Genomic DNA, 56204 nt, shown 5'->3' with positions numbered 1-56204 from the left:
CTCGGGCTTACAGTGACAGTGACCAGCGTCGATGGTGACAATGTCAAGTACGACGTCGAGGTCGACGAGACATAGCGGCGCGCCCGCACGTTAGCCGGCGGTGTGCCCGGTCCTACCTCCCGGACCGAAACGGGGCAGAATTCATTCCATGCGGGAAGATCGGATCGAAACTGCCACCGCGCCGCTGCGCGACGATATCCGGTTCCTCGGTGGAATCCTCGGCGAAACCATTCGCGATCACGAGGGGCCGGAGGTATTCGACCTCATCGAACGGGTCCGGGTGGAGGCGTTCAAGGTGCGGCGTTCGGAGGTGGAGCGCTCGGCCGTGGCCGATATGCTGCGCGATGTCGAGATACGGACCGCACTGCCGCTCATTCGCGCTTTCAGCCACTTTCTGCTGCTCGCCAATCTCGCCGAGGACCTGCAACGCGACCGCCGCCGCGCGGTACACCTGGCGGCGGGGGAGCCGCCCCAGGACTCCAGCCTCGCCGCCACCTACCGCAAACTCGACGCCGCCCGGCCCGGTGGCGCGGTATCGGCGGAGCTGCTTGCCGACGCCCTGGTATCGCCGGTCATTACCGCGCACCCCACCGAAACCCGCCGCCGCACCGTCTTCGATGTGCAGGCCCGCATTACCGAGCTCATGCGGCGGCGGCAGCGATACGCCGAAACCGAACCCGAATACGCCGCCCTGGAGATCGATATCCGCCGCCAGCTGCTGCTGCTCTGGCGGACCGCGCTGATTCGCTTGGCGCGCTTGCGGATTCAGGATGAGATCGAGGTGGGGCTGAGGTACTACGACCTCACCCTGTTCGAGGTGATTCCGCGGATCAATCGCGAGGTGCGCGACGCGCTGCGTACCCGTTGGCCGGAACAGGAGCTGCTGACCCGGCCGATCCTGCGCCCGGGCTCCTGGATCGGCGGCGACCGCGACGGCAATCCGAATGTCACCGCCGAGGTGGTGCACCGCGCTACCCATCGCGCGGGTGCGGTCGCTTTCGGTTACTACCTCACGGCGCTGGTGGACCTGGAGAAGTCGCTCTCGCAGTCCGCCCGCCTGGTACCGGTCACACCCGAACTCGCCGCGCTCACCGACGATCGTTTCGACGACTCCCCGCAGCGCGCCGATGAACCCTACCGGCGTGCCCTGCGGGGCATTCGCGCCCGGCTCAGCGCCACCGCCCGTCGCGCGCTCGGTGAAATCCCCACCGACGGAATCGATGTCGACGCCCGCCCCTACACCGGACCCCGGGAGTTCCTCGCCGATCTGTGTGTCGTGGACGCGGCCATGCGCGCCTCCGGTGACGGCCTACTCGCCGACGATCGCCTGGCCGCGCTCCGAGATTCGGTGGAGACCTTCGGTTTTCACCTCCAGGGTCTGGATATGCGGCAGAATTCGGAGGTCCACGAACGGGTGGTCGCCGAGCTGTTCGCCTGGGCGGGAGTGCATTCCGACTACGCCTCCCTCGACGAGGCGCAGCGCGTTGAGTTGCTCGCCGCCGAACTGGCCACCCGCCGGCCCCTTATCGGAGCCAATGCCCGGCTCAGCGAGCTCGCGACCAAGGAACTCGCGGTGGTGCGTGCCGCCAAGACCGCCCTCGATGATCTGGGATCCGATACCGTCCCGAACTACATCATCTCCATGTGCACCTCTGTCAGCGACTTGCTGGAGGCGGCACTGCTTTTGAAGGAAGCGGGCATTCTCGACCCGGGTGACGCGGACACCCCGCCGTCCAGCCCCGTGGGGGTGGTTCCGCTGTTCGAGACCATCGACGATCTACGCCACGGCGCGGACATTCTGGTGGCGGCCCTGGAGGTGCCCGCCTATCAGGCGCTGGTGGCCACCCAGGGCATGCGGCAGGAGGTCATGCTCGGCTACTCCGACTCCAATAAGGACGGCGGATATCTGGCCGCCAACTGGGCGCTGTATCGCGCCGAACTGGACCTCGTCGAAGCGGCGCGCAAGACCGGAATTCGCTTGCGGCTCTTCCACGGTCGCGGCGGCACCGTCGGTCGTGGTGGCGGTCGCAGCTATGACGCCATTCTCGCCCAGCCCGCCGGCGCGGTGCGCGGATCGCTGCGCCTCACCGAACAGGGTGAGGTCATCTCCACCAAGTACGCCGATCCCAATACCGCCTACCGCAATCTGGAATCCCTCGTCGCGGGCACCCTCGAATCGACCCTCCTCGACGTCGAAAAACTCGGTGCGGACGCCGAACCGGCCTACGAGATCCTCGACGAGCTGGCCGAGCTGGCACGACAGGCATATGCGCGGCTCGTCCACGAAACCCCTGGATTCGTCGAGTATTTCCGCGCCTCGACTCCCATCGCGGAAGTCGCCGACCTCAATCTCGGCAGCCGTCCCGCCTCCCGCAAACCGACCAACTCGGTCTCCGATCTCCGCGCCATCCCGTGGGTCATGGCCTGGAGCCAGGCCCGCGTCATGATCCCCGGTTGGTACGGCGTCGGCTCCGCCGTCGAACAGTGGATAGGCGACGACCCCACCCGCCTGGCCACCCTCACCGACCTCTACCACCGCTGGCCGTTCTTCCAAACGGTCCTGTCCAATCTGGCCCAGGTCCTCGCCAAGGCCGATATGGATATCGCCGCCACCTACGCCGAACTCGTTCCCGATGAGGCCTTGCGCGCCACCGTCTTCGGCATGATCCGCGACGAATACGCCCGCACGGTCCGCATGCATGCCGCCATTACCGGCAGCGATGAACTGCTCGCCGACAACCCGGCCCTGGCCGAATCCATCCGCAACCGCTTCCCCTACCTCGAACCCCTCAACCAGATGCAGGTGGAACTCCTCCGCCGCCGCCGCGCGGGCGACGAGTCCGAACTCGTGGAACGTGGAATCCTGCTCACCATGAACGGTTTGGCCACCGCACTGCGGAATTCTGGTTAACCCGCGCACGAAAAACGCCGGTCGGTTCACGCTGCCCCGAGGGGTCGGGTAGCGGGAACCAACCGGCGGTTGGTGTCGGGACCGCGGGCGGTCCGACGTTCAGGGGTCAGCTCGCGTAGGCGCGCAGGCGATCGGCGCGCTCGCCCTTGCGGAGCTTCGACATGACCTCACGCTCTATCTGGCGGACACGCTCGCGGGACAGCCCGAAGAGCTTGCCGATCTGGTCCAGGGTGCGCGGCTGGCCGTCGTCGAGGCCGTAGCGCAGGCGAATGACCTGCTGTTCGCGCTCGTCGAGGGTGGCCAGGACGACTCGTACATCGCGGTGCAGCAGACCGGCGATCACCGCGCTCTCGGCGGAGGTGGCCTCGGAATCCTCGATGAAATCGCCGAGCGGGGCCTCTTCGTCATTGCCGACCGGCATATCCAGGCTCACCGGATCGCGGCTGTGGTCCAGCAGATCCGCGATCTTCTCGACCGGGATGCCCGACTCATTGGCCAGCTCGGTATCGGTGGCCTCACGCCCGAGCTGCTGATGCAGTTCGCGCTTGATGCGCGCCAGCTTGTTGACCTGCTCGACCAGGTGCACTGGGAGCCGAATGGTGCGGCTCTGATCGGCCATACCGCGGGTAATGGCCTGACGAATCCACCAGGTGGCATAGGTCGAGAACTTGAAGCCCTTGGCGTAGTCGAACTTCTCCATGGCCCGGATCAGACCCAGGTTGCCTTCCTGGATGAGGTCCAGCAGGGGCATGCCACGGCCGGTGTAGCGCTTGGCGAGCGACACCACCAGACGCAGGTTGGCTTCGAGCAGGTGCTGGCGAGCGGCGCGGCCTTCACGGACGAGGATCGCCAGATCCTTCTTCTTGACGGCCGACAGCCGTTTGCTGGTTTCCAGCAAATGCTGAGCATAGAGGCCCGCCTCGATGCGCTTCGCCAGCTCGACCTCGTCGGCAGCCGTCAGCAGCGCCGTCTTGCCGATCCCGTTCAGGTACACGCGTACCAGGTCGGCAGCAGGGCTCTGGGTGTCGAGGTCTTCGCTGGTGGTGCGCACGTCAGTGGTGGCGGGGCTTGTCATGACTTGCCTCCTGTCGGTGGTGTCTCACTCCGATCAACGGACCCGACATCATGAAAGTTCCCCGCCGTAGGTCTGATAAACCGCATCTGAGCTGCGGTTTCATCACGCTTCGGCTGAGAAGTTCCTGAGAAGGGTCCGCCCGGGGAACGGTGGCCGCTTCGTGGCCGGTCCGTTATCCGGTTGGTTGCCGAAACCGGAGCCCAACTTCCGCATACCCCGAATGAATACGTGTACCCAGCGGGGAACGGTTCGTTGATGGTCAACCGCTAGATGGAACGGCGGGCCACCGCGCCGCATTCCCGTGGAATATGTGCGATGGCCCGCCGTGACATGCGCTTCAGCGCTCCCGGAGGCGGCCGGGCGCTGCCGGAGGCGGCCGACTTATCGCGGTTGGATGAGGCCGTGGCGGACCAGACCCATCACCACGTCCAGTGCCGCGGCCTCGAATTCCGGGGTCGCGGTGTCGCCGGTCTGTCCGAACGCGAGCAGTTCCACCAGTTCGCGCAGTGGCAGCCCATCGGGGCGCATACCGGCCAGCAGGGCGGCAATGGTCTCATCCACTTCGTGCTGCCAGCGCGGGCCGTCGCCGCGGTGCAGGCGTGTCACGCGTTGTTCCCAACCTTCCGCGCCGGGCAGGTACACCCGTTCCAGTGCGGTCGCCGAATCCACCTCGAACCGTGACGACCACGCCACCTCGGTGTCGGCGGCCACCGCGCGCAGCCAGGCCGACCGTTCGAAGTACCGGTGGGTCTCCGCACCGAGGGGATCGTCGAAGCCGTGCGTGAGGTCTTCGGCGAGCAGTTCGGTCGGCCCATCGATGGCCCGCAGATAGACGAATCCGAAACCGATGCCCTCGACATTCGCGGCGTCGAAGGCCGCGAGCCACCGCTGCGCGCGGTCCTGAGCGGCCGGGTCGCGCGGATCGAGTCCGGCATCGCGCAGCCAGGTACCGACATAGAGGGCGGGGTCGGCGACATCGCGCTGCACGATCCAGGCGTCGACGCCGTAGTCGGGCAGCCAGCGTGACACGCGACCGCGCCAATCCTCGCCGTCCACATGGATCCAGGAGGCGAGCATGGCGGCGGTACCGCCGGGATTGAGGAGGTCCGGGGTGCCGGAGATGACGAGTTCACTGGCGCCGTCGAGGGCCAGCCCGGAATCGCGGTAGGTGTGTTCGACCTGGGCCGGTCCGACCACGAACGGGGGATTGGCGACCACCTGATCGAAGCGGCGACCGGCGACCGGTTCGAACCAGGAGCCCTCGAGGAATTCGATATCCAGGTTATTGAGGATGGCGTTGGCTTCGGCCAGCCACAGCGCCCGCTTATTGACATCGGTGCCGGTGACGCTGGTGCCGTAGGAGGCGGCGTGGACGGCCTGCACACCGCAGCCGGTGCCGAGATCGAGCACGGTGCCGACTGGTCGGGTCGGGGTGGCGCGCAAGAGCGACAGCGACGCCTGCCCGACGCCGATCGCGTGATCGATCTCCGCATCACGCTGCCGCATGGAATCGTCGAGATCGGCCATGATCCAGCGAGTGCCGTTCCCGAGATCGATGGGACGCAGATCCAATGCGGTGCGAATCTCACCGCCATCGCGGTCGAGCAGACCGGCGGCGATCGCATGCTCGAGCTCGACCGGCCGCAGCGCTGCGGCGACTTCTCGTTCCGGCACGGTATCGCCGAGCAGGAACAGTCGAATCAGGACACCCAGATCCCCGGCGTCGCGGACCGCCCGACGCACCGGCACCGGCTCGGAACGGCCGAGCGCCGCGTGCGCCTCGTCGCCGAGCACCTCCAGGATGGTGTCGCCGTCGAAGCCGACGCGAGTAAGCGCGGTCCGTAGGTCGGGTGCGAGTGCGGCGAGCAGGGACGTGGTGGTCGTCTGATCCGTCGGCATGAGGAGGAACTCTGCCACCGCAACCTTCCGACCAGGTTCAGCGCCCCCGGGCTGTCGCCGTGTCACCATGGAACGGTCCTGAACGCGTACGCGGTCGATCCGAGCGGGAGGAACCCTGCGGTGGCTTCGGATGATCAACTCCAGCAAGAGCCCGGCGCACAGTCGTTTCGGAAGCCCGGTTTCTTCACCCTGCGTGCCCCCTCACGATTCGAGATGGTCTTCCTCGTAATCCTGACGTTGGTCGCCGCGCCGTCGGTATTCAACCTGGCGCGCGGCGAGTGCAACCAGCTGACCTGGGCCGGTGTGCTGTGCTGGCTGGTGTCGATCAGCGTTGCCGTGCTGTGGGTCCTGAACCTGTCCGCCCTGCTGCGTGATCGCGTGGGGCGCCATCGGGCCTGATGTGCCCTAATCCGGTTGGCGAGCGGTAATGCAGTAGGGCTGACCGGATGGGTCTTCCAGCACCGTCCAATCGGGGCGGCGGTCGATGAGGCGCGCGCCGAGGGATTCGTGCCAGGCGGCCGTGGCGTCGACATCGGAGCAGGCCAGATCCAAATGTGCCGACGTCGGGCGGTCTTCGTCCAGGCGTTGCAGCAGGATCTTGATGGCGAGGGGCTCATCCGGCCGCAGCCGCGAGTACTCCGACCTGGCCGAGGCGCTGGTGGACCAGCCGGTGAATTCGGCCCAGAACCGGCTCTCCGCTTCGTAATCCGACGCGCCGATATCGATGCACACCTGATCGAGGCGGCTGCGGGCACCGTCGGGGGAGCGGACGACCGGTGTGGGTTCGCCGCCGCTGCCACCGGCCGGGGTGAGACAGAAGGTCATGCCGTGCGGCGACTTCAGCACCGTGTAATCCGGATGCTCCAGGACGAGCGTCGCGCCCAGTTCCTGCGCGCGCTTGGTTTCGGTGCCCACATCGTCGACATCGAGGTCGAGGTGGATGCGCGTATCGTCCGGGACGGCTTGCATTTTCACGCTTGGCGCACCGGATTCCGGTAGCAGCGTGACGAATTCGGAGTTTTCGCCACGGGTTTCCGACACGCGAGTCTCGGTGATGGCGGTCCAGAATTGCGCGGACTCGTCGAATCGCGCCGCGGGGCGGTCCAGGAAGACCCAGATCCATCGAATCATCGTGCTGTCTCCTGTCATTCGCTGCCGACGCCAACGCGCCGGAAGGTTTTACGATAGGCGATCGGTGCCACACCCAGTTCGGTACGCATATGGTGCCGCAGTGATGCCGCGGTACCCATACCTGCGCGGCGAGCCACCTCATCGACGGAGAGCCGCGTCGTTTCGAGGAGGTGGCGCGCATGGCGCAGGCGTTGCTGGAGCACCCAGGTTCCCGGGGCTACTCCGGTTTCGGATTTGAAGCGACGGGTGAAGGTGCGCACGCTCATCCGGGCGTGTGCGGCGAGGGTGGCCAGACCCAGATCGTTATCGAGTCGGCTGAGGGCCCATTCGCGGGTCGGCGCGGTGCTCTCGGTACCGGGATCGGGAACCTGGCGGTCGATGAACTGTGATTGGCCACCCTCCCGCCAGGGTGGCACGACGCAGTAGCGGGCCGCCTGATTGGCCGCCGCGCTGCCGTGATCGGTGCGCAGCAGGTGCAGGCACAGGTCGAGTCCCGCAGCGAGACCGGCTGCGGTGCAGATATTTTCGTCCTCTACGAACAGCAGATTCTCGTCCAGCCGGACCTGCGGGTACAGCGCGCGGAAGTCCTCGGCGAAGGCCCAGTGGGTGGTGGCGCGGCGGCCGTCGAGAATGCCCGCCGACGCCAAAACGAAAGCGCCGGTACAGATCGACACGATCCGGGCGTCCGGTCGAATCGAGGCGAGGGCCGCGGCCAGCTCCGGTGGCAGCGTGCCGTATCGGCGCGGACCGGGCATCTGGGTGCCGGGCACGATCACGGTGTCGGCGCGGGCGAGCAGTTCGGGTCCGTGCGCGGGGACCACGGTATAGCCGTTGGTGGAGGCGACCCCGGCCCGATCCAGCCCGCATATTCGCACGTCGTAGAGCTTATTGCCCGCCGCGTCCGTGGCCTGGCCGAGGACCACCGGCGGGATGGTCATATCGAAGCCGACGACCGGTTCGAGGGCGAGCACCGCCACCAGATGCGGTTCGGTCATCGCGGAGAATCCCTCCAAACGACTGGCATGATGTTTACGCATTGTGGCATTCAGGCCACTAGTTGTCTGTACATATTTCCTGCACGCTCATGCGGTGACCGACATTCGCCTACCCACCGACGCGCAATCACCGCATCCCCCAACCGAATTGCCGCCGCGCGGCCCGCGGCTGCACCCGGCCTGGATCGTCGCGGCGGTGGCATTCGTGACGCTGATCGGTGCGGCCGGATTCCGTTCGGTGCCCAGCGTGCTGATGAATCCGCTGCACGAGGAATTCGGTTGGTCGCACGGCACCATCGGCTTGGCGGTATCGGTGAATGTGCTGCTCTACGGGCTGATTTCACCGTTCGCGGCGGCGCTCATGGACCGGTTCGGTATTCGGCGGGTGGTCGCCGGTGCGCTGGTGCTGATCGCCGCCGGTAGCGGGCTCACCGTCTTCATGACGCAGGCGTGGCAGCTCGTGACGACGTGGGGTGTGCTGGTCGGGATCGGTGTCGGCTCCATGTCCATGCCGTTCGTGGCGACCATTACCGGACGCTGGTTCGTGCGGCAACGCGGTCTGATCACCGGGGTGCTCACCGCTGCGGGCGCGACCGGGCAGCTGGTCTTTCTGCCGCTGATATCCATGCTGGCTCGCGACCACGGATGGCGAATGCCCGCCCTCCTGGTAGCGGTGATCGCCTTGGCGGTGGTGCCGCTGGTGATGCTCTTTATCCGCGACTTTCCCGGTGATGTGGGCGTCACTGCCTACGGTGCGACACCCAGCAGCGACGAGGCCGTGCGGGAAACCACGCCCGGGGGCGCGGCACGGGCGCTCACCGTCCTCGCGACGGTGGCACGCAAGCCGGTGTTCTGGTTGCTGGCAGGCGGATTCGCCATCTGCGGCGCATCGACGAACGGCCTGATCGGCACCCACTTCGTCAGTGCCGCCCACGATCACGGCATGCCCATCACCACGGCGGCCGGACTGCTCGCGCTGGTCGGCATTTTCGATGTGGCGGGCACCATCGCCTCGGGCTGGCTCACCGATCGAGTCGATTCGCGCTACTTGTTGGTCGGCTACTACTCGTTGCGCGGGCTGTCGCTGCTGTTCCTGCCGCTGCTCTTCGCGCCGAATGTCGAGCCGAGCATGTGGGCGTTCATCATCTTCTACGGCCTGGATTGGATCGCTACGGTGCCGCCCACGGTCGCCCTGTGTCGCCAGCACTTCGGGGCGGACGGACCGGTCGCCTTCGGCTGGGTCTTCGCCTCGCATCAGATCGGCGCGGCGGTGGCGGCCTTCGGCGCGGGGTTCATCCGCGACGTACAGGGCAGCTATGACCTGGCCTGGTATATCGCGGGTGGGCTGTGCGCCCTCGCGGCCATCATGTCGGCGTGCATTCGCCGTCGGCCGTCAGCTGTCGATGGAGCGGTGCTGGCCTGATTCGAGGGCGATCTGATTGCGGCGACCATCCCAGCGGCTCGGCTCATCCTTGCGGCGCGGCGGACGGTCATTGGCGACGAGGACCGCGACCCACGGCAGCGGGATGGAGATGCCGAGGATCAGCAGCGAGATCACCCAGTTGCCCCACAGGCTGTAGGCGACGGCCGCGAGGATCAGGCACGGAATGCGGAAGGCCATCAGGATCGTGTACCGCCGTACCCGGTTGCGATGCTGCTGTTCCAGCGAGGTCGCGGCCTCGGTAATGAGGACCGGGTCGCTCTCCTTGGGGGCCTTGAAGAAGCCTCCGGACGGGCGAGACGGCATAGGTATCGACCCGGCCGGGCGGAACTCGAACTCGGGGCGAACCCCATCGCCAGGCTGCTCGGCTTCGGGATTTTCGCCGTCACGCTGCATGCCTCGAGTGTTCCACTCCCGTCAAACGAATGCACACGGCGGTACTCCGCACACCCGGCCTGGCATTATTGAGTGCGTGAGCGCAGACACCCTGGTACGTCCGGATACCACCACCGACGAAACGACCGAGAACGACACCCCCAAGTTCTTCCACTATGTGAAGAAGAACAAGATCGCCGAAAGCGCCGTCATGGGCACCCATGTGGTCGCGCTGTGCGGTGAGGTGTTCCCGGTCACCAAATCGGCCAAGCCCGGTTCGCCGGTATGCCCGGACTGCAAGAAAATTTACGAAATGATGAAGAAGGACTGATCTGTCGGTGCAGGTCAAGCCGGTTTGTAATAGGGCCGCAGAGTTGTCTGCCACCACCCGCCGGCGGATGCGCTGATGGATGTGGCGCCGCTGAGCCATCGACTGTTTGCCGTCGATATGCCCCAGCTGAGCACTCGCGCAACTGTCGTTTTCCGTGACCGTGGCCAGAAACGTGGCCACGGTGTCACGCAGATCCGATGGCGCAAACCGCCGTGCGAGCGTTGGTCACGCCGACCCATGATCCCGCGCTGCTGCGCGGTGTGTGGCTGATTTGGGAGCTGGCTCGCGCCGTGGCTGGACGGGGTATCACGTCACGGCCGGGGGCCGTCGCGCCTCGACCGAAGATCGGGGCACGTTGCGGGAGTTGGCGTGAGGTCGGCGACGAGTTGTGAACTCGTCAGTGCGATGGTGTTCCGGTCGCGGTGGGCGTGGTCCGGCGGGCATCGAGTGAGTACGCCCCGGCGCCGACCACTATCAGGAACAGGCTGCCGCAGAGTTGGGCGAAATCGGTGCGGGACTCATGGACGAAATCCCACCAGCCCGACTTGCCCGCGAACAGCGCGGCATCGCCCCACAGGATGGGCGATTTCGTGATCAGCAGCGCGCCCACCATGTTCACGACCATCGGGATTGCGGCGAGCCGGGTGAGAAGCCCGAGCAGAATCAATGCGCCGCAAGCAATTTCGAGGATGCCGTCCAGGGGTGCGAAAATGTCCGAGGCGGGGATTCCGGCTTTGTCGAAGCGACCGCTGCCCAAGGTGTCGGGTCGCAGGAATTTCAGGATGCCCTCGAACAGGAAGATCGCGCCGATGTAGAGGCGGATGAGGATCACCGCGCCGAGTGCCTGCGTCGCAGTCAGTCGGTCTATCAGTCGAATTCGGTCCTCCGGCATCAGCTTTACCCTATCTGTGGACGACGGCTAGGAGTCTCAGGTCGATCCAGCTTCGGTGGGGTGAACATCCGCCGCATCGACGACAGCGGCAGATCGGCGTGACGGTCGGCTTTGGTGCGGCGGACTTGGTGCTCCCCGAGAACGGCATACAGATCCGATTGTGGCGCAATGCCTCGGCGGGCCGCCGAGCTAGTGTTGAAGATGCGATGCCAGGGGCCGAGCGTCGGGTGTCGACTGCAGGCTCACGCATCTCAGTCTCCCGCATTGTCGCCCTTCTCGCCGGTTGCGTCGTCTCTCTGTGTCAGCCCAGACCCCAGATCGATCGCTGAGGTGGCGCGCTAGACCATGAATTGCGCCTACGCCGATCCAGGGTCATCTGAACCTATTTCGACGGGGCCCTCGGTCCCGCGGCCGGAACTATCCGGCCGGGACCAGCATTTCGATCAATCGATTGGTGAATTCCTCGACGTCGTCGATGCCCTGTGCGGTGATGAGTGAATCATCGACATGGACGCGGCACGGTGTCCAGGTCGCGCCGGCATTGGTGAGGTCGGTGGCCAGGCTCGGCCCGGCGGCGAGGGTGCGGTTCGCGACGAGACCGGCGTCGATCAGTGTCCATGGTCCGTGGCAGATCGCCGCGATCGGAATATTCGCGCGGTGGGCCTCGCGGAGAAGGCGGTGGGTTGCCGAATCCCTGCGCAGGATATCGGGATTCGCGACACCTCCGGGTAGCACCACGGCGTCGTAGTCCGAGGCGACGGCGTCGGTGGTGCGAAGATCGACCGGGAAACGGTCGGCGCGATCGAGGTGGTGGAAAGCCTGTACGAATCCCGGTTCCGGTGCGATCAGCGTGATGCGGGCACCCAAGGTGCGCAGAGTGTTCCACGGATGCCGGAGTTCGATCTGCTCGACGCCTTCGTTGGCGACCAGGAAGGCAATGGATCGCCCGGTGAGAGTTGTTGTCACGAGACATCTTTCGTTCGGGTGAGGCGGTGCCGCTCGCGCTTCGCGAGCGGCGCCGGATGCAGAGCGGAAGTCGGGGGTCAGTCGGCTGATATGGGTTCGCCGGCGGCGGTGATGGCCTCGATCAGAGCCTCGTTGGAGTAGGCGACTCCGCCGATGCCCCACCCGGAGTCGGCGGCGTAGCTGATATTGATCCAGATGTCCTCGGGGGAGTGGCCGGGCGCGGTGTGCTTCGCCGCGATCGCGGTGGCGACGGTGATGAAACCTGCACGATCCTGCGGCGTGGGTAGGCCGATACCGGGCAACCTGAGCTCGATCAGTAGGACGGGACGATTCACTCCGCCGGTGTAGACGTGCTGGGGTTCGAGGATGTGCAGGTGGCCGCCGACGACCGGCGTGAAGAAGGTATTGCCGGTCAATCCGCTCACCTCGATGAGTGCGTCGACGAGCTGCGGGATGAGCTGCTGTTCGCCGGTTTCGGTGAGAACTCCGCGAGGTGCGATGACGGTGAAAGGCACGGTGGCATGTCCCTGTCTGTGTGAGGAATCAATTCGCTAGTACGTACGTACTAGCGACGACACCGTGCACTAGTATGGCCGTACTAGTCAAGTGGAGGAGCCGCATTCGATGACCAAACCCACCCGGGACCGCATGATCGCCGCCGCCGTGGACAGCCTGCGCCGGAACGGTTTGGCGGGTACGTCGTTCACCGAGGTCCTCGCCCACAGCGGTGCCGCGCGCGGGGCGATCTATCACCATTTTCCGAGCGGGAAGACCGAGTTGGTGGCCGAAGCGACCAGAATGCACGGGCAGGAGGTCGCACAGCGGCTGACGGAATTGTCGGGAGCCGATCCGCTCGCGGTAGTGCGGGCCTTCCTGGACTTCGCGCGGCCCGTGATCGAGGACTCGGCGCACGGCAGCGGCTGCGCGATCGCGGCCGTCACCGTTCCCGCGGGCATGGACGGTAATGAGCTGTGCGGTATCGCCGCAACGACTTTCGCCGCATGGACGGATCGACTCGCGGCCGCGCTCACCGGCGCTGGAATGAGGCACGAAGGCGCAGTCGATCTCGCTTACCTGTTGGTCAGCCTGCTCGAGGGCGCGCAGGTTCTGTGCCGGGCGGAGGGCGGTACCGCCCCGTTCGACCGTGCCGCTCGCGCGGCTCTGATGGCGGTGGCGACCGCCTGACGGGCCCTAGTTCAGATCGTGAGCCGCCGGCTCAGGTCAGCTCAGGGTGCTTGCTCGCCGAGGGTGGCGCGAGCCGCGTCGAGGACCACCGGGTCGGCACAGCCTGCGGCGAAGCCCGCGATGCGGCGGCGGATGTCATAGCCCAGGACCCGGATACCGATGCGGTCGGCGATCGGCCGCAGCCAGGCCGGGCGGCAGCGAAAGTTGTATCGCCAGGTGGCCAGCGTGTGGCCGGGTTCCCCGGCGGGGACGAAGCGCCAGCCGCCGGCCAGCATCTCGAAGAACCAGGGTCCCTCGATCATCTTCATGCCCGCGTTGGTGGGCGGCTGATAGGACACGTACTCGCTGATCATGGTGAAGCCGTGTCGGGACCTGGTGAACGTGCGTACGCCCTTGCCGGGCCTGGTGACGCCATCGGTGAAGTGCTGTTCGCGGATGAACGGATCCCAGCGGTAGCGGACCTCGCCGGTCGTCTGCGACACCGCGAACGCCAGTTCCGGCGGGACCGCGACAGTGACGACTGCTTCCACGACGGGCATGCGCCCATCCTCTCATCGAGCCACCGGGCGAGGTTGTGGCGGCCGATCAGGGCTACGCCGATCCAGAACGCCCGATTGAGACTGAGCCACGCAGCGCCAGATCCGGGGGGCGTGCGTATAGCCCTGGGCGGGTATGCCGTTGCCGCAGTCGATCACGTCGAAATGGCGGGAAACAGCGGAATCACGGTGCCATTTTGCGTCCGGTCTCGGCTCGATGAGGTAGGTGGTCTACTTCAGTTCGAATGCCGCGTGAACGGCGTCGGACAGGTGCTGCTCCTGTCCGGGGTGTAGAAAGCCGACGCGGCGGCCGAGCGCGGCGGCGGGGATGGTGGTGATCTTGTCGAGCAGCGCCACGCAGTCGTGATCCAGCCCGTTGCTGGAGTCGAGCCGAACCTCGGTCGGTATGTCGCGGATGGTGCTGGTGATCGGGGCGACGGTGACCGTCTTCAGGACCGGGCGGGCGATCTCACGAGTCAGTACCAATACGGGCCGGGGCTTGGTGCCCAGCTCGGCAATGTGAATCGGTCTCAATCCTCACTCCACACGGATTCGCTTGCGGCGGACAGGAATTCGTCCAGGTTGTCGCCCTCGCCGTCGGGGATGGCGGTGTATCCGGCGACGATGGCTTCCCCGATAGCGCGTTCGCGGTAGTGCTCGAGGGCGGCGGCGACCAGAGCGGCACGGCTGGGGCAATGTTGGGCCGCTACCTCCGCATCCACGAAATCGACTAGTTCATCAGGCAGTCGGATGGTGATCTGTTTGCTCATACCAGATAGCATACCAATTCTGGTATGTAGTCGGGATTCATAACCATGGCTTACCTGGTGCTGGTGCTGGTGCCGGCGTGTGTGGCACAGCGAAGACGGCCATGGTTCGGCCGATCGGCGCGTCCGATGTCGCCTGCTGCTGTCGCCGTTCGTATCCCAGCGAGTGGCCAGTGTGGAGGTGGCCAGGGAAACTCCTGCGGAAGTTCTCTCCGGGGCCACCTCCGAACAGGATCTCACAGTCGTTGGATGCCTTTCAGGACCGCACGCAGGACGTTCAGGTCGTCGGGGGCGTTCGCCTCGTCGCTGCTGACGGGGGCGCGGAAGTCGAGGACGCCGTCACCGATGAGATCGCCGACCAGGATTTTGGCCGCGGTGATCGGCAGGTGCAGACGGGCGGCGATTTCGGCCACCGAGAGCGGCGAGCGAGCCAATTCCACGATGGCCGCGTACTCGGGCTCGTGGCGGCGCAGCCGGCCGAAGCTCGAGGTCACCACGCGGGTGACCATATCCACATCGGTGCGGCGCGTTCCGGCGCGGCCACGCGTCACCGCGTAGAGCCGCACCACGGGCCCGGCGTCCTCGTCGTACCACGACTCTTCGGAATCGTTCATGAGTACTCCGGTTGCGCCGGAATCCGGCTCTGCTGTACGGGATCGGCCATACCCAGCTCCGCGGCGGCGGTGGTGAGTGCGGTCGGGATCAGGACGATGGCTTTCACGCCGCCGTAGTCGGATTCCGTGAGCCGTACCGTAATACCGTGGCGCGCCGCCAGTTTCGCGACCACGAACAGGCCGAGGCGGATATCACCGGACAGGGTGGCGACGCTGAAATCCGGTGGATGCGACAGCAACTCGTTGCGCGCGGCCCTGTCCTCGTCCGTCATGCCGAGGCCCTGGTCGGAGATCTCGATGGCGATCCCCTTGCCGACCGTACCGCCGGTGATCTCGACCGGCGACTCCGGCGGGGAGAACGCGCTGGCATTGTCGGCCAGTTCGGCCAGCAGGTGGATGATATCGGTGACGGCGGGTCCGACGATCTGCGTCTCCGGCAGCTTCCGGACGTGAATTCTGGTGTAGTCCAGCGATTCCGCGGCCGCGCCGCGAACCACATCGACCAGCGGCACCGGATTGCGCCACTTTCGTCCCGGCTGTTCACCGCCGAGCACGATGAGGTTCTCGGCATTGCGCCGGGCTCGGGTCGCCAAATGGTCGAGCTGGAACAGCAGTTTCAGCCGATCCGGTTCCGGTTCTTCCCGCTCGGCCTTGTCGAGCAGGGCCAGCTGGCGGTGCACCACGCCCTGGGACCGGTGCGCGATTTTCACGAACACCGTGTTCACGCCCGCGCGGGTTTTGGCCTCCGCCACCGCCGCCGCCACCGCGGCCTGGTGCGCGCGGTTGAAAGCGTCGGCGACATGGCCGATTTCGTCGGCTCCGAAATCCAGTCGGTCGTCGTCCTGATCGAAATCCTCGCCGGCCGAGAGTCGGCGGATCGTGTCCGGCAACCGTTCATCGGCCAGTTTCAGCGTGTCACGGCGTAGTCGGCGCAGGCGGCCGATGAACCTGTTGGCCAGCGTCAGGGCGCCGAGGAAGGCCAGGAGCGCGAGCGAGAGGACACCCGCCCCGGCGAGGAGCGAGTTCCGGTTGAGTCGATTGCCCTGCTCGGTCGCCGCGAAATGCGCGTCGACGCTTTGGTTCTCCCACAGGTTCAACAGATCGTGGCGGACTTTCCCCGCAACCTGCTGCCATTGGGTCAATGTCATCGGCAGCGTTTCGACGGATTTGCTGGAGGTTCGACCGCCGCTTTCGGTGTCGGGGACCGGGCCGCGCTGGATTATCGCGTCCTCCATGCCGCGCAGCTGCTGCCATTCCGAGCTGGCGGTGATCGCCTTCCATTGGTCGAGTCGCGCCCCCTGTAGCACCGACCCGACGTAGGCGACCTCACCTCGGCCGTCGCCGATGTACCCGGCCAGTTCCACCAGCAGCTCCGGTGACAGCTGTCCGGTGAGCATCACCAGTGACCCTAAACCGCTTGTCTGCGAAATGGATTCGGCAGCCCGGAGTGCGTGCACCGACTTGTACAGCTCCACCGCGATATGGGGATCGGGTGCGACGTCCGCCGAGATCAGCCAGCCGTTGATGATGGCCGCGACCGCCATGCTGTACGCGGTGAATGCCTCTGCGGCCGGGATCGCGCGGGCATCGATCGCTGCCCGCAACGCCGGCACCTTCTGGCCGACACCGACCCGGAAGAAGCCCTCCTTCAGATCCGGCCGCAACTGCGACAGCGCATTGGCCTGCGCCACCACCGCCGCGTACCCCGCATCGGATTGCTGGCGCGCCGCGGGCAATGCGAACCCGGCCGAGTCGTCGCCCGCCAGGAACAATAGCGAAAGCCTGCGCTCCTCCTGGAACGCCTCGATCATCATGATCGACGGCCCGGAGGTGCCGCGCGCCAGCTCAGCGAACCGATTCGCCTCTCGACCGCTCTGCACCAGATAGGCGGATCCGCCTATCCCGATCGCGAGCAACGCGATACTGGGAATGAGCACAATGACCAGCACCCTGGTCCGAACACTGAGGGTCTGACGCCATCGTCCTGAGGTCGTGCGAAGGAATTTGCTGCCGATCACCGAGTTCTCGCCTAATCACAGGTCTGACATTCTCTGCCAGTGGATTACGCAAAGCTAGTCACTGAAACGTCACCCTCGCAACACTTTCGCGATTTATCTGCCGGGGAGTTGCTCGGCAGCTCGCTGGGCTCATAACCCAGAGGTCGCAGGTTCAACCCTGTCCCCGCTACTACCAAGAGTGGCCCCGGAACCATTGGTTCCGGGGTGACTTTCATCGGGTTGGCAGCCGCTTTGCGGCGCCGCGACCGCCGCGATCCGGCCGGTAGTGATGACGAGTCAGCCGAAGCTGCCGGTCGGCGGGGTGTTGGGGTTGGTCGGAAGTTCGACGACGTACACATCGGTGATCGAGCTGTGGTCGGACCCTCCGGTCGACGGGGGCACGAACGCGCATGCGCCGCGCACCCGCATTGTGCCGGCGGGGAGCTGCCCGTTGCCCAGTGACGTCTGGATCATCAGGCCGTCGGGAGTGGCGAAGGATGTCGGATTGTCGCCACCGAAGATCTCACCGTTCTCTTCGTTGTATATCCAGCACACACCCGTGTCGTTCGGATTGTGGAACTTCACGGACACGGTTCCGGTTACCGCGAAGATGTCCTCGATCACCGGTGGGGCGAGCGGTGGTGTCGCGGTCGCGGTCGTGCCCGAGATGAAACTCAGTGCGGTGGCCGAGCCGATGGTGGCTGCAATGAGAGGAAGACGTCGGATAGTCATAATCAAGATCATTAACAGCCGATCGATCTCAATGCAAGACATCGATTCTTCGGTCAGGCAAGAGAATCGGAGGATCCAGCCACACGATCGCACCGAAACCCGCACCGCCCAGCCAACATTCGACGACGCGGCAATCTATCGCCTCTCCCTTCACCCGACCGGTTCGGTCCCGCCGGCATCTGGCCGCAGCCGCCATGGTCGCGGCGACAACCCGCACCCCGGCCTGGTGTAGGCGGCTTTCGAGGTCGTCGACGGTCCGGACATGAGGGTTCGCGCATGCCCCGTGACGTCCTCGGTTGGCCAGTTCGTCCAACGCTTCGGCTGTCATGACCGGGGCTTTCCGGGCGATCAGTCCAGATCCTCTGGCCGCGGACTGTCACTAGTGCGGCGTTTGCGCTATACGTTGACCCACCAGTTCGGCGTCGCGAAGCCGTGCTCGATCAGGCGTTGACCAACGGGCTCACCGTGCTGGTCGCGCCTACGTGGCCGGGCGAGGAAATGACGACCGGCCGCGGTGGCAAGCCGACGGCTTCACGGCCGCCCGGCTGTGCAGGCTCCTGCCGACTATCGCGCGATGTGCAGGGTTGCAGGGTTTGGTCAGGGGTGCGGATAGATGCCCGGTTGTGTCAGACCTTCGATCGTTTCAGGGATGCCGCCACCGACCCGGCCGAAGGAAAATCGAAGTAGGTGCGTGAATAGGTGCGTTGCAGATCAATGGAGTGCGCGGGGTCGACGCTTCCCACGATCGACTGCGTTGGCCGCGGGCAGTAACCCATTGGCGGTGAACTGCGGCAGAATCAGCCCGACGTCATTGAAGGACATGTGCTCGGTTCCCGACAGGCGCAGCGGAATCTTCACTCCGGAGCCGTTGGGCCACAATGGTTCCCAGTTCTCACGATTCAACCATCGCGGGTTGTCGTTACCGAGCATGAGCAGCGGCCGGTTCCCCGCTACCGACGAGGGCGGTCCTGACCTACTTCCCGAACCTCGAACTGATCGCACCCGACCCGGCGTCGGCGACTTCGAGGTCGTCGGCGGTCCGGACATGACGGTTCACGCATGCCCGTGATGTCCTCGGTTGGCCAGTTCGTCCAATGCTTCGGCTGCCATGACTGGGGCTTTCCGGGCGATCAGTCCGAATCGTCTGGCCGCGGACTGCGCGGGACAAGTATCGGGTCCGGCTGCCCGCCATCGTGTTGATCGCACTGTGCGTCGACCTGTCGCTGTCCAACCCCGTTATCGATCGGGTACAACCCAGCGATCCCTGGCTCGGCAGGGATGGAACCCGGGTAGCACCTGGAGACCGGTGTGATGGGCGATCGGGACAAGTGTCCACGGACAGGGGGACTTTGGACCCTATGGCGCCGTTCCGGCGGCGCGGGATGCTCTTGGTCCGAGGCGGGGTGATTCGTGTCGCGTCGAGTTCTGTGAAGTGAGGTCGAGCGGTGTTGCGCGTGTCCGAGGCGTGGTCGTCCACGGCGTTTCCCGGCATTGTCGTATTCGCCGGAGGCCGGGTGCCGAAGCTCGAGGGTGAGCGGATCTCCGGTGCGGTGGGCCGACTGCTGGCGCGGTTCGATGTCACCGGCGGTGTCCGAGTCCGAATCACCGGTCCCAACTGCGGTTTCGGGCCCATGCTCGTTCAGGTCAATCTGCGGGTGGCGCGGACACCGGTCCGCATCCAAACGCTCATCTACGGGCCCGGCGAAGCGCTCCCGGTGGTCCTGCGCTTGGAACGGCAGCTCCTGGCGCTGCGGGAAACGTGGCGGCAGCGGTCGTGGCCGGATCCGACGCGGCTGGCGTTGGATGCTCCCGGCGCGGGACGGATCACCCGTCGCAAAGCGATCGCCCTGCGCGCCGACGAACCGCTGACGGCCGCTGCGGCAATGGATGCCATGGACTACGACACGCACCTGTTCACCGACTCCGAAACCGGTGAAGACGCCATCGTCTACCGCGCCGGACCCTCCGGCCTGCGACTGGCCCGCCAACATCACGTCCGGCCACCGCGCGCTTCGGCCGCCGCATCGCAGCCCGGGGCCTTGGTCACGAATCCGCGTCCCGCGCCCGCGCTGACCGAAACCTGTGCGGTGGAGCGAATCTGCGACGGCGGGCTGCCATTCCTCTTCTACACCGACGCCGACACCGGCCGCGGGCACCTGCTGTACCGCCGCTACGACGCCGACCTCGGGCTGATCGCCCCTGATAACGACACCGTCGAGCCGCTGCCGTAATCGACCCCACGTTCGGTGCGAGTCCGACGGACTGTGGCACTGCGCCGAGTTCGCTCCTCGTCCACCGCATCCGCGGTCGTCAGCGTTGTTGGCTGTGAGGTTGTCCGTCAGGGCTTCATACCTTGGGCGAGAGGACCAAGGTCATCAGTCGTCCGGCCACAAGTCACCGGTCGGTTCGCGGGGGTGTTCACATGGGGGCGTTCGTAAATACCGTCTGTTTGCCCGTGCTCAATTCGTCGGGCGCCAAGGGGAATTCGGTAAGTCCGGGGGACGGATTGCGAGGAGGAAATCGGGTGACTGCGGTATCACCGAAGTCAGCGGCGGACGTGCGGGCCGTGCGGCCGTATCCGGCGCGGCGCGCGCCGAAGGGCTCGTTCGCCTACAAGATGGTCACCACCACCGACCCGAAGGTGCTCGGGCAGATGTATCTGGTGACGTCGATGTCGTTCTTCCTCATCGCGGGTTTGATGGCGCTGCTGATGCGTGGCGAACTGGCACATCCGGGCATGCAGTTCCTGTCGCCGGAACAGTTCAACCAGCTGTTCACCATGCACGGCACGATCATGTTGCTGTTCTACGCGACCGCGATCATCTTCGGCTTCGCGAATATCCTGCTGCCCTTGCAGATCGGCGCACCCGATGTTGCCTTTCCGCGTTTGAACGCACTCAGCTACTGGCTGTACCTGTTCGGCGCGACGCTGGCGACCGCGGGCTTCGTCACGCCGGGCGGTGCGGCGGATTTCGGGTGGACGGCGTATGTGCCGTTGAGCGACATGATCCACTCGCCCGGAGTGGGTGCGGATATGTGGATTCTGGGTGTGGGCGTCTCGGGTCTGGGGACCATCCTGGGCGCGGTCAATATGCTCACCACCGTGGTCTGCCTGCGCTGCCCGGGCATGACCATGTTCCGGCTGCCCATCTTCACCTGGAATGTGGTGGTCGCGAGTTTTCTTGTCCTGCTGGTGTTTCCGCTGTTGACCGCTGCCGCATTGGCGCTGTACTACGACCGGCATCTCGGTGGGCACATCTACGACCCGGCCTCCGGTGGCACCATGCTGTTCCAGCACCTGTTCTGGTTCTTCGGTCACCCCGAGGTGTATGTGATCGCGCTGCCGTTCTTCGGCATCGTCTCCGAGATCCTGCCGGTATTCAGCCGTAAACCGTTGTTCGGCTACACCGGCATGGTCTACGCGACCCTGGGCATCGCGGCGCTGTCCATCGCGGTGTGGGCGCACCACATGTACGCCACCGGAGCCGTTCTGCTGCCGTACTTCTCGTTCATGACCTTCCTCATCGCCGTGCCGACGGGAGTGAAGTTCTTCAACTGGATCGGCACCATGTGGCGAGGTCAGCTGACCTTCGAGACACCGATGCTGTTCTCCCTCGGCTTCCTGGTGAGCTTTCTCTTCGGCGGTCTGACCGGTGTCATTCTGGCCTCGCCGCCGCTGGACTTCCATTTGTCCGACACGTATTTCGTGGTGGCGCATTTCCACTACACCCTGTTCGGTACGGTGGTGTTCGCGACCTTCGCCGGAATCTACTTCTGGTTCCCGAAGATGACCGGTCGCATGATGGACGAGCGCCTCGGTAAGTGGCACTTCTGGACCACGTTCCTCGGTTTCCACCTGACGTTTCTGGCTCAGCATTGGCTCGGCAATCAGGGTATGCCGCGCCGGTACGCCGACTATCTACCCGACGACGGCTTCACCCTGCTGAACCAGATATCGACCATCGGGGCCTTCGTCCTGGGCGCATCGATGCTGCCGTTCCTGTGGAACGTCTTCAAGTCCTACCGTTACGGCGAGGTCGTGACCGTGGACGACCCGTGGGGTTACGGCAACTCCCTGGAGTGGGCGACCTCCTGCCCGCCGCCCCGACACAACTTCTATGAGCTGCCGCGGATTCGTTCGGAGCGTCCGGCATTCGAGCTGCACTACCCGCACATGATCGACCGCATGCGCGCCGAGGCCCACGTGGGGTTCGGCTCGAAGTCGCATGCGGTCGAGGAACGGCAACCGGCGGAGGTCAAATGAGCATGGGCACAAAGGAATCGACATTCCGGATACCTCAGGCCCCGATCGGCCTCGGCGTCCTACTGCTCGCCGTGCTGCTCATCGCCGGTGTCATCCTGCTCGACCGCGCCGCCGGTATCGGCGTGGCCGACTCGAACAGCGGACCCGGATCCACGACGTCGAGCCCGTCGGCAGTCGTCGACGCGTGGCGGTAACGCGTGCGCGAGCCGCGGATTCCATGGCCGCGAGCACCATCGAACGATCCGGCACAGTGCGGACGTCGTCACCGGACACACATACTTCGAGTCTCACGATGGCTGCACTCGCCGGATACGGTCATCCCTCCCGCCCCGCAGGGCATTTGGTCACCGGACGGCGCGTTGGCGCACCGAACGCTGCTGTGGCGCGGTGCTCTTCGCGCCGTCGAAGGTGAGGATGCCGTCCTCCAGTGGTGCTTCGCGCAGCAGGGTGCGGTCGCGGAAGTAGTTGTTGACGACCTGCCACGGACCGCGGGTGCCCTGTCTGGGCATTACCGCGTCACCTCGTCGAATGTAGCCGGAGGACAGCACATCACCCATGAGCGATTGCTCGCCGCGGTCACCGTCGTCGGCTACCGCCACCACCTTCGTGAAGCCGCACGCTCTCATATGGTTGAGGATCCGGCAGAAGTACTCGGCGGCCAGGTCGGCTTTCAGCGTCCAGGAAGCGTTCGTGTAACCGAGCACCACCATCGCATTCGGGACACCGTCGATCAAAGTGCCCTTGTAGAGCACCTTTTCGCGTGTCGTTACAGGTGCACCGTCCACTGTCAGGGTCACGCCGCCGAGCATCTGCACGGTCAGGCCGGTCGCGCTGATCACGATGTCGGCGGGCAGTTCCCGGCCGGACGTGAGCCGGATACCGGTCTCGGTGAAGGTCTCGATGCGGTTGGTGACAATGGTTGCCCTACCGCTGCGGAGCGCCTTGAACAGGTCGCCGTCGGGTACGACGCACAGCCGCTGATCCCATGGGTTGTAGTCGGGGGTGAAGTCGCGGATGTCGATATCCCCGCCGATCTGCCGTCGGACCGCGGCGAGTAACAGTCCGCGGACGAGGCCGGGATGCTTGCGCGACAGCTGGTAGACGGCGCGCTGCAAGGCGATATTGCGGGCGCGACTCGCTCGATACGCCAGTGCGGCAGGTAGTTTCGCCAGTTTCATGACGACCGCGACCGGATCGTCGGCGGGCAGCGACGCGATATAGGTGGGGGAGCGCTGCAACATGGTGATGTGCGCGGTGTCCTCGCTCATCGCCGGAATCAAGGTGATGGCTGTCGCGCCGCTGCCGATCACGACCACGTGTTTGCCTCGGTAATCGAGATCTTCGGGCCAGTGCTGCGGATGCACTATGCGACCGCGAAAGTTGCTCTCGCCGGGGAATTCCGGCCGGTAACCGTGGTCGTAGTCGTAGTAACCGGTGCAGCCGACCAGGAAGTCGCTGGTGTAGGTCTCGGTCATACCGCTCTGCTCGTCGACCACCTCGACGGTCCAGATGCCTTCCGCGCTGGACCAGTTCGCCGCCGTCACCTTGCGGCCGAAGCGGATATGTGGCGTCACACCGTATTCGGTGGCGGTGTCCTCGATGTACTGGCGGATGTGCGGGCCGTCGGCGAGTACCTTGGTGCCGGTCCACGGCCGGAACTCGTAGCCGAAGGTGCACACGTCCGAATCGGAGCGGATGCCGGGATAGCGGAACAGGTCCCAGGTGCCGCCGATCGCGGTGCGGCGTTCCAGGACGAGGTAGCTGCGCCCGGTCTGCGCGCGGGTGAGATGGCAGGCCATCCCGATCCCGGACAGCCCCGCGCCGATAATCAGTACGTCGACATGCCGCGTCATTGAGGTCTCATTTCGTCTGGTCTTGCCGGGTGCTCTCGTCCCGCTGGCTATTCGGACGGTATCTGTGAACGAGAGTTACGTATAGTGACCAAAGGCCCTATTCCGGTGCCGGTGTCCAGACGGACGCTGTGACGATGACGAACACAGCCACCACGTCCGATGACCCAGTTGTCGCCGAAGCGCGGGAGTACGCGCGCACACTGCTGCTGCTGTCCGAGGGATCGGTGAACAAGCACTTCGACCCGTTCGTCGATATCGATTGGGACAACCCGGATTTCGATGTCGATGCCGACCCGAAGCGGTGGATCCTGCCGGTATCGGCGGACCCGCTCGGTCGCCACCCGTGGTATCTGGCGCTGTCCGACGAAGACAAGATCGCCATCGGCAAGTACCGCCAGGCCAATATCGCCAAGGTGGGTCTGCAGTTCGAATCGATTCTGATCAGCGGCATGCAGCAGCACGTCTTCGGGCTGCCGAACGGTTCGCCCGAGTTCCGTTACTGCTCCCACGAAATGATCGAGGAGCACTACCACACCCTGATGTTCCAGGAGATGGTCAACCGGATCGGCGTCGACGTGCCGGGGATGGGTCAGCTGGTGCGTCAGCTGCGACACCTCGGCGTGCCGGTCGCCGTGCTGTTCCCGAGCCTGTTCTTCATGGCGGTGCTGGCCGGCGAGGAACCGATCGACCACATTCAGAAGGCGGTCCTGCGTTCCGGCGAAGACGTGCACCCGATTATGCGGGGCGTCATGGCCATCCACATCGCGGAGGAGGCGCGACACATCTCCTTCGCGCACGAATTCCTCCGGCACCATGTGCCGCAGCGGAACTCGGCGAGCCGAATGGTGCTGTCGATCGCCATGCCGATTGTCATGTGGATCCTCGGCCGATCCATCGCGACACCGCCCAAGGCATTCTTCGAGGAATTCGATATCCCGGCCGGGGTTCGCGAGGAGCTGTACTACGGCTCGAAGGAAGCCCGGCAGGTCTTCAGCGACTACTTCATCGATGTGCGGGCTCTGGCCAAGGACCTCGGCCTCCTCAACTCGATCTCCAAGCGCGTTTGGAAACTACTCGGTATCGACGGCCCGACCAGCCGGTACCGCTCGGAGCCGATTCGCGTGAACCCCGACCTGGATCGGTAAGTCGAGCCGGATGGTAGTCCGCGGATCGACGCACGCGACCGGCAGCTCGAGGGTAGGGTCTTTCGGCCATTGTGCCGATGTGACCACCTGCCCGAAACTGACGCATAACTAGAACGTGTTACAAAGGAGGGCAGTGGTGATTGCAACCCCGCAGGGGCGTGGCAGGAAGGTCCGCGAGATCGACGTGGGAACCGCGCCGACCCGTTACGCCCGAGGCTGGCACTGCCTGGGCCTGGCGCAGGGCTTCCGGGACGGCAAACCGCACTCGGTCAACGCCTTCGGCACCAAGCTGGTCGTCTGGGCCGACGGCCACGGCGATCTGCAGGTACTCGACGCCTACTGCCGCCACCTCGGCGGCGACCTGTCCATGGGCGAGGTCAAGGGCGACTCCGTCGCCTGCCCATTCCACGATTGGCGCTGGAGCGGCGACGGCACCTGCACCGACATCCCCTACGCGCGGCGCGTCTCGCCGCTGGCCCGTACCCGCACGTGGACGACACTGGAGCGCAACGGTCAGCTATTCGTCTGGCATGACCATGAGGGCAACCCGCCGCCGGCCGGTATCACCATCCCGTACATCGGGGGTCCGTACAGCGATGCCGATGGAAAGGACGCCGAGGCCCACCACGGCGGCTGGACTCCGTGGACCTGGCAGTCGATCCTCATCGAGGGCTCCAACTGCCGCGAGATCATCGACAATATCGTGGATATGGCGCACTTCTTCTATATCCACTACGCCTTCCCGACGTACTTCAAGAATGTCTTCGAGGGCCATGTCGCGACCCAGTACCTGGAGACCAAGGGCCGTCCCGATATCGGCATGGCCACCAAGTACGGCGGCGACACGCTGTTGAGATCGGAGGCGTCCTACTTCGGTCCGTCGTACATGATCAACCCGCTGACCAACATCTACAGCGGCTTCGAGGTCCGAAGCGTCCTGGTCAATTGCCACTACCCGGTCACGCAGGACTCCTTCGTGCTGCAGTGGGGCATCACCCTGGAGAAGCCCCGCGGCCTTGCGGACCGGGCCGCCAGTCAGCTGGCCGCCAAGATGACCGAGGGCATCAGCGTCGGCTTCCTGCAGGATGTCGAGATCTGGAAACACAAATCGAAGATCGAGAATCCGCTGCTCTGCGAGGAGGACGGGCCGGTGTACCAGCTGCGCCGCTGGTACGACCAGTTCTACGTCGACGTCGCCGATATCGACCCGAAGTCGGTGCGGCGCTTCGAATTCGAGGTCGACACCGCCAAAGCCAACGAGGCATGGGAAGCCGAGGTCGCCGAGAACCTGCGCACACGGCGCGCACAGCACCCCGACTCCGGGGTGGTCAACGCCGGATAGAACGCACCGACGGTCAATCGGTAATCGCCGCCCGGACGGAGCGAGACTGGGACGCCCGCCCGAAATCGTAGTCGCGCAGGTTGAATCGTCGACTGCGCCAGGCGGTTTCGAGGGTGCTCGCCGCGCGCAGTGGGACATCGCCGTGTTTGTCGAAGTAGTAGCTGTTGGCGTGGGCGCAGCTGGGTTGCCAGAAGATCTGGTTCTTGCGGCGGGTGAGCATTTCGGTGAAGTAGCGCGTGTTGGCGGCGTCGGTCACCTCGATCCGTTCGGCGCCCAGGTGACGGGCGTGGTCGAGGCAGCGCAGGATGTGCCGGGTCTGGGCTTCGATGAGGGCGAAGTAGGAGGATCCGTTGTAGCCGTAGGGGCCGAAGATGGCGAAGTGGTTGGGGAATCCGGGAACGCTGACCCCCTCGTAGGACTGCAGCCTGTGCTCGTCCCACCACTTCTCGAGATTGCGGCCGTCGCTGCCGGTGAGGTCGTAGGTGGGCATATTGCCCGAGTCCATGACCTTGAATCCGGTTGCCAGGATCAAGATGTCGAGCTCGTGCGCGGTTCCCGTGACGGTGTGGATCGCGTCGGCCGTGACGTGGTCGATCGGGTCGGTCTCGAGGTGGACGTTGGGTCGGTTGAAGGTCGCCAGGTAGCGGTTGTGAAAGCTGGGGCGTTTGCAGCCGAGACCGTATCGGGGAGTGAGCTTTTCGCGTATGTCCGGGTCGTGCACCTGGGCGCGCAGGTAGGCGGTGGCGATCCGTTCGCCGATCCGGCCCGCGGGCAGGACTCGGCCGTAGTGGGCGGCGATCGGGAAGGTCACTTCCACGAACGCCTGACTGGCCAACCGAGCCGCCGACCCCACCGGCGGGAGATGCTCGAGCGCCCAGGTGGCTGGTTTCGTGAGCCGCACATCAAGTTTCGGCAGACACCAGATCGGCGTGCGCTGGAACACCGTCAACCGCTTCGCCTCGGCGGCGATCTCCGGTATGACCTGCACCGCGGAAGCGCCGGTGCCGACGATCCCCACCTTCTTTCCGCGCAACTCGATCCGGTGATCCCAGCGCGCGGTGTGCATGGCGATGCCCGCGAAATCCTCGAGTCCCGCGATGTCCGGCAGTTTCGGGCGAGTCAGCACCCCGGCGGCGTTCACGACGAAACGCGCGGTGATCGACCCGCCCGATCCTGTGGTCAGTATCCATCGATTGCGGGTCTCGTCGTACTCGGCCGCGACGATCGAGGTACTCAGGCGTAGATGGGGACGGATGCCGTACTTGTCGACGCAGTGCTCGGCGTACTGCTTCAGCTCGCGGCCCGGGGCGTAGGTGCGCGACCAGGTGGGCCGCTGGGCAAAGGAGTACTGGTAGCTGAAGGAGGGAATATCCACGGCCACACCGGGATAGGTGTTCCAGTGCCAGGTGCCGCCGACACCGTCGGCGTCGTCGACGATCAGCAGATCGGTGTATCCGGCGGCCTTGGCTTTGATGGCGAATCCGATACCGGAGAATCCGGCACCGATCACGACGATCTCGTGATCGGTGGACAGGGTGTCGGTCATGGCTGTCATCCTTCGAGTGCGGTCGTGCGGCCGTGGGCCGTGTCGGCGATGAGAGTCGTTATGCGGACGGCGATATCGGCCGGGCGCTCGAGTTGGGTGCAGTGCCCCGCGTCGGGGTAGATCACGACATCGACATCGACATCCGCACGCCGGATGTCCAGTACTGTCTTTGCTCCGGTCGGGGGACAGATCCAGTCGTGGCGGCCCCAGATCAGGGTGACCGGGACGGCGAATCGGGCCGGGTCCACGACAGCGGGGTCGATCAGCTCGGTAATGGTGCGAAGGCCCAGTGCCAGCACCCGTTTCACGTCGCCGGTGTGAATATGTGAGGCGTAGTGGTCTTTTGTCGCGGGGGTCAGCCTGCCTCGTGCTACGGCCAGGGAGAACAGCGCGGCCCACACCGCCGGCAGCAGCGGTCCGAAGCTGGTGACCGAGGGCACGGGGGCCCGCGACAGCAGAGCCAGCAGGGGTGTCGCTCGGCTCAGGGTGCGCAGCCATTGGGGCGTGTGCAGCCCGGCAGGACCGATGGCCACCACTGCGCGAATGCCGGGCCGTGGATCCTGGCTGGCACGCAGGGCCACCAGTCCGCCAACGGAATTGCCGACCAGGACCACTCCGTCGCCACTGTCGAAATAGTCGATCGCCGCCGCAGCGAACGAGTCGTATCCGCCGAGCACGGTGTCGCTGATTGGCCGGTCGGCGGCACCGAAATGTGGCAGATCCACCGCGGCCGCGCGCAGGCCGCGGTCGGCCAGCTCGCGGAGCAGCGGGCGCCAGGTGTCCGCGGAATCGGTGAACCCGTGCAGCAGCACCACCGTGGGGCTGCGGCCGGGTGCGCGGAGGCAGCGTGTCCGGACGCCGCCGAGGACCACCGTCTCGCGGTCGTATCGGCTTTGCGTGACAGTCATATCCGTGCCGCCAGGTCCACGATCGGGCCCGGAGTCAGCCGCAGCAGGTGGTGGGCCAGCCGAACCTCGGCGCCGACCGGAACGAACGAGCGATCATGTGCGGCAGCGCGGACGACGGCCTTCGCCACCGTGTCGGGGGAGTGACTGTGGTCGAAAGCCCGTGCGAACCAGTCCCGTTCGTTCAGGGCGTTGCCTCGTAGCCGGGTGCGGTCCAGGATTCCGGTATTGATCACACCCGGGCAGACGACACTCACCCCGACCCCGCGCGGGCGCAGGTCGGCGCGCAGGCATCGGGAGAACATGATCACCGCGGCCTTGGACGCGCAGTAGGTGGCCATGCGACGGTTCGGGAGGTAACCCGCTCCCGAGGCGATGTTGACCAGCTGCCCCCGGCCGCGTTCGGCCATCGCGGCGCCGAAGATGTGACACCCGTGGATCACACCGTCGAGATTCACCGACCGCAGCCAGGTCCAGTCGTCGAGGCTGGTGTCCAGAAACGGCCCGCCCACACCGACTCCGGCGTTATTGACAACGATGTCGATCTCGCCGATGTCCTCCGACACCGATTTCGCCAGCTCGGCAACCGCTTCCGCGTCGCCGACGTCGCAGCGGCGGGCGTGTGCGGGTACGCCCTGCGCGCCGCAGTCCCGTGCGGTGGCGCGTGCGGCGTCCTCGTCGATGTCGACGGCCACGACGGTGGCGCCCGAGCGGGCGTAGCGCCGGGCGGTCGCCGCGCCGATGCCGTGGCCCGCGCCGGTGATCAGCACCAGCGCATCGCGGGGTTCGATGCCGTTCACCGTTGGATCTCCCTGCGGCGGGCGATCATTCGCAGCCCGTCGCGCGGGCGCAGAGTCAGCGTTGCCTCGGGTTCGACCGGGTGACCGGGTACCAGGTCGAAGACGTACTTCTGGCTCAACATGGCGGTGATCAGCACCGACTCCATCAGGGCGAAACTGGAGCCGATGCAGATGCGTTTGCCGCCGCCGAAAGGCAGATACGCCGATCGCGGTCGGCCCTTTCCCGCGCCGGGCAGGAACCGGGAGGGATCGAACTCCTCGGGGTCGGTCCACCACCGTGGGTCGTGGTGGATGTGGTGGGTCGGCATGATCACGGTGGTGCCGCGCCGGATCCGGTGTCGGCCGATCACATCGTCCTCGACGGCCACCCGCGGGATCACCCAGGCGGGCGAGAAGTAGCGCATCGCCTCCTGGAAACATGCTGTGGTCCAAGGCAATCGGGAGACGTCGGCCACCGTTGGCCGGCGTCCGTCGAGTACGGTGTCGACCTCGTCGAGCAGCCGGGCCCGAGCCTGCGGATTCAGTGCGAGCAGGTACCACATCCACGACAGTGCGTTGGCGGTGGTTTCGTGCCCGGCCAGCATGAAGGTCAGCGCCTCGTCACGGACACGTCGCAATGGCAGTGAACCCTGCTCATCGGATGCGGTGAGCAGATGATTGAGCAGATCCGGGCTGTCGGTGCGGTGTACGTCGCGCTCACGCACCAGTGTCCACACCTCGTCATCCAGCAGCCGGACGATCCGCTGAATCTTGCGGAACGGCGGCGGCAGCGGAACCGGAGTGAATGCCACTCGAGCCGTGGCCCGCCACGCCCATGTGGGTGGTGCGGCGACCACGAACACCCGCTCGAGCCGTTCGGCGAAACGCAAACCACCGGTCACCAGATCCGACATCTTCAGCGCGATCGGCCCGAACTGTTCCCCGAACAACGCGTTTCCCACCACGTTCAGCGTCATCTGGACCATCTCGCCAACCATGTCGATCTCGATGCGGCCGGTCTCGGCCTCGAGAGAATCAATCCGCGCCTGAATCGGCTCGATCATCAAGTCGAGCAGGCTGTTGAGGTGACGGCGGGCGAACATCGGGTTGAGCAGCGTGCGATGCCGCTGCCAGGAATCGTCCTCATCGGTGAACAGGCTGACACCGAGAATCGCGCGCAACATCTCGTACTCGAACGATTTCCGATACTTCAGCCGCCCGGCGTGCAGGACGTGATCGACGTAGTCGGGGTGGTTCAGTGCGACGAATCGTCGGGTCCCCGCCCGGAAGCGCAGGATATCGGCGTCCTTCAGCCGTCCGATCAACCCGGCACGGTGATCCAGTCCGATGGTCAGCGCCTCGTAGGTGGCCACCCACATCGGGGTTCGCATGAAGCTTGGCGGTGCCGTGTCATCCGCGTGCTCGTCGATGACTTGCGCATGTGTGACCATGCTGACCCTCCTCGGGGCGATACAGCTCTGTACCGAAAACACTCAGAAACTGGTGACGCCCGTCCCAATTGTCTGCGCGTGTCACCAGTTTGTGTGTGGCCCACTCGCTTGTCAAGATGGGAGCCGTGACCACAGCACGAACCTGGGGAGGGCGCAGCGCAGACCAACGGCGCACCGAACGCCGCGAGCGCGTCATCGAGGCCGCCCTGGAAATCTGGCGCGAGTCCGGCTGGACCGGGGTCACCATCCGAGCGGTCTGTGCCCGCACCGGCCTCAACGACCGCTACTTCTACGAAGCCTTCGCTGACCGCGACGAACTTCTCGTCGCCGCATGGGAGCAAGTTCGCGACGACATGCTCGCCGCGCTCGGCGGCGTTTTCGCCGACTACTCCAGCCGTCCCTTGCCCGGGCTCATCGAACAAGCGGCATCGACTGTGCTGCAACGCATTTCCAATGATCCCGGCTTCGGTCGGATACTGCTGCTGCACCACGCGGGCAGCCCCGCCCTGGAAGCCTGCCGAGGCGAAGCGCTACAGCTCACCGCGAACCTCGTCGTAGGCGCCGCACAGACCTACGTCCGGCCCGACGCCGACCTGCTGGCCCTTCGCATCGACGCCATCGCCTCCGTCGGCGGTTTCGTCGAGCTGATCAACGCCTGGCAATCCGGACTCCTCGACTGCAGCGCCGACCAGATCGTGCAGCGCATAGTCCACCTGGTCTCGGTCCTGGGACCGCTCTATCTCGAGAACAGTTAGGCCCGCTTCGCGTTCATTCGCGCGGCGACTGTCGCCGAGCCCGGCGGCAGGTGGTCGGCAGAGCCCCGGCAGACTGAGGGAATGGGTTCTGGTTCGTCAGCGCGGCCGTCGCCCGCGGATCTGGCCGCGGCGCAGGACCAGACGATTCCCGATGTGATCGGGCCCGGCTTGCGTGTGCTCTTCTGCGGAATCAATCCGGGCCTGTGGTCGGGGGCGACCGGATATCACTTCGCTCGTCCGGGAAATCGGTTCTGGCCGGCATTGCATCGGTCCGGTTTCACGCCGCGCCTACTGCGGCCCGACGAACAGCACGAACTGCTCGGGCTGGGGTTGGGGATCACGAACGTGGCCGCACGCACGACCGCCAAAGCCGAGCAACTGACCGCCGACGAACTGCGCGCAGGTGGACGTGCCCTGGTTGATCGGGTCGAGCGGTATCAGCCCCGAGTACTGGCTGTGCTGGGAATCGGTGCCTACCGCACGGCCTTCGGTCGTCCGCGCACCACAGTCGGCCCGCAACCCGAGGGGATCGGTGCTACCGCGTTATGGGTGCTGCCCAACCCCAGCGGGCTCAATGCCCATTACACACTCGACGCCCTCGCCTCGGAATTCCGTGCGCTGCGCGAGGTGGTCGAACCCGGCTGACCTCCTTCCGCGCGAATCCGCGCAGCGCCGAAGGACTAGCCGTTTTCAATGGTCAGCGGGTTGTAAACCGGGGTCGGTGCTGGTTCCTCGGCGGCCAGTCGGGCGGCATTGGCCGCGTGGTCGTCGGCGGCCTGCTGAGCGGCGCGTTCGGCCTTGACCCGCTGCGTGTAGTGGACGACCTCGGCCTGCTCGCGCTCGGCGTCCCAGCCGAGGTGCGGTGCCACCAGACGCGCGACCTCCGCCGCCGCCGCGAGTCCGCGGTCGGGCTGATCGATGGAGATCCTGGTTCGGCGAATCAGTATGTCCGCCAGTCGTAGCGCCCCCTCGTGGGTGACCGCGTAGACCGCCTCGGCTCGCAGGTAGTCGGGTGCTCCGGCGAGCGGCTCGGACAGGTCCGGGCGCTCGGCAATGAGGTGGAACAGTTCGCTCACCAGGGAGCCGTAGCGGTGTAGCAGGTGCTCGACAGTCGCCGGGCGGAGTCTCGTGCGGTCCGCGATACTGCCGCGCTCGAGCCACATTTCGTGATAGCCCAGCGCTCCGAGGAGCGGGATGTGTTCGGTCAGTGATTTCGGGGCGGCGCGGCCGAAGCCGCGGACCGCGGCATCGACCACGTCGGCGGCCATCACCCGGTAGGTGGTGTACTTGCCGCCCGCGATGACGAACAGTCCGGGCGCGGGCTCGGCGACCGCGTGTTCCCTTGACAGCTGGGCGGTTTCGGCGGATTCACCGGCCAGTAGGGGGCGCAGGCCAGCGTAGACGCCCTCGATATCGGCGGCGGTCAGCGGGTCGGTGAGCATCGCGTTGACGCGTGCGAGCAGATAGTCGACGTCGGCCCGGCTCACCGCCGGATGGACGCGGTCGAGGGCCCAGTCGGTGTCGGTGGTGCCGATGATCCAGTGCCGATCCCACGGAATGACGAACAGGACGCTCTTCTCGGTGCGCATGATCAGCCCGCTCCCGAGATCGAGCCGGGCGCGCGGGACGAGTAGATGTACGCCCTTGGACATGCGGACGGTGAACGGCGCTGGCACACCGGCGATTTCGTGTGTCTCGTCGGTCCACACCCCGGTCGCGCCAATCACCCGCCGAGCCGCCACGGTGATCTCGGTGCCGGTCTCCGCGTCGCGCACCACCGCCCCGACCACCCGCTCCCCGGCCCGGACCAGTTCGGTGACGCGCGCTCCGGTGAGCACCGTGGCGCCGTACTGGGCGGCGGTGCGGGCCAGCGTCATGGTGTGGCGCGCGTCATCGACCTGCGCCTCGTAGAACTGGATGCCTCCGACCAGTGCCTGCGGGTCCAGTCCGCGCGCCGCACGCAAGACACCGGCGCGGGACAGATGGCGATGCGCAGGCAACTGCTTGGTCCGACCGATCAGGTCGTAGAGCAGCACCCCGGCCCCGGCGTACCCGCGTTCCCAGACCCGGTGCCGCAGCGGGAAGAGCAGCGGCACCGGGCGCACCAGGTGCGGAGCGAGCCTGTTCAACAGCAGTCTTCGTTCCTTGAGGGCTTCGAACACCAACTTGAAGTCGAACTGCTCCAAATAGCGCAGGCCACCGTGTATCAATTTGCTGGACCGGCCGGATGTGCCCGCACCCCAGTCCCGCGCCTCTACCAGGGCGACCGACAATCCGCGCGCCGCGGCATCGAGCGCGGCGCCCGCCCCGACCACACCGCCGCCGATGACCAGCACATCGAACTCATCGGAGGCGAGCCTCCGCAGCGCGGTCCTGCGGTAGTCCGGGCCGAGACGTGGGGCGGGCATTCGGAGTTCTCCTCGATAGCCGGGGCGGGTTCGCCGAGCAGAAGGTCAGTCCTCGTTCTCGACCCAGTCGAAGGTCTTGGTGACGGCCTTCTTCCAGTTGCGGAACTCGCGTTCCCGGCGGGCCTCGTCCAGGTTCGGCTGCCACCGCTTGTCCTCGGCCCAGTTCGTCCGGATGGCGTCCTCCCCGGCCCAGTATCCGACGGCGAGACCGGCGGCGTAGGCCGCGCCGAGCGCGGTGGTCTCCGCGACGACCGGACGAATGACCTCGACCCCGAGGATGTCGGCCTGGAATTGCATGAGCAATTCGTTGACGACCATCCCGCCGTCCACCTTGAGTGAGGTGAGCGCGACCCCGGAGTCGGCATTCATCGCCTCGATGACCTCGCGGGTCTGGAAGGCGGTGGCCTCGAGGACAGCCCGCGCGAGATGGCCCTTGTTCACGAAGCGAGTCAGCCCGACAATCGCGCCGCGCGCATCGGAGCGCCAATAGGGTGCGAACAATCCCGAGAAGGCGGGCACGAAATAGGCACCGCCATTGTCGTCGACGGAACGCGCGTGCTCCTCGATCTCGGCCGCCGAACCGATCATGCCGAGGTTGTCGCGCAGCCACTGCACCAGCGACCCGGTCACCGCGATGGCGCCCTCCAGGGCGTAGACCGGTTTGGCGTCGCCGAGCTTGTAGCAGACGGTGGTCAGCAGGCCATTGCTGGAGAGCACCTTGTCGGTTCCGGTATTGAGCAGCACGAAATTGCCTGTGCCGTAGGTGTTCTTGGCTTCACCCGGCGTCAGGCAGGCCTGGCCGAAGGTAGCGGCCTGCTGGTCGCCGAGGATACCGGCAATGGGCACGCCGGCCAGCGCGCCGCGGGCGCGCACCGAGCCGTAAACCTCTGAGGACGAATAGATTTCGGGCAGCATGGACATCGGCACACCCATCTCCGCCGCGATCTCGGCATCCCATTTCAGCGTGTCCAGGTCCATCAGCAGCGTGCGCGACGCGTTGGTCGGATCGGTGCCGTGCACGCCGCCGTCGGTGCCGCCGGTCATATTCCACAGGATCCAGCTGTCCATGGTCCCGAAGGCCAGCTCGCCCGCTTCCGCGCGTTCCCGGACGCCCTCGACATTGTCGAGGATCCACTTGATCTTCGGCCCGGAGAAGTACGTCGCCAGGGGCAATCCCGTCCGCTCCCGGTAGCGCTGCTGTCCGCCGCCCAGTCGGCCCAGCTCCTCGGCGATCCGGTCGGTCCGGGTGTCCTGCCACACGATCGCGTTGTAGACCGGCTCCCCGGTGGCGCGATCCCAGACCACGGTGGTCTCGCGCTGATTGGTAATGCCGACCGCGGCGATATCGGCGGCGGTGAGATCACCTTTGGCCAGGGCTCCCGCGACTACCGCGCGGGTGTTCTCCCAGATCTCGACCGGGTCGTGCTCCACCCATCCCGCGCGCGGGAAGATCTGGTTGTGTTCGCGCTGGTCGACCGCGATGACCGTGCCCGCGTGGTCGAAGATCATGGCGCGGGTCGAGGTGGTGCCCTGGTCGATCGCTGCGACGTATCGTGACATGGGGGTTTTCTCCTTCGGCGAAACTGGTTGCTGCTGAGGGTGATTCGATCAGAAGATGAGCTGCGAGACGAGACCGGCCAGCACGCCGCCGATTATCGGGCCGACCACCGGGACCCAGGCGTAGGCCCAGTCACTGGATCCGGCCTTGGGCTCGCGGGTTGGTTCGGCGGCGGCACCCAGGCTCGCGGAGTGCGCGGGGACAGGTTCGGCGGCGGTGTGCCGCAGCGGCAGTATCGCGTGCGCGATGCGCGGGCCGAGGTCACGTGCCGGGTTGATGGCGTAGCCGGTCGGGCCGCCGAGCGAGGCGCCGATGCCCACAACCAGCAGCGCGACCGCGAGCGGGCCGAGCCCGGAGGGCGTCTTCGCGAACGAGAGCACCACCAGCACCAGGACGAAGGTGGCGATCGCCTCGGTGGCCAGATTCCAGCCGTAGTTGCGGATGGCCGGACCGGTCGCGAAGACAGCCAGTTTCTTGCCCTCGTCCGGTTCGGCGTCGAAATGCTTCTTGTACGCCACAAACGTCAGGCAGGCGCCCAGGAACGCGCCGAATAGCTCGGCTGCCAGATAGACCACGGTCGAGCCGAACGAGACGGCGACGCCCGGGGCGTACTCATCGGCTCCGCTGCTCAGGATTCCCAGGGTCACCGCGGGATTGAGGTGTGCGCCGGATTTGAAGGCGAGGTAGACGCCCGCCATCACGCCGAATCCCCACCCGATATTGATCAGCAGCCAGCCGCCGTCGAGACCCTTGGACTTCACCAGCAGGACATTGGCCACCACTCCGGCGCCGAGCAGTATCAGCACTCCCGTGCCGAATACCTCGCTGACGAAAACCTCTGTGAGACCCACGATTTCTCCAATCGTCCGTGGGGTGGTCCCGGGCCGGATCGCCGGGACCTCTGAAAGTGCGCCGAACACTACGGTGATATTGCACACACTCAACCGGTCCCGTTCGACAATGCCGAACGCGCAGCCGGGAGCCGCACGCCACGGGCCTGCCCCGTCGAGCTGTGGTCTAGATCACATTGGAGAACGTGCAGGTCAAATGGCGATACCGGCATAACGGTCACGGCCCTTCGGCGTTCGACATTGTCGGACCCGCTCGGTGAAATACGTTGACCGCTATGCCAGGCCCGGTGCAGTCGATCGAGCGTGCGGGCGCGATCATCCAGTTACTCGCCCGCGGTTACGGCGGTCTGGGTATCGGCGATATCGCGAACTCGCTCGATCTCGCCAAGGGCACCGTGCACGGAATCGTGCGGACGCTGCAGGCCATCGGCTTCGTCGAACAGGACCACAGCGGCGGCAAATACCGGATCGGCCCGGCACTGCGGCAGTTGGGCACCGGCTACCTCGACGCCAACGAACTCCGTTCCCGGGCGATCAACTGGGCCGACGCCCTGGCCGCGCGCAGCGGCGAGGCCGTTCGGATCGGCACGGCGCAGCAAGACAGTGTGCTCGTGGTACACCACGTATTCCGACCGGACGATACCCCGCAGACCCTGGATGTCGGTGCGCTACTGCCGCTGCACGCCTGCGCTCTCGGCAAGGTCCTGCTCGCCTACGACAGTGACCTGACGGCACGCATCCGCGCCGGGAAACTGGAGTCACTCACCCGCCGGACCATGATCCGCCCGGAGTTGCTCAGCAGATCGCTGACCGAGGTCAGGGATAATGGGTGGGCCGGCGAGTACGGCGAACTGGTGCCCGGCGAGGCGAGTATCGCCGCCCCGATCCGCTCGCACGGCGGCCTCACGGTCGGTGCGATCGGCATCTCCGGACCCGCCGAACGGCTCTTCCCGACCGGAATACACGCGAACCCGACGCTGCTGGATTACGTGCGCGACGCCGCCCGCGCGGTGTCACGAGATCTGGTCGAAGACAGGTAATCCCGGGGTGTACCGGCCGCCCCGATCCGCTCTACCGCAGAAAGGCGCGCCCGATGACGCAGCGCTACGTGATGGCCATCGATCAGGGGACGACCTCGACCCGCTGCATTGTGTTCGACTCCGCCGGTCGGTTGGTCTCGGTGGCGCAGCGCGAACATCAGCACTACTTTCCCAAACCCGGCTGGGCCGAACAGGATGCGATGGAGATCTGGCGCAATGTCGATCGCATCATTCCCCGCGCGCTGCGTGACGGGAGCATCGCCCAGGAACAGATCGTCGCGCTCGGCATTACCAACCAGCGCGAGACCAGCGTCGTATGGGACCGCCACACCGGAAATCCGGTGGGCAAGGCCATTGTGTGGCAGGACGTCCGCACCGCGGATCTGGTTCGTACGCTGGGTGATCGGCCCGACGCCCACCGCGTGCTCGAATTGAGCGGACTGCCGCTCGGTACCTACTTCTCCGCGCCCAAGGTGCGTTGGCTGCTCGACTCCATCCCCGGCTTGCGGGCCCGCGCCGAACGCGGCGATGTCCTGTTCGGCACCATGGAGACCTGGCTGATCTGGAATCTGACCGGTGGTGTCGACGGCGGCATGCACCTCACCGATGTCACCAATGCCAGCCGGACGCTGCTGATGAACCTCGAGACCCTCGAATGGGACCGGGAGCTGTTGTCCTTCTTCGACATTTCCCCGGCGATGCTCCCGCGGATCCGCTCCTCCAGCGAAATCTACGGCGTCACTCGCCGAGTGGTGCCCGGCATCACCATCGCCGCCGCGCTCGGCGATCAACAGGCCGCGCTGTTCGGGCAGACCTGTTTCTCCCGCGGTGACACCAAATGCACCTATGGCACCGGCGGTTTCCTGCTCATGAATACCGGTCGTTCCCCCGTCCGGTCGACGCACGGATTGCTCACCACCGTCGGCTACCGCATCGGTGACGCACCGGCGATGTACGCGCTGGAAGGATCCATCGCCGTCACCGGCTCACTGGTGCAGTGGTTCCGCGACGGTCTCGGATTGATTTCCAGCGCACCGGAAATCGAGACTCTCGCCCGCACCGTCGACGACAATGGCGGCTGCTACATCGTGCCTGCCTTCTCCGGCCTGTTCGCGCCGCACTGGCGTAGCGAGGCCCGCGGCATCATTGTCGGACTCACCTCCTACGTCACCAAGGGACACCTGGCCCGGGCCGTACTCGAGGCCACCGCGTGGCAGACCCGCGAGGTCGTCGACGCCATGAACGCCGACTCCGGGCTGCGGGCCACCGCGCTCAAGGTGGACGGCGGCATGACCACCGACCATCTGCTCATGCAGTTCGTCGCCGATGTCCTCGACGTTCCGGTCAAGCGCCCCATGATCATCGAGACCGTCTCCCTCGGTGCCGCCTACGCCGCCGGACTGGCCGTCGGCTACTGGGCCGACCTCGAGGTCCTCCGTCGCAACTGGCACCGCGCGGCCGAATGGCAGCCGCAACCGGATTCCGAACGGGTGAAGGCCGAATACGGCAACTGGAAGCGCGCGGTCGAACTCACCTTCGGATGGTCCCAGCCCCGAGGGTAGACGGGATTCGCCCGACGCTGCGTCCGCCGCTCTTCGACGGCTAACCCTCGGAAACGGACGGTCTGGATGCCATTGGTGGGGTGGCGGGCGGATCCACTTCGGTGGTTTCCGGTTCGATTCGGTCCGGGTCGTCCGGATCAGAGTCCTTGGAGTCGGGCTCCGACGCTTCCGTCGTCCGGTCCCGCGGCCCCCGGCGGCGCGCGGCCAGCCAGCGCTGGACCTGTGCCCAGCGGGTGGCTCGGGCGGGCCAGAATTCTTGGACGCTGGCATTGAATTCCGCGCCGAGGATGACGGCGAAGCCGAGGGAGAAGGTGAACAGGAGGAAGGCGATGGGGGTGGCCAGGGCGCCGTAGCTGATTCCGGTTCGGGTTATCCAGGAGAGGTAGCGGCGCAGGCCTTCGCTGGCGGCCATGAAGAAGATCCCGGCCACGAGTGCGCCGCCGAATAGTCGGTGCCAGGGGAGGGTGCGGTGTAGGGCGAGTTTGTAGAGGGTGGTCAGGCCCACGATGAGCAGGAGTGCGGTGCCGGGGTAGTAGAAGCTCTCGATGAGCCGCAGGCCGGGTTCACGCCAGGAGTCGGGCAGTGCCCGGCCCGCCATGGACGGGCCCAGCGCCACCAGCGGCAGGATGAGTACCGAGGCGATCAGGAAGCCCACGTACAGCAGGAGTGCGAAGATGCGCTGCCACACCGGGTGTCGGGCGTCGGCTTGACCGTGTGCGGCGGTGATGGCGTCCACGAAGGTGGCCATGGCCGAAGATCCGGCCCACAGCGACAGCACGAAGCCCGCCGACACCACGCCGCCGTGCCCCTTTTGCAGGACATCGGAGACCGTGGGCGCGATGAGGTCATCGACGACACTGGGACTGAACAGTTTCCGGCTGAAACTGATGACCTTCGATTGCACGATATTGACCGTGTTCGGCCCGAACCAGCTGCCCACATAGCCGAGGCTGCCGAGCAGTCCCAGTAGTAGCGGCGCCAGCGACAGGGTCTGCCAGAAGGCGGCGGCCGCCGATTTGGCGAAGATGGAATCGTTCCACGCCCGCACCGCCGTATGGGTGAAGAGTTCGCCGCCGCGGCGAACGGATGTCCAGATTCCGTCGGCGAGGGTGCGCGAAGTCACTCCGTCGGAGGAATTGGCAGGTGCCGGGGGTGGATCGTGCTCGTTCATTGTGTCTACAGCATCGCCCACGCGGGGATCGGTTGTGCGGCGACCAGCCATTGTGTCGTGGACCACTTTTCGATGCTGTGTCGGATTGGTGCGCGGTCGGTCCCGGTCGCTACTCTCTTCCGAGTGACTTCGGGTGGTAGCGGTTCGCTTCGTGCATGGCAGCGTAGGGCTCTCACCAAGTATCTGACGTCGAAGCCTCGAGACTTCCTGGCTGTCGCGACACCGGGTGCCGGTAAGACCACCTTCGCGCTGCGCGTTGCCGCTGAACTGCTGGCCGACCGCACGGTGGACCAGGTGACGGTGGTCGCGCCGACCGAGCACCTCAAACACCAGTGGGCGTCCTCGGCGCAGCGGGTCGGCATCCAGCTCGACTCCAACTTCTCCAATTCGACAGGTTCCACCTCCGCCGACTTCCACGGTGTGGTCGTGACCTACGCGCAGGTCGCCTCGCATCCGTTCAAACATCGGGTACGCACCGAGAATCGCCGCACCCTGGTGATCCTCGATGAGGTCCACCACGCCGGTGACGCCAAGAGCTGGGGTGAGGCGGTCGAGGAGGCCTACGGCGACGCCACCCGGCGACTGGCCCTGACCGGTACCCCGTTCCGCAGCGACGATTCGAAGATCCCGTTCATCACCTACGAGGCCGACGAATCCGGTTTCGAGAAGTCGCGCGCCGACCATTCCTACGGCTACTCCGAGGCGCTCGCGGACGGCGTCGTGCGCCCGGTCGTCTTCCTCGCCTACAGCGGTGAGGCGCAGTGGCGTGACAGCGCGGGCGAGGAGTACTCGGCCAGACTCGGCGAACCCCTCAGCGCGGAACACACCGCACGGGCCTGGCGGACCGCGCTGGATCCGGCGGGGGACTGGATGTCGAAGGTGCTCTTCGCCGCCGATACCCGGCTGCGGCAGCTGCGTGCCACCGGTATGCCGGATGCGGGCGGTCTGGTCATCGCCACCGATCAGGACAAGGCGCGCGATTACGCGGAACTGCTGGAACATATTTCGGGTACCAAACCGACCGTGGTGCTTTCCGACGATCCGGGATCCTCCGACCGCATCGGCGAATTCAGCCGGAGCACCGATCCGTGGATGGTGGCGGTGCGCATGGTGTCCGAGGGCGTCGACGTGCCGCGCCTGGCGGTCGGCGTATATGCCACCAGCGCCTCCACACCGCTGTACTTCGCCCAGGCCATCGGACGATTCGTGCGTGCCCGCAAATCCGGTGAGACCGCGAGCGTCTTCCTGCCGTCGGTGCCGGTGCTGCTCGACCTCGCCGCGCAGCTGGAGGTCCAGCGCGACCACGTGATCGGCAAGCCGCATCGGGAGAAGAACGATCTCGATGACGAACTGCTCATCGACGCCAATAAGCAGAAGGATGAGCCGGGGGAGGAGGAGCGCAAATTCGTCGCCCTCGCCGCCGATGCCGAACTCGATCAGGTCATCTACGACGGCGACTCCTTCGGCACCGCCACCTTCTCCGGCAGTGATGAGGAAGCCGACTATCTCGGTATACCGGGCCTGCTCGATGCCGACCAGATGCGCGCCCTGCTGCGCGACCGCCAGACCCGACAGATCCAGGACCGCAGTGCCGACGCCGCCCGCCCGGAATCGGGTGCGGGCGTGATCGCCGCCACCGAACGCGCCGCCACCGCCGACCGCCTCGGCGAACTCCGTCGCGAACTCAACAGCCTGGTCGCCATGCACCACCACCGCACCGGTAAGGCGCACGGGGTGATCCACGGTGAGCTACGGCGCGAATGTGGTGGCCCGCCAACGGCTCTGGCTACGGCCGATCAGCTGGAACAGCGCATCGCGGCACTGCGCCGGATGTAATGGGGCAGGTGCTCACCTCGGCGGCGGCCTCCACCCAGACCGCCGTCACCTCCTGGCAGGCCGACTACGGCGATTCCGCCTGTCAGCTGCCGATTCCACCGCACTGGCGGATCGGCGGCGTCTTCCTGCGCGGCGTCGGCACGCTGCTGCTCGGTATCCCGCTCTATCTCCTACTGGCCAAGGCGATGCCGCCGTTCTGCCGTGGTGCGGTGCTGGCGCGTCGACTGCCTGTGCCGACGGAGTCCAGCGCCGAATCGGATGCCTTGCCGCATAGCTGATTACCGTGAGCGCGCCGCCGAATCCATTGCCGACCCGGCGGATTCATCGCGCGCCGGCCAGGCCGACATGGCGGTGTCGATGGAGCGCAGCAGATCCTCGTAGCAGACGCCGTCGCGGGCCTGAATGGACAGCCCGTAGAGCACCGTCGTGTAGAAGGCCGCGAGCCCGGCGATATCGGTACCGGCGGGCAGATCGCCGTCGGTGACCCCGCGCTCGAGTCGCAGGCGAATGTCTTCGGTTGTGCCCCTGCGGGCTTCGATCAGGAAGTCGCGGATGGCGGTATTGCGGGTGGTGTAGGCGGAACCGGCCAGCACGACCATGCAGCCGTGCGGTTTGTCCTCGGCCGTGTAGGCGACGGCATTGTCGCGCAGCATGGCCTCGATACTCGCGCGGGCGGTGGGCTCCTCGCGTAGCGCTCGCGCGGTCAGGCTGCCCTCGGTGCGACCATAGAGCTCGATCGCCGCCCGGAACAGCGCTTCCTTCCCGCCGAATGCGGCGTACAGGCTGGGGGAGTTGATACCCATGGCGGCGGTGAGGTCACTCATGGACGCGCCCTCGAAGCCGTGCTCCCAGAACACCTCCATGGCGCGGCGCAGCGCGAGTTCACGGTCGAAGGCGCGGGGGCGTCCACGTTCCGCCATGGCCGACTCCTTTCTGTGTCGATCGTTAAATATACCCCTTGACGCGACCTGGGGGTGTCTGCTTTGGTTATTTATGTACTGATCGACACAAAATATGGAGGAGTACCGATGACGGATCTGACGGGCAAGGTGGTGCTGGTGACCGGAGGCAGCCGCGGGATCGGCGCGGGCATTGCCCGCGCCCTCGCCGCCGCGGGCGCGGATGTGGCGCTGACCTACCAGTCCAATGAGGTGCTGGCGAAGGCCGTGGTCGCCGAGATCGAGGCACTGGGCCGCAAAGCCATCGCGGTGCGGGCCGATAGCGCTGACGCGTCACAGGTGATCGCCGCCGTCGACCGCACCGCCGCCGAACTGGGACGCCTGGATGTGCTGGTGAACAATGCGGGTATCTTCCCGGCGAAACCGTTCGAGGAGTTCACCATTGACGAAATCGACAATGCGCTGAACATCCACGCCCGGGCCCCGTTCGTCGCCGCCCAGGCGGCACTGAAATACCTGACCGGCGGCGGCCGCATCATCAGCATCGGCACCAACCTGGTCGATCACGCGCCCTTCGGTGGCCTGGCCCTCTACAACCTGAGCAAGTCGGCACTCAACGGCTTCACCAAAGCTCTTGCGCGCGAACTCGGTCCGCGCGGCATCACCGTCAACCTGGTGCAGCCGGGCTCGACCGACACCGATATGAACCCGGCAGACGGCGACCATGCATCGGGGCAGATCGGTCTGACCGCACTCGGCCGTTTCGGCGCGGTCGAGGATATCGCCGCCGCCGTCACCTACCTGGCAGGAGAGTCCGGCCGCAGTGTCACCGGTGCGGTGCTCACCGTTGACGGCGGAACCAACGCCTGAGTCGGAGAGCTTGTCCCCCAGCTGATCTCGTAGTCGTCGGCTCAGCCCAGCAGCAGTTGGGAGAACCGCAGATGGTTGCCCCAGGGATCGGCGAAACCGCAGTCGCGGGCACCGTAGGGCTGGTCGACGAGCGGCTGTTCGACCGCGACGCCCGCCGCCTCGAGGCGGGCGAAGGTGGCATCGACATCATTGACGGTGAAGATGACGGTGCCCTGAGCGCCGCTGGCGAGGCGGGCCTCGGCGGCCGTGACAGCGTCGGGATTCGGGTTCATACCGGGGCATTCGAGCAGGAATTCCAGGGTGGGTTGGGCAGCCGGGCCGACGGTGAGCCAGCGACCGCCCGCGAACGGGAGGTCCTGGCGGACTTCCAAGCCGATCACGTCGCGGTAGAACCGCAGGGCCTGCTCCTGGTCGCCGACCAGGATCGAGACGTGTGTGAGAGCGAGGTCTTTACCGTTGCTGCTCATGATTTCTCTCTTCTCGTCGAGCTGAGCCGGTTATCGCCATGACGGCCGACACTGAACAAACTAATCGGTTTCGTCGGCGCGATCATGACGAATCGCCAACCCGAACTAGTTCGCCGGAAGGTCGAAATACGCTGCGGGATCCAGGGTGTCGAGCGGCGTCCAGCGCGAGACCGGCACCTCGACCGGATCCTCGGCCGAACCGCCGGTTCGGTACCCGCGCAGATCCAATGCCAGCCAAGGGTTCTCGTCCACCTGCCGAGCCAAGGTGTAGCAGGTGGCGAGCATGTGGACGCACCGTTCGGTACGGGCGCGGCAGGAGCAGTCCACACTGGCCAGGGTGGGCGCGAGCGTGACGCCCGCGCCGAGGATCGCCCCGTGGAGTTCGTCGGCCAGGCTCAGCGCCCCGGCCGGAACCAGCCCGGCGATAGTGCGAATATCGGCCGATGGCAGCGGCGCGAATTCCAGATAGGTCACCGAGGCCTCCGACCCGCGGTGAATGGTGGCGCGCACCATGGTGTTCTCGATCTCGGTCTCGACCCCGCCATTGCGGGCGATGCTGCGCGCGCGGGGGAGCAGCGGTTCCGGCTTGGTCAGCGATATCGGCTCGGCCAGCCGCACCCAGTCCATACCCCAGATGGTGTAGCCGAATTCATTGTCGGCCATCTCAATTGCCTCGCTTTCGCCGCAGCAGTTCCATCAGGCGGTCGTCATCGAGGCGGGCGAGGCCCGCCACACCGGCCGCATCGGTCAAATCGGTGAGCGCCGACTTGCGGTCGTGCATACCCGCGATGTGCTCCTCGATGGTGGTGCCGGAGGTCAGCGTGGTGACCGTGACCATTCGCGTCTGCCCGATGCGATGCGCCCGATCCGATGCCTGCGCCTCCACCGCCGGATTCCACCAGCGATCGAAGTGAATGACATCGGCGGCACGCGTCAGTGTCAGACCCGTACCCGCCGCCCGCAGGCTCAGAATCAAAACCGGTGGCCCATCCGGAGATTGGAACCTGGTGACGATCTCGCCGCGCTCGTCCTGGTTGAGTCCACCGTGGAAGAACGGCGCCGTGATCCCCAACTCCTCGGCGCAGTACCGCACCAGCAGTTCACCCGTGCGCCGGTACTGCGTGAACACCAGCGTGGGTGCGCCGACCTCCACATTGTTGGCGAGAATATCCGCGGCCACATCGAATTTGCCCGAGCGTCCCACCAATTCGTCCAGCTCCCCGGTCACCAGCCCCGGATGGTTGCACACCTGCTTCAATTCGGTGAGCACCGCCAACACCCGGGTATGGCGCTGCGCCCCCGACCCGAAGCCCTCCGCCTCGGCCCTATCGAGCAGTTGGTCGTAGAGCTTCTCCTGCTCGGCGCTCAGATCACACACCAGATCCATATGGATCTTCGGCGGCAGCGATGCCGCCACCTGAGACTTGCGCCGCGCCAACAGCACCGGCTCCAGGGTGTCCCGCAGGCGGATCACCGCGTCGGCCGACCCCTCCTCGATCGGTCGCACGAACCGCCGCCGGAACTGCGCCTTATGCGTGAACTCCTGCGGCACCACCAGATTCAACAGCGCCCACAGCTCTTCGAGATGGTTCTCCATGGGCGTGCCGGTCAGGGCCACCCGCGCATCGGCGGTAATCGCCCGCGCCGCCTTGGATACCTGGGTGCGCGGATTCTTCAGTACCTGCGCCTCGTCGAACACCACGGTGGCCCAGTGCGATCCGGCCAGCGCGGGCCCATGCCCGCGCAACGTCGGATACCCGGTGACGACCACCGTGCCCGCCCCCATCTCGGGGAGCTGTCCGCCCCGCCAGGCGAGGGCCCGGAGCCCGGGCGCGAATCGCTCGATCTCATGGACCCAGTTGCCGACCAGCGAGGTCGGGCAGACCACCACCTGCGGTCCCAGCGTGATCCGGCCCAGCAGGAAGCCGATGGCCTGCACCGTCTTTCCCAGGCCCATCTCATCGGCGAGCACCGCGCCGCCGTGCGCCGCCGTAGTCTCGTGCAGCCAGGTGATACCGCGCGCCTGATACGGCCGCAGCTCGGCCTTCAGCGTCGACCGCAGCTCGCCGCTGAGCGCCATGGTGTCGCGCAGCACCCGCAGGGCCCGCGTCGCGGATACCACGGCGCTCCCGGCCGCGTTCGGTACCGCGTGCGCGGCGGTGGGCAGCGCGACCGGCGCCTCCCCGAACGCGGCACGCCAGACGCGGACCGACGGTCCGGGCTTGGGCAGCGTCAGCGCCGGAAACCCCTCGGGTTCGACGAGCGCGCACTCCAGCTCGCGAACCTCGAGACCCTCGGCCGACGGCACCACCAGGTCGATCGTTTCGCGTTCCCCGATATCGCTCGGCGCGGCCCCGGGACCGAGGGCACCCCAGGTCCAGAGCGCGAACATATGTCGGTCCGACAGGTAGGTGGCATGTGTGGCGGACAGCGAGATACCTCGATTCGAATTTGTCAAATCCGCGTGGTGAGAACACAGCAGCGGGCGACCGTGTGGTCGCCCGCTGCCGGGTGTTCTGTTGGGAAGATTTAGTTGTGTCTGAGCGGACCCCTCACGTTCTGGCTCGAACTCTCCGGACCGGAGCGTGAGGCGGAGGAGCTGATTACAGCGCCGGTGCCGACTCCGTGTCGATCACGGCTTCGAGCGCACGAAGACGATCCATGTGCTCATTGGCGTGATGTTGGCAGAAGAGCAACTCGCCACCCGCGGGAAGGGTCGCACGCACGCGTGCGGCCGCTCCACAGCGGTCACAACGATCGACCGCGGTCAGTGGGGTGCTAGTCAGAGTTCCTGGCATGACTCCTCCGTCCTGGCTCCGGGTGCTCGCACACCGTTCGCCTGGTGTGGGGCCCGCGGTCCACTCCGCGGGCTCGCTACCGCTACTTCCCAGCAGTGGCTGATGACTACTCTGTCAGACGTTCGGGACGGGGTCTTTGTTCCCGAAGATGTTTCTTTGTGTTTTCGCTAACACGACCTGCGGTTTCGCTAAAAGCGAACATCACCAGGACTATGCTCACGAACCGCCGAAGCCACCTTCGAAAACAGCCGATCCAGTTGTCTTACGGGGAGACTACCCGGGAGCATCGACACTCACACTCCTATTGGATAACGGCACGGACCCGGTAGCAAACACCGTTGAGACCTATTTCAGAACCAGGTTTCGTCGAGGTCGAGGGTGGTGCGGTCGAGGCTGTCGAGGAGATCGAACAGCGGGGCCGTGCGGGGCAGTTCCCAGCGGAAGAAGTACCGGGCCGCCGCGCGCTTGCCGAGCTGGAAGGCATCGGACCCCCGCCCACGCTCGGCCGCCGCGTTCGCGGCCAGTGCCTGCTCCAGCCAGATCCACGCCAACACCACGTGACCGACCGCTTCCAGGTAGGCCGCCGAGTTGGCCAGTGCCGTCTCGGGGTTCATGTCCTGCCAGAGAATGGCGGTCGTCGCGGCGATTCGCCCCGCGGCGCGGTCGAGAGCGTCAGCGAATTCGGTGAGTTCGGTGTCCCCGGTGGTGCGGGCGGCGGTCACCGTCGACGCCATGGCATCGATCAGGGCGGTCAGGGCCGCGCCGCCCTCGGCGGTCACGGCCCGGCCCAGCAGATCGAGGCTCTGGATCCCGTGGGTGCCCTCGTGGATCGGGTTGAGGCGGTTGTCGCGGTAATGCTGTTCCACGTCGTAGTCGCGGGTGTAGCCCGCCCCGCCGTGCACCTGGATGGCGAGATCGTTTGCCGTCAGGCACCATTGGGACGGCCAGCTCTTGGCGATGGGTGTCAGGATGCGCAGCAGCGTCGCGGCGCGATCGGCGTCGGTGGCGGTGCGCAGATCGTCGACCAGCTTCGCGCAGTACAGCTGCAAGGCCAACGCGCCCTCGGCATAGGCCTTCTGCGCCAACAGCATCCGCCGGACGTCGGGATGATCGACAATGGGGACCTGCGCGCCTTCGCGGGCGCCCAGGGGTCGGCCCTGCGGGCGATTGCGGGCGTAGTCCAGGGATTTCAGGTATCCGGTGTAACCGAGCGCGGTGGCGGCGAGGCCGACGCTGAGCCGGGCCTCGTTCATCATCGAGAACATGCACGCCAGACCACGATTGGGCGCGCCCACCAGGTAGCCGACGGCACCGGGTTGATCACCGGGGGTGAAGCGGCCGTCGCCGAATACCGGGGCGGTATTGACCGTGCCGCGCCAGCCCATCTTGTGATTGATCCCGGCCAGCACCACGTCATTGCGTACCGCCGGATTGCCGTCGGCATCGGGGAGGTATTTCGGCACGATGAACAGCGAGATGCCGCGGGTGCCCTCCGGAGCGCCGGGGATGCGGGCCAGCACCAGGTGGACGATATTGTCCGAAAGTTCGTGATCCCCACCGGAAATCCACATCTTGCGGCCGAAAACCCGGTAGGTGCCGTCGTCCTGCGGCACCGCACGGGTGGTGATATCGGCGAGATTGGATCCGGCGTGCGGCTCCGACAGCGCCATGGTGCCGAGGTTGCGGCCGTCGAGCATGGGCCGCATGAACAGGTCCACCTGCTCCGGAGTGCCGTGCGCGGCAATCAGATTCGCATTGCCCGCGGTGAGCAGCGCGTATCCGGTGGTGCCCACATTGGCGGCGTGGAACCACGACATGCAGGCGGTGAACACGGTGTAGGGCAGCTGCATACCGCCGACCTCGTAGTCCATCGCCGCACCGATCATCCCGGCATCGGCGAAGGCCTTCAGCGCCTCGCCCACGGCCGGAGCGATATGGACCTTCTCGCCGTCGAAAGTGGGTTCGTGCAGGTCGCTTTCGCGATTGTGCGGGGCGAAGTACCGGGTCGCCAGGTCCTGGCTCAGCCGCAGTACCTGATCGAAGGTCTCCCGCGAATGATCGACGTAGCGTTCGCGCGCCGTCAGCGTCTCCACACGCAGCCAGTCGTACAGCAGGAACTCGATATCGCGGGCGGACATGATGAGCGACGGATTCATGGTCCCGGTCTATCAGAGACCGGGATATCGTGGCGGTCGTGGCTACCGAACCGCTCGCGCACACCGGCCCGCTCGTCCACATCTGTGCTCGCGCGCAGTGGGAGGCCGCTCGCGCGAACGGCGAATACCGCGCGCCGTCGCTGGCCGAGGTCGGCTTCATTCACCTCTCCGCCCCGTACCAGGCGCACCTGCCCGCGGACCGGATCTTTCGCGGGCGTCAGGATCTGGTGCTGCTCTGGCTGGACCCGGCTCGCCTGGCCCACCCCGTGAAGTGGGAACCGGGTGTGCCCGGCGATCCCGATTCCATGCGGTTTCCGCATCTCTACGGGCCGCTGCCGGTGGCCGCGGTCGTCGAGGTCACCGACTATCGGCCCGACGCGAACGGCACGTTCGTACCGCTGCCGGTGTCCTGATTGGGTCTGCCTTAATCTGGACGGCGTGAACGTCGACGTTACTGCGCTGCCCGGCATCGGTGTGCGAAAAGATTTCGAATCTCGCGGCGGACGCCGGATCGGGGTGGTTGTACATCGCGATGGTGGCATCGACCTGATCGTGTCGCAACGCGACGATCCCGACGCCTGTCTGGCGCAGGTGCCGCTGACGACCGACGAGGCCGCAGTGCTGGCCAATCTGCTCGGTGCCCCGCAATTGGTGGAGAGCCTCAAGGAAGACCACCGGGACCTACCCGGGATCACCACCCGCCAATTGCCCGTCGGCGGCAAATCGCCGTATGTGGGGCGCATGCTGGGGGAGACCGGAATGCGCACCCGCACCAAGGCATCCATCGTCGCGATCATGCGGGCCGGACAGTTGCATCCCTCGCCGGGACCGGATTTCGTACTCGATACCGGTGATCTGCTCGTCGTTGTCGGGACTCCAAACGGGCTGGACGCCGCCGCCCGCGTCCTAGCCGACGGCTGACCGCGTGGATGGAACCGCGCTAGCCCTCATCCAACTCGGCGCGATCCTGTTCGCGCTCGGCATGTTGGGTCGACTGGCAGGCCGCTTCGGCATGTCGCCGATCCCGCTGTACCTGATCGGCGGCTTGGCTTTCGGTACCGGCGGCATAGTCGAAATGCACGCGGCCGCCGAATTCGGCCATATCGCCGGGGAGATCGGCGTCGTCCTGCTGCTCCTGCTCCTCGGCTTGGAGTACACGGCCGCGGAACTGGTGACGGGCATGCGGCGGTCCTGGTCGGCGGGCCTGCTCGATATCGTCGCCAATGCCACACCGGGTGTGATCGTCGCGCTCATGCTGGGATGGGGGGCGGTCGGGGCGGTCACCATGGGTGGCGTCACCTACATCTCGTCCTCCGGCATTGTCGCGAAGGTGCTCAATGACCTCGGGCGACTGGGTAACCGCGAGACGCCGGTAATCCTGTCGATCCTGGTGTTCGAGGATCTGGCCATGGCGGTGTACCTGCCGGTTCTCACCATGATGCTGGCCGGCCTCGGCTTCGTCAGCGGCATGACCTCCCTCGCCATTGCCATGACGGCCATCACCGTGGTGCTCGTGGTGGCACTGCGCTACGGCAAATACGTGTCGGCCATTGTGAACAGCGACGACAATGAGGTGTTCCTGCTCAAACTGCTCGGGGCCGCACTGCTGGTCGCGGGCGTCGCCTCGTCGCTGAACGTCTCCGCGGCGGTCGGCGCGTTCCTGCTCGGTATCGCCATCTCGGGATCGACGGCGCAGCAGGCGGCGAAACTGCTCGAGCCCCTACGAGATCTGTTCGCCGCCATCTTCTTCGTCGCCTTCGGGCTCAGTACCGATCCGCGGGCCATACCGCCGGTACTGGGCTGGGCGATAGCACTGGCCGTCGTCACCACGCTGACCAAGGTCGGCACCGGCTGGTGGGCGGCCAGGCAGCAGGGCATTCGCCGGATGGGTCGCGCCCGCGCGGGTGCGGCACTGGTGGCGCGCGGCGAATTCTCCATTGTCATCGCGGGACTCGCGGTATCGATGGGCGCGGTGGACGGTAAGTTCGCCGCCCTCGCCTCCGCCTATGTCCTACTGATGGCGATCCTCGGGCCGATCGCGGCCCGGCTCGTCGAGCCCGTGGTCGGGTTGATCAAGCGCGACCGCCCGGCCCCTGTCGACCCGGTCGTGGGCTGACCGGGCGACAGCCCGTTCCATCCGCCGCGATCCGAACACCGCCACAGCACCCACGGTGAAGCCGATGGCCAGGGCGAGTAGGTGACCGTAATCGGTGAAGGTGCGTCCATCCAGGAGGGCCGCGCTGTAGACGGCCACCAGCAGGCCCACCCACAGCCAGCGCGGCCGCCCGCGCACCCGGAAGGCCAACGCGGCCAGTACGGCCGAAATCCCGTAGCTGGGGCCCACATCCGAGGCCGACACCACCCGCAGCGGGATGAGGTCGCGGTCCACGGCGTACGCGATACCGGTCACCGTGATCAGCGTCGCCCCGATATGTCCGGCGGCGAAGACGAAGATCCAGCGCAGCGTGCCCAGCCAGCGCTCGGCGGCCACCATCACCACCAGGAACATGACGATGAATTCCCACGGGAACGGGCCGTCCACCCAGAACGCCGACGCCACCAGCACCTGGATCGGGTCGCGGCGCATATTCGCCAGATTGGTGGACGCGGACAGGATCAGCCGGTGGCCGACGAGTTCGCTCGCGCCGCGCAGCGTCCACCAGGTGACGAACAGGGTGAAGGCGTACGCGACGCTGGCGGGTGCGGCCGCCAGGTGATCGCGGAACGCGCGCTGGGCCCGGCCGCCCTTGTGCGGTTGCCCCCACCAGGCGCGCAACTCCCGGAACTCGTCGGCGAGGTCGACGGTCCGGGTCCACGGCGAGCGATACCTGCTGGACGGGGGCTTCATGACTGCGATTGTGCGTGACCAGGGGTGATAAGGCCCGCAGCGCGTCCGTAATACGCCGTGATGTCCCGGGAAACCAGTAGTTACACGACAGCAACATGCATGCGGAGGATCTAGGGAATCCGCCCTACTGGGCGGATGATCAACCGAGATGCGAGGAGTGCGGTCCCTCTATGGCAACTGCGACACGGCCGACGGCGAGCGACAGCACCGACGACTACTTGGCGAGAAGAACGCTGCGCTCCGGATCGGCGGGCTGGCTGCTGCTGGCCGGCCTCGGCGTCAGCTACGTGATCTCCGGTGACTACTCCGGATGGAATTTCGGTCTGGCACAGGGCGGATTCGGTGGACTGCTGATCGCCACCGTGGTGATCGCGGGTATGTACCTGGCCATGGTGTTGGGTATGGCGGAGCTGTCGGCGGCCCTGCCCGCGGCGGGCGGCGGCTACACCTTCGCCCGGCGCGCGCTCGGACCCTGGGGCGGATTCGCCACGGGCGCGGCCATTCTCATCGAATACGCCATCGCGCCCGCGGCCATCGCCACCTTCATCGGCGGATATGTGGAGTCGCTGAACCTCTTCGGGATCACCGACGGATGGTGGGTGTACCTGGCGGTGTACGCCCTGTTCATCGGCATTCACCTGGCGGGGGCGGGCGAGGCGCTCAAGGTGATGTGCGTGATTACCGTGATCGCGCTGGTCGGTCTGCTCATCTTCGCCGTTTTCGCCTGGGGTCGTTTCGATCTCGGCAATCTCACCGATATCCCCGCGGATCCGGACGCGCTGGGCAGTTCGTCGTTCCTGCCGTTCGGGACATTCGGTATCTGGGCGGCCATCCCGTTCGCCATTTGGTTCTTCCTCGCTGTGGAAGGTGTGCCGTTGGCCGCCGAAGAGGCGCGGGAGCCGGAGAAGAATGTGCCCAAGGGCATTATCGCCGCCATGCTGGTCCTGCTCGTAACCGGCGGACTCGTCCTGGTGCTGTCCACCGGAGCACTTGGTGCGCAGGCGCTTTCGACCTCGGACAACCCACTCGTCGAGGCCCTGGGCAGCAGCGGTGCCGCGAAGGTGGTCAATTACATCGGCCTGGCGGGGCTGGTCGCGAGCTTCTTCTCCATCGTGTACGCCTACTCGCGCCAGACTTTCGCGCTCTCGCGGGCCGGTTATCTGCCGACGAGCCTGTCGGTCACCAACTCTCGCAAGGCACCCGTGCTGGCGTTGATCGTGCCGGGCATTATCGGCTTCGGGCTCTCGCTGACCGGTGAGGGCGCGATGCTGTTGAATATGGCGGTCTTCGGGGCGGCGGTCAGCTATGTGCTCATGATGGTGAGCCACATTGTGCTGCGGGTGCGCGAACCCGGTATGCGGCGGCCCTATCGGACGCCGGGCGGGATGGTGACCACGGGATTCGCGCTGGTCGTGGCGTGTATCGCCGTGGTGGCGACCTTCCTGGTGGATCCGGTCGCGGCGGGCTGGACGCTGGCGGCGTTCTGCGGCTTCCTGCTCTACTTCGGCCTCTACAGCCGTCACCGTCTGGTGGCGAGTTCGCCGGATGAGGAGTTCGCGGTGCTCGCTCGCGCTTCGGAGGATCTCGAATGACGGTGTATCAGCAGCGAATCGGCACGGTGAGCTACCGGTTCGACGGTCTGGTCGAACTACTGGCCAAGGCGACGCCATTGCGCAGCGGTGACGAATTGGCCGGGTGCGCGGCGCATTCCGATGCCGAGCGGGCGGCGGCGCAGTGGGCGCTCGCCGAGGTGCCGCTGGCGACATTCCTCGAGGATCCGGTGGTGCCGTATGAGACCGACGAGGTCACCCGGCTGATTATCGACAGTCACGATCGCGCCGCGTTCCGAGCGATTTCGCATCTCACCGTCGGGGGGCTGCGGGACTGGCTGCTGGCGGTCGCCGCCACCGATGCCGCCGCCGTCACGCTGGCGTCGGTATCGACGGGCCTCACGCCCGAAATGGTCGCCGCGGTCAGCAAACTCATGCGCAATCAGGATCTCATCGCGGTGGCGCGAGCCACGGAGGTGCGGGCCGGTTTTCGCACGACCGTCGGGCTGCCCGGTACCCTCGCCACCCGGCTGCAACCGAACCATCCCACCGATGATCCGCGCGGTATCGCCGCGGCCGTCCTGGACGGTCTGCTGCTCGGCTGTGGAGACGCGGTGATCGGTATCAACCCGGCCACCGATTCCCCGAGGGCCACAGCCGATTTGCTGTATCTGCTCGACGAGGTGCGTCAACGCTTCGATATTCCGACCCAGTCGTGTGTGCTCTCCCATGTCACCACCACCATGGGGTTGATCGAGGCGGGTGCGCCGGTGGACCTGGTCTTCCAGTCCATCGCGGGCACCGAAGGGGCGAATACCGGGTTCGGCGTGAACATGTCGCTGCTGCGGGAAGCCAATGCGGCCGGAAAGTCGCTACGGCGTGGAACCGTCGGTGACAACGTCATGTACCTGGAGACCGGGCAGGGATCGGCGCTGTCCGCCGGTGCGCACCTCGGTACCGGCGGGAAGCCGGTCGACCAGCAGACCCTGGAGACCCGGGCGTACGCGGTGGCCCGTGACCTGGATCCGCTACTGGTGAATACCGTGGTGGGATTCATCGGTCCCGAATACCTCTACGACGGTAAGCAGATCATTCGCGCCGGGCTCGAGGACCACTTCTGCGGGAAGCTGCTGGGGCTGCCGATGGGTGTCGATGTCTGCTACACCAATCACGCCGAAGCCGACCAGGACGATATGGACAACCTGCTGACCCTGCTGGGTGCGGCCGGATGCGCCTTCGTCATTGCCGTACCCGGTGCGGATGACGTCATGCTCGGCTATCAGAGTCTCGCCTACCACGACGCCCTGTACGTGCGAAAAGTATTGGGACTGCGGCCCGCTCCCGAATTCGAGGCGTGGCTGGACCGGCTCGGGATGCTCGATGCCCACGGTCGCGTACGGCCGGTCGAAGCGCTGTCCTCGCCGCTGCGCGCGCTGGCGAGTGCGTCATGACGCGGGCTGAGCGACTGGAAAGCGCCGCGGCGGAGGGGTTCTGGACCGAACTACGGCGAACCACACAGGCGCGCATCGGGCTGGGCCGGGCGGGAGACGCACTGCCCACCGGTCGAGTATTGGAATTTCGGGCCGCGCACGCGGCCGCTCGCGATGCGGTGCATACGCCGCTCGACGCGGACGGGTTCGCTACGCGGGTAGCGGCGCTCGGGCTGGGAGAGCCGGTCCACGTGCGCAGCCGCGCGTCCGACCGGTCCGAATACCTGCGCCGTCCGGACCTGGGTCGACTGCCCGACGAATCGTCTGCCGGACAAGGGCTTTCGGCAGTGGCCGGTACCGGTGCGGATATCGGATTCGTGTTGGCGGACGGACTCTCGCCGCTCGCCCTCGTCGAGCACGGTATCCCCATGCTGTGCGCGCTGACCGAGAAGCTGGGGGAGCGCTACACGTTCGCGCCGCCGGTGATCGCCACACAGGCCCGTGTCGCTCTCGGCGATCACATCGGTGCGGCACTGGGCGTGACCACGGTGCTGGTTCTCATCGGTGAACGGCCCGGTCTCTCGGTCGCCGACAGCCTCGGCATCTATCTGACCCATCGCCCCCGGCCCGGGCGCGCCGATGCCGAACGCAACTGCGTCTCCAATATCCATCCGCCGGAAGGTCTTACGTACGCGCGCGCCGCTCAGGTCGTCGAGGGACTGGTCGACGGTGCCCGCCGACTCGGTCGTTCGGGCGTGGACCTGAAGGACACCTCCGCTTGCACGTCCTTGGCGGCGAGTACGGCGGTGGTGCTCGAAACAGGTAGCGCGCCAGGGTAATACGTGCATCGCATTGCCGAGGTTGAAAGTGCCG

Annotated in this window: 56 protein-coding genes and 1 tRNA gene (1 of these 57 running past the window's edge); 26 read left to right on the top strand and 31 right to left on the bottom strand. The window is 66.1% G+C overall.

Annotation, left to right across the window (positions count from 1 at the left end; all coding sequences use genetic code 11):
- Together NU1_RS44070 and ppc are read left to right on the top strand one after the other, a co-directional pair.
- On the top strand, positions 1–75 hold the final stretch of the coding sequence (locus tag NU1_RS44070) for a DUF4333 domain-containing protein (RefSeq protein WP_307644745.1). The gene continues 177 nt to the left of window position 1, outside the view; the window shows 75 of its 252 coding nt (coding positions 178–252); the start codon falls outside the window, past its left edge; the stop codon is at positions 73–75.
- Positions 76–148: 73 nt separating this feature from the next.
- Positions 149–2911 (top strand): phosphoenolpyruvate carboxylase, encoded by a 2763-nt coding sequence (gene ppc, locus NU1_RS24520; RefSeq protein WP_067524606.1) that lies wholly within the window; start codon positions 149–151, stop codon positions 2909–2911.
- 106 nt (positions 2912–3017) lie between these two features.
- Here ppc and NU1_RS24515 read toward each other — a convergent pair whose 3' ends face one another.
- Positions 3018–3986 (bottom strand): sigma-70 family RNA polymerase sigma factor, encoded by a 969-nt coding sequence (locus tag NU1_RS24515; protein WP_067524604.1) that lies wholly within the window; start codon positions 3984–3986, stop codon positions 3018–3020.
- Positions 3987–4367: 381 nt separating this feature from the next.
- Positions 4368–5885, bottom strand: a complete 1518-nt coding sequence (locus NU1_RS24510; RefSeq protein ID WP_067524602.1) for a DUF7782 domain-containing protein — start codon at positions 5883–5885, stop codon at positions 4368–4370.
- Positions 5886–6005: 120 nt separating this feature from the next.
- On the opposite strand from NU1_RS24510, the gene NU1_RS24505 reads away from it, so the two are divergent.
- Positions 6006–6284, top strand: coding sequence for a hypothetical protein (locus tag NU1_RS24505; RefSeq protein ID WP_067524600.1), 279 nt, complete (start codon positions 6006–6008; stop codon positions 6282–6284).
- A 6-nt stretch (positions 6285–6290) separates the two neighbouring features.
- Here NU1_RS24505 and NU1_RS24500 read toward each other — a convergent pair whose 3' ends face one another.
- Together NU1_RS24500 and NU1_RS24495 are read right to left on the bottom strand one after the other, a co-directional pair.
- A complete protein-coding gene (locus tag NU1_RS24500) occupies positions 6291–7016 on the bottom strand; it encodes a VOC family protein (RefSeq protein WP_067524733.1) in 726 nt (241 codons plus the stop codon).
- Between the two features lie 14 nt (positions 7017–7030).
- Positions 7031–8011: a GlxA family transcriptional regulator gene (locus NU1_RS24495; RefSeq protein ID WP_067524597.1), complete on the bottom strand. Its 981-nt coding sequence runs from the start codon at positions 8009–8011 to the stop codon at positions 7031–7033.
- Between the two features lie 103 nt (positions 8012–8114).
- Between NU1_RS24495 and NU1_RS24490 the strand changes: the two genes are divergently transcribed.
- A complete protein-coding gene (locus NU1_RS24490) occupies positions 8115–9434 on the top strand; it encodes an MFS transporter (protein WP_170264239.1) in 1320 nt (439 codons plus the stop codon).
- Here the strand turns inward: NU1_RS24490 and NU1_RS24485 are convergent.
- Positions 9405–9758: a DUF3099 domain-containing protein gene (locus NU1_RS24485; RefSeq protein WP_067524728.1), complete on the bottom strand. Its 354-nt coding sequence runs from the start codon at positions 9756–9758 to the stop codon at positions 9405–9407. The genes NU1_RS24490 and NU1_RS24485 overlap by 30 nt on opposite strands.
- Before the next feature lie 157 nt (positions 9759–9915).
- On the opposite strand from NU1_RS24485, the gene NU1_RS24480 reads away from it, so the two are divergent.
- Positions 9916–10158, top strand: a complete 243-nt coding sequence (locus NU1_RS24480; RefSeq protein WP_169815133.1) for a DUF3039 domain-containing protein — start codon at positions 9916–9918, stop codon at positions 10156–10158.
- 197 nt (positions 10159–10355) lie between these two features.
- Entirely contained in the window at positions 10356–10550 is a 195-nt protein-coding gene (locus NU1_RS41730) for a hypothetical protein (RefSeq protein ID WP_157552962.1), read from the top strand.
- Between the two features lie 5 nt (positions 10551–10555).
- On the opposite strand, the gene NU1_RS24475 is transcribed toward NU1_RS41730, so the two are convergent.
- From NU1_RS24475 to NU1_RS24465, 3 genes are all read right to left on the bottom strand, one after another.
- Complete coding sequence (locus NU1_RS24475) at positions 10556–11050, bottom strand: DoxX family protein (protein ID WP_067524591.1); 495 nt, start codon at positions 11048–11050, stop codon at positions 10556–10558.
- A 417-nt stretch (positions 11051–11467) separates the two neighbouring features.
- Positions 11468–12016 (bottom strand): DJ-1/PfpI family protein, encoded by a 549-nt coding sequence (locus NU1_RS24470; RefSeq protein ID WP_067524589.1) that lies wholly within the window; start codon positions 12014–12016, stop codon positions 11468–11470.
- A 77-nt stretch (positions 12017–12093) separates the two neighbouring features.
- Positions 12094–12531, bottom strand: a complete 438-nt coding sequence (locus tag NU1_RS24465) for a tautomerase family protein (protein ID WP_067524587.1) — start codon at positions 12529–12531, stop codon at positions 12094–12096.
- A gap of 109 nt (positions 12532–12640) precedes the next feature.
- On the opposite strand from NU1_RS24465, the gene NU1_RS24460 reads away from it, so the two are divergent.
- A complete protein-coding gene (locus tag NU1_RS24460) occupies positions 12641–13201 on the top strand; it encodes a TetR/AcrR family transcriptional regulator (RefSeq protein WP_067524726.1) in 561 nt (186 codons plus the stop codon).
- Between the two features lie 41 nt (positions 13202–13242).
- Here the strand turns inward: NU1_RS24460 and NU1_RS24455 are convergent, their stop codons facing one another.
- The 5 genes from NU1_RS24455 to NU1_RS24435 all read right to left on the bottom strand — a co-directional run bounded on the left by NU1_RS24455 (position 13243) and on the right by NU1_RS24435 (position 17055).
- The gene (locus NU1_RS24455) at positions 13243–13740 is read right to left on the bottom strand and encodes an SRPBCC family protein (RefSeq protein ID WP_067524585.1); all 498 of its coding nucleotides are present in this window, start codon (positions 13738–13740) and stop codon (positions 13243–13245) included.
- Positions 13741–13968: 228 nt separating this feature from the next.
- Positions 13969–14271, bottom strand: coding sequence for a type II toxin-antitoxin system PemK/MazF family toxin (locus tag NU1_RS24450; protein WP_067524583.1), 303 nt, complete (start codon positions 14269–14271; stop codon positions 13969–13971).
- On the bottom strand, positions 14268–14507 hold the full coding sequence (locus NU1_RS24445) for a ribbon-helix-helix domain-containing protein (RefSeq protein ID WP_067524581.1): 240 nt from the start codon (positions 14505–14507) through the stop codon (positions 14268–14270). Before NU1_RS24445 ends, NU1_RS24450 begins: the two co-directional genes overlap by 4 nt.
- 233 nt (positions 14508–14740) lie before the next feature.
- Complete coding sequence (locus tag NU1_RS24440) at positions 14741–15118, bottom strand: DUF742 domain-containing protein (protein WP_067524579.1); 378 nt, start codon at positions 15116–15118, stop codon at positions 14741–14743.
- A complete protein-coding gene (locus tag NU1_RS24435; RefSeq protein ID WP_245720289.1) occupies positions 15115–17055 on the bottom strand; it encodes a sensor histidine kinase in 1941 nt (646 codons plus the stop codon). Before NU1_RS24435 ends, NU1_RS24440 begins: the two co-directional genes overlap by 4 nt.
- Positions 17056–17238: 183 nt before the next feature.
- Here NU1_RS24435 and NU1_RS24430 point away from each other — a divergent pair.
- Positions 17239–17302 (top strand) — tRNA-Met (locus tag NU1_RS24430).
- 110 nt (positions 17303–17412) lie between these two features.
- On the opposite strand, the gene NU1_RS24425 is transcribed toward NU1_RS24430, so the two are convergent.
- Both NU1_RS24425 and NU1_RS24415 read right to left on the bottom strand, forming a co-directional pair.
- Positions 17413–17847, bottom strand: coding sequence for a hypothetical protein (locus NU1_RS24425; RefSeq protein ID WP_157552956.1), 435 nt, complete (start codon positions 17845–17847; stop codon positions 17413–17415).
- Positions 17848–18558: 711 nt separating this feature from the next.
- Positions 18559–18777, bottom strand: a complete 219-nt coding sequence (locus tag NU1_RS24415; RefSeq protein WP_067524573.1) for a hypothetical protein — start codon at positions 18775–18777, stop codon at positions 18559–18561.
- Between the two features lie 515 nt (positions 18778–19292).
- Here NU1_RS24415 and NU1_RS24410 point away from each other — a divergent pair.
- The 3 genes from NU1_RS24410 to NU1_RS24400 all read left to right on the top strand — a co-directional run bounded on the left by NU1_RS24410 (position 19293) and on the right by NU1_RS24400 (position 22305).
- Entirely contained in the window at positions 19293–20078 is a 786-nt protein-coding gene (locus NU1_RS24410) for a sigma 54 modulation/S30EA ribosomal C-terminal domain-containing protein (protein ID WP_067524571.1), read from the top strand.
- A 386-nt stretch (positions 20079–20464) separates the two neighbouring features.
- Complete coding sequence (gene ctaD, locus NU1_RS24405) at positions 20465–22111, top strand: aa3-type cytochrome oxidase subunit I (RefSeq protein ID WP_249384604.1); 1647 nt, start codon at positions 20465–20467, stop codon at positions 22109–22111.
- Positions 22108–22305, top strand: a complete 198-nt coding sequence (locus NU1_RS24400; RefSeq protein ID WP_157552953.1) for a hypothetical protein — start codon at positions 22108–22110, stop codon at positions 22303–22305. Before ctaD ends, NU1_RS24400 begins: the two co-directional genes overlap by 4 nt.
- A 150-nt stretch (positions 22306–22455) precedes the next feature.
- Here NU1_RS24400 and NU1_RS24395 read toward each other — a convergent pair whose 3' ends face one another.
- Positions 22456–23964 carry a flavin-containing monooxygenase gene (locus tag NU1_RS24395; RefSeq protein ID WP_067524564.1) on the bottom strand — a complete coding sequence of 503 codons (1509 nt, stop codon included), beginning with the start codon at positions 23962–23964 and terminating at the stop codon, positions 22456–22458.
- Positions 23965–24098: 134 nt separating this feature from the next.
- Between NU1_RS24395 and NU1_RS24390 the strand changes: the two genes are divergently transcribed.
- Positions 24099–25109 (top strand): AurF N-oxygenase family protein, encoded by a 1011-nt coding sequence (locus NU1_RS24390; protein ID WP_067524561.1) that lies wholly within the window; start codon positions 24099–24101, stop codon positions 25107–25109.
- A 136-nt stretch (positions 25110–25245) separates the two neighbouring features.
- Positions 25246–26451 carry a 3-ketosteroid-9-alpha-monooxygenase, oxygenase component gene (locus tag NU1_RS24385; RefSeq protein WP_157552950.1) on the top strand — a complete coding sequence of 402 codons (1206 nt, stop codon included), beginning with the start codon at positions 25246–25248 and terminating at the stop codon, positions 26449–26451.
- 13 nt (positions 26452–26464) lie between these two features.
- Here NU1_RS24385 and NU1_RS24380 read toward each other — a convergent pair whose 3' ends face one another.
- Genes NU1_RS24380 through NU1_RS24365 form a run of 4 tightly spaced genes read right to left on the bottom strand, consistent with a single transcriptional unit; the run spans position 26465 to position 31072 of the window.
- Complete coding sequence (locus tag NU1_RS24380; RefSeq protein ID WP_067524559.1) at positions 26465–27997, bottom strand: flavin-containing monooxygenase; 1533 nt, start codon at positions 27995–27997, stop codon at positions 26465–26467.
- A 5-nt stretch (positions 27998–28002) separates the two neighbouring features.
- Positions 28003–28905 (bottom strand): alpha/beta fold hydrolase, encoded by a 903-nt coding sequence (locus NU1_RS24375; RefSeq protein ID WP_067524557.1) that lies wholly within the window; start codon positions 28903–28905, stop codon positions 28003–28005.
- The gene (locus NU1_RS24370) at positions 28902–29702 is read right to left on the bottom strand and encodes an SDR family NAD(P)-dependent oxidoreductase (protein ID WP_067524554.1); all 801 of its coding nucleotides are present in this window, start codon (positions 29700–29702) and stop codon (positions 28902–28904) included. The genes NU1_RS24375 and NU1_RS24370 overlap by 4 nt, the downstream gene beginning before the upstream one ends.
- The gene (locus NU1_RS24365) at positions 29699–31072 is read right to left on the bottom strand and encodes a cytochrome P450 (protein WP_157552984.1); all 1374 of its coding nucleotides are present in this window, start codon (positions 31070–31072) and stop codon (positions 29699–29701) included. Before NU1_RS24365 ends, NU1_RS24370 begins: the two co-directional genes overlap by 4 nt.
- 185 nt (positions 31073–31257) lie before the next feature.
- Here NU1_RS24365 and NU1_RS24360 point away from each other — a divergent pair, with 185 nt between their 5' ends.
- Positions 31258–31887 carry a TetR/AcrR family transcriptional regulator gene (locus NU1_RS24360; RefSeq protein ID WP_245720287.1) on the top strand — a complete coding sequence of 210 codons (630 nt, stop codon included), beginning with the start codon at positions 31258–31260 and terminating at the stop codon, positions 31885–31887.
- A gap of 81 nt (positions 31888–31968) precedes the next feature.
- The gene (gene mug / locus NU1_RS24355) at positions 31969–32532 is read left to right on the top strand and encodes a G/U mismatch-specific DNA glycosylase (RefSeq protein WP_067524550.1); all 564 of its coding nucleotides are present in this window, start codon (positions 31969–31971) and stop codon (positions 32530–32532) included.
- A 35-nt stretch (positions 32533–32567) separates the two neighbouring features.
- Here mug and NU1_RS24350 read toward each other — a convergent pair whose 3' ends face one another.
- Genes NU1_RS24350 through NU1_RS24340 form a run of 3 tightly spaced genes read right to left on the bottom strand, consistent with a single transcriptional unit; the run spans position 32568 to position 36707 of the window.
- The gene (locus tag NU1_RS24350; protein WP_067524547.1) at positions 32568–34295 is read right to left on the bottom strand and encodes a glycerol-3-phosphate dehydrogenase/oxidase; all 1728 of its coding nucleotides are present in this window, start codon (positions 34293–34295) and stop codon (positions 32568–32570) included.
- A gap of 45 nt (positions 34296–34340) precedes the next feature.
- The gene (gene glpK, locus NU1_RS24345; protein ID WP_067524544.1) at positions 34341–35855 is read right to left on the bottom strand and encodes a glycerol kinase GlpK; all 1515 of its coding nucleotides are present in this window, start codon (positions 35853–35855) and stop codon (positions 34341–34343) included.
- A 48-nt stretch (positions 35856–35903) separates the two neighbouring features.
- Positions 35904–36707, bottom strand: a complete 804-nt coding sequence (locus tag NU1_RS24340) for an MIP/aquaporin family protein (RefSeq protein WP_443093783.1) — start codon at positions 36705–36707, stop codon at positions 35904–35906.
- A 272-nt stretch (positions 36708–36979) separates the two neighbouring features.
- Between NU1_RS24340 and NU1_RS24335 the strand changes: the two genes are divergently transcribed.
- Together NU1_RS24335 and glpK (NU1_RS24330) are read left to right on the top strand one after the other, a co-directional pair.
- Positions 36980–37744: an IclR family transcriptional regulator gene (locus NU1_RS24335; protein WP_067524542.1), complete on the top strand. Its 765-nt coding sequence runs from the start codon at positions 36980–36982 to the stop codon at positions 37742–37744.
- 53 nt (positions 37745–37797) lie between these two features.
- Entirely contained in the window at positions 37798–39306 is a 1509-nt protein-coding gene (gene glpK, locus NU1_RS24330) for a glycerol kinase GlpK (protein ID WP_067524539.1), read from the top strand.
- 40 nt (positions 39307–39346) lie between these two features.
- Here glpK (NU1_RS24330) and NU1_RS24325 read toward each other — a convergent pair whose 3' ends face one another.
- The gene (locus tag NU1_RS24325) at positions 39347–40477 is read right to left on the bottom strand and encodes a YihY/virulence factor BrkB family protein (protein WP_084521764.1); all 1131 of its coding nucleotides are present in this window, start codon (positions 40475–40477) and stop codon (positions 39347–39349) included.
- 123 nt (positions 40478–40600) lie between these two features.
- Between NU1_RS24325 and NU1_RS24320 the strand changes: the two genes are divergently transcribed.
- Positions 40601–42313, top strand: coding sequence for a DEAD/DEAH box helicase (locus NU1_RS24320; RefSeq protein WP_245720286.1), 1713 nt, complete (start codon positions 40601–40603; stop codon positions 42311–42313).
- 8 nt (positions 42314–42321) lie between these two features.
- Positions 42322–42591, top strand: coding sequence for a hypothetical protein (locus tag NU1_RS24315; protein WP_169815132.1), 270 nt, complete (start codon positions 42322–42324; stop codon positions 42589–42591).
- Here the strand turns inward: NU1_RS24315 and NU1_RS24310 are convergent, their stop codons facing one another.
- Positions 42592–43233, bottom strand: coding sequence for a TetR/AcrR family transcriptional regulator (locus NU1_RS24310; protein ID WP_067524535.1), 642 nt, complete (start codon positions 43231–43233; stop codon positions 42592–42594).
- Positions 43234–43341: 108 nt separating this feature from the next.
- On the opposite strand from NU1_RS24310, the gene NU1_RS24305 reads away from it, so the two are divergent.
- Positions 43342–44082 (top strand): SDR family oxidoreductase, encoded by a 741-nt coding sequence (locus tag NU1_RS24305; RefSeq protein ID WP_067524533.1) that lies wholly within the window; start codon positions 43342–43344, stop codon positions 44080–44082.
- Between the two features lie 41 nt (positions 44083–44123).
- On the opposite strand, the gene NU1_RS24300 is transcribed toward NU1_RS24305, so the two are convergent.
- The 5 genes from NU1_RS24300 to NU1_RS24280 all read right to left on the bottom strand — a co-directional run bounded on the left by NU1_RS24300 (position 44124) and on the right by NU1_RS24280 (position 49503).
- Positions 44124–44549, bottom strand: coding sequence for a VOC family protein (locus NU1_RS24300; protein ID WP_067524531.1), 426 nt, complete (start codon positions 44547–44549; stop codon positions 44124–44126).
- A 105-nt stretch (positions 44550–44654) separates the two neighbouring features.
- The gene (locus NU1_RS24295) at positions 44655–45212 is read right to left on the bottom strand and encodes a hypothetical protein (RefSeq protein WP_067524529.1); all 558 of its coding nucleotides are present in this window, start codon (positions 45210–45212) and stop codon (positions 44655–44657) included.
- A 1-nt stretch (position 45213) separates the two neighbouring features.
- Positions 45214–46941, bottom strand: coding sequence for a DEAD/DEAH box helicase (locus NU1_RS24290; RefSeq protein WP_067524713.1), 1728 nt, complete (start codon positions 46939–46941; stop codon positions 45214–45216).
- Between the two features lie 211 nt (positions 46942–47152).
- On the bottom strand, positions 47153–47347 hold the full coding sequence (locus tag NU1_RS43405; RefSeq protein WP_040809921.1) for a DUF7455 domain-containing protein: 195 nt from the start codon (positions 47345–47347) through the stop codon (positions 47153–47155).
- A 350-nt stretch (positions 47348–47697) separates the two neighbouring features.
- Positions 47698–49503 (bottom strand): acyl-CoA dehydrogenase, encoded by a 1806-nt coding sequence (locus NU1_RS24280; protein ID WP_067524527.1) that lies wholly within the window; start codon positions 49501–49503, stop codon positions 47698–47700.
- Between the two features lie 38 nt (positions 49504–49541).
- Here NU1_RS24280 and NU1_RS24275 point away from each other — a divergent pair, with 38 nt between their 5' ends.
- The 3 genes from NU1_RS24275 to NU1_RS24265 are packed head-to-tail and all read left to right on the top strand — an operon-like array spanning position 49542 to position 51619.
- On the top strand, positions 49542–49916 hold the full coding sequence (locus NU1_RS24275) for a DUF952 domain-containing protein (protein ID WP_157552944.1): 375 nt from the start codon (positions 49542–49544) through the stop codon (positions 49914–49916).
- 25 nt (positions 49917–49941) lie between these two features.
- Positions 49942–50424, top strand: coding sequence for a cation:proton antiporter regulatory subunit (locus tag NU1_RS24270; protein ID WP_067524522.1), 483 nt, complete (start codon positions 49942–49944; stop codon positions 50422–50424).
- Between the two features lie 4 nt (positions 50425–50428).
- Positions 50429–51619 carry a cation:proton antiporter gene (locus NU1_RS24265; protein ID WP_067524520.1) on the top strand — a complete coding sequence of 397 codons (1191 nt, stop codon included), beginning with the start codon at positions 50429–50431 and terminating at the stop codon, positions 51617–51619.
- Here the strand turns inward: NU1_RS24265 and NU1_RS24260 are convergent.
- Positions 51515–52351 carry a rhomboid-like protein gene (locus tag NU1_RS24260; protein WP_067524518.1) on the bottom strand — a complete coding sequence of 279 codons (837 nt, stop codon included), beginning with the start codon at positions 52349–52351 and terminating at the stop codon, positions 51515–51517. The two genes, NU1_RS24265 and NU1_RS24260, sit on opposite strands and share 105 nt — an antisense overlap.
- Positions 52352–52521: 170 nt before the next feature.
- On the opposite strand from NU1_RS24260, the gene eat reads away from it, so the two are divergent.
- Genes eat through eutC form a run of 3 tightly spaced genes read left to right on the top strand, consistent with a single transcriptional unit; the run spans position 52522 to position 56170 of the window.
- Positions 52522–53943: an ethanolamine permease gene (eat, locus tag NU1_RS24255; RefSeq protein ID WP_067524516.1), complete on the top strand. Its 1422-nt coding sequence runs from the start codon at positions 52522–52524 to the stop codon at positions 53941–53943.
- Positions 53940–55352, top strand: a complete 1413-nt coding sequence (locus NU1_RS24250) for an ethanolamine ammonia-lyase subunit EutB (protein WP_067524514.1) — start codon at positions 53940–53942, stop codon at positions 55350–55352. Before eat ends, NU1_RS24250 begins: the two co-directional genes overlap by 4 nt.
- On the top strand, positions 55349–56170 hold the full coding sequence (gene eutC, locus NU1_RS24245) for an ethanolamine ammonia-lyase subunit EutC (protein WP_067524511.1): 822 nt from the start codon (positions 55349–55351) through the stop codon (positions 56168–56170). The genes NU1_RS24250 and eutC overlap by 4 nt, the downstream gene beginning before the upstream one ends.
- Positions 56171–56204 lie beyond the last annotated feature (34 nt).

The sequence above is a fragment of the Nocardia uniformis NBRC 13702 genome (genome assembly GCF_001613345.1).
Taxonomy (GTDB): Bacteria; Actinomycetota; Actinomycetes; order Mycobacteriales; family Mycobacteriaceae; genus Nocardia; species Nocardia uniformis.
The sequence above is the reverse complement of the archived record's forward strand: the minus strand, read 5'-3'. Positions and strand labels throughout refer to the sequence as shown.

Bases quoted from the DNA above. Each gene is read 5' to 3' on its own strand.
- NU1_RS24335 (WP_067524542.1), top strand. From the start codon at position 36,980: ATGCCAGGCCCGGTGCAGTCGATCGAGCGTGCGGGCGCGATCATCCAG.
- NU1_RS24380 (WP_067524559.1), bottom strand. From the start codon at position 27,997: ATGACCGACACCCTGTCCACCGATCACGAGATCGTCGTGATCGGTGCC.
- NU1_RS24515 (WP_067524604.1), bottom strand. From the start codon at position 3,986: ATGACAAGCCCCGCCACCACTGACGTGCGCACCACCAGCGAAGACCTC.
- NU1_RS24250 (WP_067524514.1), top strand. From the start codon at position 53,940: ATGACGGTGTATCAGCAGCGAATCGGCACGGTGAGCTACCGGTTCGAC.
- NU1_RS24440 (WP_067524579.1), bottom strand. From the start codon at position 15,118: ATGAACGATTCCGAAGAGTCGTGGTACGACGAGGACGCCGGGCCCGTG.
- NU1_RS24295 (WP_067524529.1), bottom strand. From the start codon at position 45,212: ATGGCCGACAATGAATTCGGCTACACCATCTGGGGTATGGACTGGGTG.
- NU1_RS24500 (WP_067524733.1), bottom strand. From the start codon at position 7,016: ATGATTCGATGGATCTGGGTCTTCCTGGACCGCCCCGCGGCGCGATTC.
- glpK (WP_067524544.1), bottom strand. From the start codon at position 35,855: ATGTCACGATACGTCGCAGCGATCGACCAGGGCACCACCTCGACCCGC.
- mug (WP_067524550.1), top strand. From the start codon at position 31,969: ATGGGTTCTGGTTCGTCAGCGCGGCCGTCGCCCGCGGATCTGGCCGCG.
- NU1_RS24395 (WP_067524564.1), bottom strand. From the start codon at position 23,964: ATGACGCGGCATGTCGACGTACTGATTATCGGCGCGGGGCTGTCCGGG.
- NU1_RS24280 (WP_067524527.1), bottom strand. From the start codon at position 49,503: ATGAATCCGTCGCTCATCATGTCCGCCCGCGATATCGAGTTCCTGCTG.
- NU1_RS24310 (WP_067524535.1), bottom strand. From the start codon at position 43,233: ATGGCGGAACGTGGACGCCCCCGCGCCTTCGACCGTGAACTCGCGCTG.
- NU1_RS24375 (WP_067524557.1), bottom strand. From the start codon at position 28,905: ATGACTGTCACGCAAAGCCGATACGACCGCGAGACGGTGGTCCTCGGC.
- NU1_RS24365 (WP_157552984.1), bottom strand. From the start codon at position 31,072: ATGCGAACCCCGATGTGGGTGGCCACCTACGAGGCGCTGACCATCGGA.
- NU1_RS24510 (WP_067524602.1), bottom strand. From the start codon at position 5,885: ATGCCGACGGATCAGACGACCACCACGTCCCTGCTCGCCGCACTCGCA.
- NU1_RS41730 (WP_157552962.1), top strand. From the start codon at position 10,356: ATGGCGCAAACCGCCGTGCGAGCGTTGGTCACGCCGACCCATGATCCC.
- eutC (WP_067524511.1), top strand. From the start codon at position 55,349: ATGACGCGGGCTGAGCGACTGGAAAGCGCCGCGGCGGAGGGGTTCTGG.
- NU1_RS24485 (WP_067524728.1), bottom strand. From the start codon at position 9,758: ATGCCGTCTCGCCCGTCCGGAGGCTTCTTCAAGGCCCCCAAGGAGAGC.
- NU1_RS43405 (WP_040809921.1), bottom strand. From the start codon at position 47,347: ATGCCAGGAACTCTGACTAGCACCCCACTGACCGCGGTCGATCGTTGT.
- eat (WP_067524516.1), top strand. From the start codon at position 52,522: ATGGCAACTGCGACACGGCCGACGGCGAGCGACAGCACCGACGACTAC.
- NU1_RS24460 (WP_067524726.1), top strand. From the start codon at position 12,641: ATGACCAAACCCACCCGGGACCGCATGATCGCCGCCGCCGTGGACAGC.
- NU1_RS24325 (WP_084521764.1), bottom strand. From the start codon at position 40,477: ATGAACGAGCACGATCCACCCCCGGCACCTGCCAATTCCTCCGACGGA.
- NU1_RS24445 (WP_067524581.1), bottom strand. From the start codon at position 14,507: ATGAGCAAACAGATCACCATCCGACTGCCTGATGAACTAGTCGATTTC.
- NU1_RS24260 (WP_067524518.1), bottom strand. From the start codon at position 52,351: ATGAAGCCCCCGTCCAGCAGGTATCGCTCGCCGTGGACCCGGACCGTC.
- NU1_RS24425 (WP_157552956.1), bottom strand. From the start codon at position 17,847: ATGACTATCCGACGTCTTCCTCTCATTGCAGCCACCATCGGCTCGGCC.
- ctaD (WP_249384604.1), top strand. From the start codon at position 20,465: ATGGTCACCACCACCGACCCGAAGGTGCTCGGGCAGATGTATCTGGTG.
- NU1_RS24300 (WP_067524531.1), bottom strand. From the start codon at position 44,549: ATGAGCAGCAACGGTAAAGACCTCGCTCTCACACACGTCTCGATCCTG.
- ppc (WP_067524606.1), top strand. From the start codon at position 149: ATGCGGGAAGATCGGATCGAAACTGCCACCGCGCCGCTGCGCGACGAT.
- NU1_RS24290 (WP_067524713.1), bottom strand. From the start codon at position 46,941: ATGTTCGCGCTCTGGACCTGGGGTGCCCTCGGTCCCGGGGCCGCGCCG.
- NU1_RS24400 (WP_157552953.1), top strand. From the start codon at position 22,108: ATGAGCATGGGCACAAAGGAATCGACATTCCGGATACCTCAGGCCCCG.
- NU1_RS24390 (WP_067524561.1), top strand. From the start codon at position 24,099: ATGACGAACACAGCCACCACGTCCGATGACCCAGTTGTCGCCGAAGCG.
- NU1_RS24475 (WP_067524591.1), bottom strand. From the start codon at position 11,050: ATGCCGGAGGACCGAATTCGACTGATAGACCGACTGACTGCGACGCAG.
- NU1_RS24495 (WP_067524597.1), bottom strand. From the start codon at position 8,011: ATGACCGAACCGCATCTGGTGGCGGTGCTCGCCCTCGAACCGGTCGTC.
- glpK (WP_067524539.1), top strand. From the start codon at position 37,798: ATGACGCAGCGCTACGTGATGGCCATCGATCAGGGGACGACCTCGACC.
- NU1_RS24455 (WP_067524585.1), bottom strand. From the start codon at position 13,740: ATGCCCGTCGTGGAAGCAGTCGTCACTGTCGCGGTCCCGCCGGAACTG.
- NU1_RS24305 (WP_067524533.1), top strand. From the start codon at position 43,342: ATGACGGATCTGACGGGCAAGGTGGTGCTGGTGACCGGAGGCAGCCGC.
- NU1_RS24350 (WP_067524547.1), bottom strand. From the start codon at position 34,295: ATGCCCGCCCCACGTCTCGGCCCGGACTACCGCAGGACCGCGCTGCGG.
- NU1_RS24415 (WP_067524573.1), bottom strand. From the start codon at position 18,777: ATGCTCGGTAACGACAACCCGCGATGGTTGAATCGTGAGAACTGGGAA.